General features: G+C 61.8%; 50 protein-coding genes and 1 pseudogene. 37 read left to right on the top strand and 14 right to left on the bottom strand.

Annotated elements, in window-relative coordinates:
• Positions 1-235: 235 nt before the first annotated feature.
• Both HGSM_RS07425 and HGSM_RS07420 read left to right on the top strand, forming a co-directional pair.
• Positions 236-862: a SatD family protein gene (locus HGSM_RS07425; RefSeq protein WP_019148117.1), complete on the top strand. Its 627-nt coding sequence runs from the start codon at positions 236-238 to the stop codon at positions 860-862.
• Between the two features lie 10 nt (positions 863-872).
• Positions 873-1,415, top strand: a complete 543-nt coding sequence (locus tag HGSM_RS07420) for a hypothetical protein (protein WP_019148116.1) — start codon at positions 873-875, stop codon at positions 1,413-1,415.
• Positions 1,416-1,476: 61 nt separating this feature from the next.
• Here HGSM_RS07420 and HGSM_RS07415 read toward each other — a convergent pair whose 3' ends face one another.
• Complete coding sequence (locus HGSM_RS07415; RefSeq protein WP_019148115.1) at positions 1,477-2,421, bottom strand: hypothetical protein; 945 nt, start codon at positions 2,419-2,421, stop codon at positions 1,477-1,479.
• A gap of 133 nt (positions 2,422-2,554) precedes the next feature.
• Between HGSM_RS07415 and efp the strand changes: the two genes are divergently transcribed.
• The 22 genes from efp to HGSM_RS07305 all read left to right on the top strand — a co-directional run bounded on the left by efp (position 2,555) and on the right by HGSM_RS07305 (position 26,490).
• Positions 2,555-3,118: an elongation factor P gene (efp, locus tag HGSM_RS07410; RefSeq protein WP_019148114.1), complete on the top strand. Its 564-nt coding sequence runs from the start codon at positions 2,555-2,557 to the stop codon at positions 3,116-3,118.
• On the top strand, positions 3,119-3,547 hold the full coding sequence (gene nusB, locus HGSM_RS07405; RefSeq protein WP_019148113.1) for a transcription antitermination factor NusB: 429 nt from the start codon (positions 3,119-3,121) through the stop codon (positions 3,545-3,547). It begins immediately after the preceding gene.
• Between the two features lie 158 nt (positions 3,548-3,705).
• A complete protein-coding gene (locus HGSM_RS07400; protein WP_019148112.1) occupies positions 3,706-5,424 on the top strand; it encodes an AMP-binding protein in 1,719 nt (572 codons plus the stop codon).
• A 135-nt stretch (positions 5,425-5,559) separates the two neighbouring features.
• The gene (gene pyrR, locus HGSM_RS07395; protein WP_019148111.1) at positions 5,560-6,138 is read left to right on the top strand and encodes a bifunctional pyr operon transcriptional regulator/uracil phosphoribosyltransferase PyrR; all 579 of its coding nucleotides are present in this window, start codon (positions 5,560-5,562) and stop codon (positions 6,136-6,138) included.
• On the top strand, positions 6,135-7,154 hold the full coding sequence (locus tag HGSM_RS07390) for an aspartate carbamoyltransferase catalytic subunit (RefSeq protein ID WP_019148110.1): 1,020 nt from the start codon (positions 6,135-6,137) through the stop codon (positions 7,152-7,154). Before pyrR ends, HGSM_RS07390 begins: the two co-directional genes overlap by 4 nt.
• Positions 7,154-8,506 (top strand): dihydroorotase, encoded by a 1,353-nt coding sequence (locus tag HGSM_RS07385; RefSeq protein ID WP_019148109.1) that lies wholly within the window; start codon positions 7,154-7,156, stop codon positions 8,504-8,506. Before HGSM_RS07390 ends, HGSM_RS07385 begins: the two co-directional genes overlap by 1 nt.
• Positions 8,503-9,042, top strand: a complete 540-nt coding sequence (locus HGSM_RS07380) for a PH-like domain-containing protein (protein WP_019148108.1) — start codon at positions 8,503-8,505, stop codon at positions 9,040-9,042. The genes HGSM_RS07385 and HGSM_RS07380 overlap by 4 nt, the downstream gene beginning before the upstream one ends.
• Entirely contained in the window at positions 9,042-10,289 is a 1,248-nt protein-coding gene (carA, locus tag HGSM_RS07375; protein ID WP_051009765.1) for a glutamine-hydrolyzing carbamoyl-phosphate synthase small subunit, read from the top strand. Before HGSM_RS07380 ends, carA begins: the two co-directional genes overlap by 1 nt.
• A gap of 6 nt (positions 10,290-10,295) precedes the next feature.
• Positions 10,296-13,634 (top strand): carbamoyl-phosphate synthase large subunit, encoded by a 3,339-nt coding sequence (carB, locus tag HGSM_RS07370; protein WP_019148106.1) that lies wholly within the window; start codon positions 10,296-10,298, stop codon positions 13,632-13,634.
• On the top strand, positions 13,631-14,503 hold the full coding sequence (gene pyrF / locus HGSM_RS07365) for an orotidine-5'-phosphate decarboxylase (RefSeq protein WP_019148105.1): 873 nt from the start codon (positions 13,631-13,633) through the stop codon (positions 14,501-14,503). Before carB ends, pyrF begins: the two co-directional genes overlap by 4 nt.
• A 323-nt stretch (positions 14,504-14,826) precedes the next feature.
• Complete coding sequence (gene mihF / locus HGSM_RS07360; RefSeq protein ID WP_019148104.1) at positions 14,827-15,138, top strand: integration host factor, actinobacterial type; 312 nt, start codon at positions 14,827-14,829, stop codon at positions 15,136-15,138.
• 2 nt (positions 15,139-15,140) lie between these two features.
• Complete coding sequence (gene gmk, locus HGSM_RS07355) at positions 15,141-15,743, top strand: guanylate kinase (RefSeq protein ID WP_268257797.1); 603 nt, start codon at positions 15,141-15,143, stop codon at positions 15,741-15,743.
• Between the two features lie 180 nt (positions 15,744-15,923).
• Positions 15,924-16,196, top strand: coding sequence for a DNA-directed RNA polymerase subunit omega (gene rpoZ, locus HGSM_RS07350; protein WP_019148102.1), 273 nt, complete (start codon positions 15,924-15,926; stop codon positions 16,194-16,196).
• A 130-nt stretch (positions 16,197-16,326) separates the two neighbouring features.
• A complete protein-coding gene (gene coaBC / locus HGSM_RS07345) occupies positions 16,327-17,526 on the top strand; it encodes a bifunctional phosphopantothenoylcysteine decarboxylase/phosphopantothenate--cysteine ligase CoaBC (RefSeq protein WP_019148101.1) in 1,200 nt (399 codons plus the stop codon).
• Positions 17,527-17,617: 91 nt separating this feature from the next.
• Positions 17,618-18,811 carry a methionine adenosyltransferase gene (metK, locus tag HGSM_RS07340; RefSeq protein ID WP_019148100.1) on the top strand — a complete coding sequence of 398 codons (1,194 nt, stop codon included), beginning with the start codon at positions 17,618-17,620 and terminating at the stop codon, positions 18,809-18,811.
• Between the two features lie 62 nt (positions 18,812-18,873).
• Positions 18,874-21,273: a primosomal protein N' gene (locus HGSM_RS07335; RefSeq protein WP_019148099.1), complete on the top strand. Its 2,400-nt coding sequence runs from the start codon at positions 18,874-18,876 to the stop codon at positions 21,271-21,273.
• An 86-nt stretch (positions 21,274-21,359) separates the two neighbouring features.
• Positions 21,360-22,319 (top strand): methionyl-tRNA formyltransferase, encoded by a 960-nt coding sequence (fmt, locus tag HGSM_RS07330; RefSeq protein ID WP_019148098.1) that lies wholly within the window; start codon positions 21,360-21,362, stop codon positions 22,317-22,319.
• Positions 22,316-23,944, top strand: coding sequence for an RsmB/NOP family class I SAM-dependent RNA methyltransferase (locus tag HGSM_RS07325; protein WP_019148097.1), 1,629 nt, complete (start codon positions 22,316-22,318; stop codon positions 23,942-23,944). The genes fmt and HGSM_RS07325 overlap by 4 nt, the downstream gene beginning before the upstream one ends.
• Before the next feature lie 114 nt (positions 23,945-24,058).
• Positions 24,059-24,721, top strand: coding sequence for a ribulose-phosphate 3-epimerase (rpe, locus tag HGSM_RS07320; protein WP_019148096.1), 663 nt, complete (start codon positions 24,059-24,061; stop codon positions 24,719-24,721).
• A 135-nt stretch (positions 24,722-24,856) separates the two neighbouring features.
• The gene (locus HGSM_RS07315; RefSeq protein WP_019148095.1) at positions 24,857-25,120 is read left to right on the top strand and encodes a phosphoribosyl-ATP diphosphatase; all 264 of its coding nucleotides are present in this window, start codon (positions 24,857-24,859) and stop codon (positions 25,118-25,120) included.
• A 33-nt stretch (positions 25,121-25,153) separates the two neighbouring features.
• Positions 25,154-26,002 (top strand): ATP phosphoribosyltransferase, encoded by an 849-nt coding sequence (gene hisG / locus HGSM_RS07310; protein WP_019148094.1) that lies wholly within the window; start codon positions 25,154-25,156, stop codon positions 26,000-26,002.
• 17 nt (positions 26,003-26,019) lie between these two features.
• Positions 26,020-26,490, top strand: a complete 471-nt coding sequence (locus tag HGSM_RS07305) for a hypothetical protein (protein WP_154646274.1) — start codon at positions 26,020-26,022, stop codon at positions 26,488-26,490.
• An 82-nt stretch (positions 26,491-26,572) separates the two neighbouring features.
• On the opposite strand, the gene HGSM_RS07300 is transcribed toward HGSM_RS07305, so the two are convergent.
• Positions 26,573-28,540, bottom strand: coding sequence for a DEAD/DEAH box helicase (locus HGSM_RS07300; RefSeq protein ID WP_019148092.1), 1,968 nt, complete (start codon positions 28,538-28,540; stop codon positions 26,573-26,575).
• 412 nt (positions 28,541-28,952) lie between these two features.
• Here HGSM_RS07300 and HGSM_RS07295 point away from each other — a divergent pair, with 412 nt between their 5' ends.
• The 7 genes from HGSM_RS07295 (at position 28,953) to HGSM_RS07265 (ending at position 34,495) form a co-directional block, all read left to right on the top strand.
• Positions 28,953-29,573: a CDP-alcohol phosphatidyltransferase family protein gene (locus HGSM_RS07295; RefSeq protein ID WP_230197510.1), complete on the top strand. Its 621-nt coding sequence runs from the start codon at positions 28,953-28,955 to the stop codon at positions 29,571-29,573.
• A complete protein-coding gene (locus tag HGSM_RS07290) occupies positions 29,560-30,543 on the top strand; it encodes a DUF881 domain-containing protein (protein WP_019148090.1) in 984 nt (327 codons plus the stop codon). Before HGSM_RS07295 ends, HGSM_RS07290 begins: the two co-directional genes overlap by 14 nt.
• 93 nt (positions 30,544-30,636) lie before the next feature.
• Positions 30,637-30,969: a small basic family protein gene (locus HGSM_RS07285; protein ID WP_019148089.1), complete on the top strand. Its 333-nt coding sequence runs from the start codon at positions 30,637-30,639 to the stop codon at positions 30,967-30,969.
• 6 nt (positions 30,970-30,975) lie between these two features.
• Positions 30,976-32,151, top strand: a complete 1,176-nt coding sequence (locus tag HGSM_RS13715) for a DUF881 domain-containing protein (RefSeq protein WP_019148088.1) — start codon at positions 30,976-30,978, stop codon at positions 32,149-32,151.
• A 155-nt stretch (positions 32,152-32,306) separates the two neighbouring features.
• Positions 32,307-32,798, top strand: a complete 492-nt coding sequence (locus HGSM_RS07275; RefSeq protein ID WP_019148087.1) for an FHA domain-containing protein — start codon at positions 32,307-32,309, stop codon at positions 32,796-32,798.
• Positions 32,799-32,804: 6 nt separating this feature from the next.
• Entirely contained in the window at positions 32,805-33,587 is a 783-nt protein-coding gene (gene ftsR, locus HGSM_RS07270) for a transcriptional regulator FtsR (protein WP_019148086.1), read from the top strand.
• Between the two features lie 323 nt (positions 33,588-33,910).
• The gene (locus HGSM_RS07265; RefSeq protein WP_019148085.1) at positions 33,911-34,495 is read left to right on the top strand and encodes a MerR family transcriptional regulator; all 585 of its coding nucleotides are present in this window, start codon (positions 33,911-33,913) and stop codon (positions 34,493-34,495) included.
• A gap of 109 nt (positions 34,496-34,604) precedes the next feature.
• Here HGSM_RS07265 and HGSM_RS07260 read toward each other — a convergent pair whose 3' ends face one another.
• Complete coding sequence (locus tag HGSM_RS07260) at positions 34,605-35,450, bottom strand: ParA family protein (protein ID WP_019148084.1); 846 nt, start codon at positions 35,448-35,450, stop codon at positions 34,605-34,607.
• 292 nt (positions 35,451-35,742) lie between these two features.
• Between HGSM_RS07260 and HGSM_RS07255 the strand changes: the two genes are divergently transcribed.
• Positions 35,743-39,144 (top strand): pyruvate carboxylase, encoded by a 3,402-nt coding sequence (locus HGSM_RS07255; RefSeq protein ID WP_019148083.1) that lies wholly within the window; start codon positions 35,743-35,745, stop codon positions 39,142-39,144.
• Positions 39,145-39,344: 200 nt separating this feature from the next.
• Here the strand turns inward: HGSM_RS07255 and HGSM_RS07250 are convergent, their stop codons facing one another.
• A complete protein-coding gene (locus HGSM_RS07250; protein ID WP_019148082.1) occupies positions 39,345-40,601 on the bottom strand; it encodes a phospholipase D-like domain-containing protein in 1,257 nt (418 codons plus the stop codon).
• Positions 40,602-41,457: 856 nt separating this feature from the next.
• On the opposite strand from HGSM_RS07250, the gene HGSM_RS07245 reads away from it, so the two are divergent.
• Positions 41,458-41,802, top strand: a complete 345-nt coding sequence (locus HGSM_RS07245) for an RNA polymerase-binding protein RbpA (RefSeq protein ID WP_019148081.1) — start codon at positions 41,458-41,460, stop codon at positions 41,800-41,802.
• Positions 41,803-41,905: 103 nt separating this feature from the next.
• Here HGSM_RS07245 and HGSM_RS07240 read toward each other — a convergent pair whose 3' ends face one another.
• The 10 genes and pseudogenes from HGSM_RS07240 to HGSM_RS07195 form a co-directional block, all read right to left on the bottom strand.
• On the bottom strand, positions 41,906-42,631 hold the full coding sequence (locus tag HGSM_RS07240) for a polyprenol monophosphomannose synthase (protein WP_051009760.1): 726 nt from the start codon (positions 42,629-42,631) through the stop codon (positions 41,906-41,908).
• A 63-nt stretch (positions 42,632-42,694) separates the two neighbouring features.
• The gene (gene lnt / locus HGSM_RS07235; RefSeq protein ID WP_019148079.1) at positions 42,695-44,245 is read right to left on the bottom strand and encodes an apolipoprotein N-acyltransferase; all 1,551 of its coding nucleotides are present in this window, start codon (positions 44,243-44,245) and stop codon (positions 42,695-42,697) included.
• Positions 44,246-44,633: 388 nt separating this feature from the next.
• A pseudogene (locus tag HGSM_RS07230) lies at positions 44,634-46,286 on the bottom strand (amidohydrolase).
• A 65-nt stretch (positions 46,287-46,351) separates the two neighbouring features.
• On the bottom strand, positions 46,352-49,240 hold the full coding sequence (locus HGSM_RS07225) for a DEAD/DEAH box helicase (protein ID WP_019148076.1): 2,889 nt from the start codon (positions 49,238-49,240) through the stop codon (positions 46,352-46,354).
• Between the two features lie 58 nt (positions 49,241-49,298).
• Positions 49,299-50,315, bottom strand: coding sequence for a diacylglycerol/lipid kinase family protein (locus HGSM_RS07220; RefSeq protein WP_019148075.1), 1,017 nt, complete (start codon positions 50,313-50,315; stop codon positions 49,299-49,301).
• Between the two features lie 5 nt (positions 50,316-50,320).
• Entirely contained in the window at positions 50,321-51,175 is an 855-nt protein-coding gene (gene tatC, locus HGSM_RS07215; protein ID WP_326550013.1) for a twin-arginine translocase subunit TatC, read from the bottom strand.
• Between the two features lie 2 nt (positions 51,176-51,177).
• Positions 51,178-51,423: a Sec-independent protein translocase subunit TatA gene (gene tatA / locus HGSM_RS07210; RefSeq protein WP_407635109.1), complete on the bottom strand. Its 246-nt coding sequence runs from the start codon at positions 51,421-51,423 to the stop codon at positions 51,178-51,180.
• A 199-nt stretch (positions 51,424-51,622) separates the two neighbouring features.
• Positions 51,623-51,955 (bottom strand): hypothetical protein, encoded by a 333-nt coding sequence (locus HGSM_RS07205; RefSeq protein WP_154646273.1) that lies wholly within the window; start codon positions 51,953-51,955, stop codon positions 51,623-51,625.
• Between the two features lie 2 nt (positions 51,956-51,957).
• The gene (locus tag HGSM_RS07200; protein ID WP_019148071.1) at positions 51,958-53,031 is read right to left on the bottom strand and encodes a helix-turn-helix transcriptional regulator; all 1,074 of its coding nucleotides are present in this window, start codon (positions 53,029-53,031) and stop codon (positions 51,958-51,960) included.
• Positions 53,028-54,080 (bottom strand): helix-turn-helix transcriptional regulator, encoded by a 1,053-nt coding sequence (locus HGSM_RS07195; protein ID WP_019148070.1) that lies wholly within the window; start codon positions 54,078-54,080, stop codon positions 53,028-53,030. The genes HGSM_RS07200 and HGSM_RS07195 overlap by 4 nt, the downstream gene beginning before the upstream one ends.
• 33 nt (positions 54,081-54,113) lie before the next feature.
• On the opposite strand from HGSM_RS07195, the gene HGSM_RS07190 reads away from it, so the two are divergent.
• The 4 genes from HGSM_RS07190 to HGSM_RS14615 all read left to right on the top strand — a co-directional run.
• Entirely contained in the window at positions 54,114-55,265 is a 1,152-nt protein-coding gene (locus tag HGSM_RS07190; RefSeq protein ID WP_040594710.1) for a DUF3866 family protein, read from the top strand.
• Between the two features lie 141 nt (positions 55,266-55,406).
• Positions 55,407-56,213 carry a DUF4129 domain-containing protein gene (locus HGSM_RS07185; protein WP_019148068.1) on the top strand — a complete coding sequence of 269 codons (807 nt, stop codon included), beginning with the start codon at positions 55,407-55,409 and terminating at the stop codon, positions 56,211-56,213.
• The gene (locus HGSM_RS13710; protein WP_019148067.1) at positions 56,210-56,701 is read left to right on the top strand and encodes a hypothetical protein; all 492 of its coding nucleotides are present in this window, start codon (positions 56,210-56,212) and stop codon (positions 56,699-56,701) included. The genes HGSM_RS07185 and HGSM_RS13710 overlap by 4 nt, the downstream gene beginning before the upstream one ends.
• 47 nt (positions 56,702-56,748) lie before the next feature.
• On the top strand, positions 56,749-57,671 hold a 923-nt coding region (locus tag HGSM_RS14615; RefSeq protein ID WP_019148066.1), incomplete at its 3' end, for an AAA family ATPase.

The raw sequence follows: 57,671 nt of genomic DNA, 5'->3' as shown, positions 1-57,671 counted from the left end.
TTAGGATCCGTCCTGACGAACTTTGGGTGCGGCCTTTAGGATCCGTCCTGACGAAGCCGGCCGGAAACTCCAGATATCCCAACGCAGGTACTTAGCGGCACCTTTTGTGCCCGCATCGCCCCGGGCGCGGACTCTGTGCCGCATGAATGCGAAGCCACTTAACCGCATGAGGTTAAGAAGCATTTCTTAACCCTATAGGGTTGATTGTTGATTCGTAACCCTATAGGGTTAAGTCATGTTCGTATTGACAGTGGACCAGAAGGCCAGCCGCTCGACCGGTGACAAAGTTCCAAACCTGCTCACTGACCTCAAGTGGCTGCTGCGACGGGACCTCGCACCACGCGTCGCGTTCGGCAGGACAATCGGCGATGAAGTGCAGGGCGTACTCGACAGCCCCCAGGCCGTCTATGCGGTGTTTCGGCATCTGATGCGTTCCGGCCAGTGGTACCTGGGTATTGGAATCGGAGGCGTTGTTACTCCGCTCCCCACCCGTTCGAGCGAGGGTGCTGGCGCAGCATTCGTCTACGCTCGCGAGGCAGTCGAAGACGCAAAGGTGTTGCGCGGACGGGCTCCCGTGTCCGTCCGGTCGAACGACTCGGCCAAGGCGGAGGAGCTGCAGTCGCTCCTTCGCCTCCTTGGATCGATCATCCAGAATCGTTCGGCCGCCGCCTGGGAAGCCGCCGATCTGCTGATGGATCCGGATGGCACGCCCACGGGTCTTAAGCAGAAGGACGTCGCGGACCGGCTCGGCATCTCAGAAGCGGCCGTATCAAAGCGCGTCAAGCTCGCTGCGCTGGACGAGGAAAGGGAAGTCCTATCCCTCGTCGCGCGCCTACTGGATGAGCTCAACGGGACTGTGTAAGGATCGGCGCATGGCATTTGACCCAACGAGCATCACCATCTGGATCGTCATCCTCGTGCTGTCGGCGGTGGGTGGTTATTACGTGACCCGTGGCGTGCTGTCACTCGCGCAGCGGCGCGCGAGCAAGGAGGAGACCGATCACGCACAGCGGATCGGTGATGGTGGTCCCGCGTTGGCCGCTGAGAGCGCTGTGGCCGAAGACGCCGAGGGCGCTGCCGAAAGTGCTGCCGAAAGCGCCTCGCCAGAGTCCACCACCTCAGCCGCAAGCCTCATCGCGAGCGCCGAGGCCCAGGAGGGCCCTGACGGCGTCCAGGCCAAGGCCGGCCTGCGTGGCGGAATGTGGATTGGAATCCTCGAGCGCGTCCTCATCACCGCGTTCTTCATGGCGGGCTTCACCACGGGCATCGCCGTGGTGGTCGCAGTCAAGGGTCTCGGCCGCTACCCAGAACTCAACGCCGCAACATCCGAGCGCTTCATCATTGGAACGCTCGCCTCCCTGCTTTGGGCCTTCGCCTGTGGTTCCCTGGGCCTCTGGCTGATCCACAGCCTCTGACGCGCTGCCCCCATCCGCTGCCTCTGACCCGCTGTCCCTGCCCCAGAAAACCTCTACGAAACTAGCCCACCATCTCAGCCCACTGGGCAAGGAAGTGCGCGCCAGAATCGTCGTTAATCAGTGACGGATGCGTCAGGACCGGGTAGGGCACAGGCGGCACGCCATCGGCGGGCCGCACGTCCACGTGCGCGACCTCGAAGCCGTTCTCGTGCAGCCACGTGGCCATGGTGTAGTCGGAGCGGGAGTCGCCCATGGTGTACCAGTGGTGGGGGATGGGCGCGCCGATCTCCAGCAGCTCGTCCACAAATCGCTGGGCGCCCACGTCCTTCCCGGTTCCGGGGTGCTCGATGTCCACCGCAATAATCGACGAGTCCACCCGCAGCGCCTCGCCACTCGGCTCGTCAGGCGAAATTGCGTGCAGCACGTCGGCGCCGGTGGCGCCCACCGGGACGCCGTGCCATTCGATCGTGTACCCGTGCTCGGCCACCATGGTGGCCACGGCTTCATTGAGCGCGTTCTGACGCGCTTTGAACTGGTGGTTGCTGACTGACGTCAGCTGTTCCAGCGACACCATTGTGCGTTTGGTCTCGTCAAAGAACACCAGGTCTGCAAAGTGTTGGTGGGTCAGGTCGCGCGCCGCATCGTACACGTTTTTCTTCACGACGATCGACTCATCTACCTGCAAATTCAACGTTTCAGCGGGGCTCGTGGGGAAGCGGAACCATGTGGCGCCCTTTTCCGCAATGCCCCACACGAGCGCCTCGGGCGTGAGTCCGCCGGCGACCATTGGCGCGAGGACTTCGTGGCGTAGGAACTCGTCCGAACGGCCCGTGTTGAACGCGATCGGGATGCCGGCATTGGCAAGCGTGACAAGGGAATCAACGATTCCCGGTTGGGAGAGAGTGCGGGTCACGGGGCTGGAAATGGGGCCGTCCACGTCCAGGAGCAGGCCAAAGCCTGTGGCGGATGTGACGCAGCACGGGGTGGGGGACGAGTTCGATAGCACGTTATAATGGTACGCACCCTCGTGAGCCTTGATGCTTCGTCCTAGGTGGCGTTGGCTTCGGCACATGCGCGCCGGTTGACGTGCTCGGTCACGTGGGGACGTACTTTGACATCTCAAAAAGGAAGTTCAACACGTGGCTACCACTAACGACATTAAGAACGGCACCGTCCTGCGACTGGACGGCCAGCTCTGGACCGTCCTCGAGTTCCAGCACGTGAAGCCTGGTAAGGGCGGCGCTTTTGTCCGCACCAAGATCAAGAACGTGACCTCCGGAAAGCTCGTTGACAAGACGTTCAACGCAGGCCTCAAGATCGAAACCGCTTCCGTTGACAAGTCGGACATGCAGTACCTGTACAAGGACGGCGACGACTACATCTTCATGGACAACTCCACGTACGACCAGATCACCGTTCCAGCTGCTGTTGTTGGCGACGCAGCGAACTTCCTCCTTGAGAACGGCACCGCAACTGTTGCCACCAACGAGGGCACTGTTCTTTACATCGAGCTTCCTGCTTCAATCACCACGGTCATTACCTACACCGAGCCTGGCCTCCAGGGCGACCGTTCGTCCGCTGGCACCAAGAGCGCAACCATCGAGACCGGCTACGAGATCCAGGTTCCACTGTTCCTTGAGGTTGGCACCAAGGTTAAGGTCGACACCCGCGACGGTTCCTACCTTGGACGCGTGAACGACTAAGTGGCAACCGGTACTAACGCACGCACCAAGGCGCGCAAAAGGGCCATGAACGTATTGTTCGAGGCCGAGCAGCGAGACATCGACGCTCTTGAGATGCTCCGTGAGCGTCTCTCCAACCCGGGCGTTGAGTCGGCGCTTCCGCAGTACGCGGTGGACATCGTTGAGGGATACGTAGAGCACGCTCAGACCATTGATGAGTTGCTTGAGACGTACTCCAACGGATGGACGCTTGACCGCATGCCTGCGGTTGACCGTGCACTGCTGCGCATCGGCGCTTGGGAGCTCGTGTACAACGACGACGTTCCAGACGTTGTTGCGATCAACGAGTCGGTTGACCTGTCGCGCGAACTGTCCACGGACGAGTCGCCATCCTTTGTGAACGGGCTTCTGGCTCGCCTGCTTGAGGTGAAGCCGACGATCCTCGACTGACTGAGTTTGCTGTGACGGAGCGGGTCCGCACCCTTGAGGGTGTGGGCCCGCTCCTTTTTGTGCTGTGGTTTCCCTGGAACGTGGAGAGCACGTATGGGTTTTCTGTGAGATTGGCCTACGCAACCGTAGGTTACGGTTGCGTAGGTTAGAGTTTTCTTGTGAGCAACTCTCAAAAACCATGGCTTAACCACTACGCGCCCGGCGTCCCAGCGAACATCGATGTTCCGGAAGGTGACCTTACTGCCGCGTTGTGGGAGAGCGCCGCTAAGTTCCCAGACCGCACCGCGCTGAACTTCATGGGCAAGCCCATGAGCTACACGGACCTGATCACCACGATCGACAAGGCTGCACGCGCGCTTGAGCGTCACGGCGTGAAGAAGGGGGACAGGGTCGCCATCGCGCTCCCGAACGCCACCTCGCACGTTGTCGCCTTCTATGCTGTGCTGCGCATCGGCGCAATCGTGGTCGAACACAACCCTCTCTACACGCAGGCGGAGTTGATTCACCAGCTCAACGACTCCGGCTCTACCTACGCGATCTTCTGGGACAAGACCGCCGCTGAACTTGGCGAGAGCATCAAGCAGACCGCCCTCAAGACCGTCTTCGCAGTCGACGCATCACGCGATCTCCCGCTGTCCAAGAAGTTCCTGCTGACGCTGCCGGTGAAGAAGGCCCGCGAGACCAAGGCTGCACTCTGCGCGACGCCTCCCGCATACGCGACCAGCTGGCACGACTTTGTTGCGGCCGCCGGAACTGTTGAGCCAACCTCGCCAGTGGCCACCGGCTCGGACGTTGCAGTCATCCAGTACACGGGTGGAACCACTGGCACTCCAAAGGGTGCGGTGCTGACCCACGAGAACCTCGTGGCGAACGCTACACAGGGCGTGGCATGGACGGGTGCTCACGAGCGACTTGGCACCGAAGTTGTCTACGGCGTATTGCCGTTCTTCCATGCCTTCGGTCTGACGCTGTGCCTGACCTACTCCCTGCGCATTGGCGCAACCCTCATGCTGTTCCCCAAGTTCGATGTGGACTCGTTCCTGTCAACTCAGAAGAAGCACCCGGGTACGTTCCTCCCAGCGGTGCCGCCGATGCTGTCCCGACTGGTGGCAAAGGCGAGCGAGCGCAACGTGGACCTGACTTCCTTCCGCTACGCAATTGCCGGAGCGATGCCTCTTCCTGCTAAGACTGCGGCAGACTGGGAGAAGGCGACCGGCGGCCTCGTCATCGAGGGCTACGGAATGACCGAGTCATCCCCCGTGGCGCTGGGTAACCCCGTGTCCTCTGAGCGCAAGCCAGGCTTCCTCGGCCTGCCATTCCCATCGACTGACGTGCTGATTGTTGATCAGGACGACCCCACCAAGGTCCTTCCGTTCACCGAGCGAGGTGAGCTGCTGCTCTCCGGGCCTCAGGTGTTCCAGGGTTACTGGGAGAAGCCGGAAGAGAACGCCCAGGTGCTCACCCGGATCAACGGCAAGACGTGGCTGCGCACCGGTGACGTCGTGACCATGGACGAGCAGGGCTTCTTCAAGGTCGTGGACCGCATCAAGGAAATGATTATCACCGGTGGTTTCAAGGTGTTCCCAAGCCAGGTGGAAGAGCGCATGCGCGAGATGCCGGGCGTCGAGGACGTAGCAATCATCGGAATGCCTGGGGGAGACCTCGGGGAGCTCGTGATTGCTGTAGTCGTCCCAGCCCAGGGCGTTGAGAAGGTCACGCTCAAGGAGATCCAGGACCACTGCGATGCTACGCTGGCGCGCTATGCGCTGCCGCGCAAACTCGGTTTTGTTGACGAGCTGCCTCGATCGCAGGTGGGCAAGGTGCTCCGCCGCGTAGTCAAGGAAGGCGTTGTGTCTCGGGAGATCACAGTCTCCTAGAACACGTTGAGCGTTTGACGTGATGGCCACCACGTGGGACAACAAGTCCTCGTGGTGGCCATCGTTGTACTCTGGAGAAGTCCACATACCAGTCCTTTAAGTACCGTCCTGTGAGGCGGCAAGGGGGTTAGACAGATGACATCTGAAATCGATGGACCCGGAGAGGCAAAGGCAACCGAAGTACTCGGAAGCGCCGATATTTCTCGGGCATTGACTCGTATTGCTCACGAGATTATTGAGCGAAACAAGGGCGGCCAGGACGTTGTAGTCCTAGGCATTCCCACCCGCGGCGTTCCACTCGCTGGCCGTATCGCCCAGCGCCTCGCTGACATCGAACCAGAAATCGAAGCGCACGCCATCCTAGGCACTCTCGACGTCACCATGTACCGAGACGATCTTCACAAGCAGCCACCACGCGCAATCGGACAGACCGACCTCCCTGCGCAGGGCATCGACAACAAGGTTGTCGTCCTCGTCGATGACGTCCTATTCTCCGGACGCACCATCCGCGCAGCTCTCGACGCCCTGAAAGACCTGGGCCGTCCACGCAGCGTGCAGCTCGCAACCCTCATCGACAGGGGCCACCGGGAACTTCCCATCCGATCAGACTTCGTAGGCAAGAACCTACCCACCTCGCTGAGCGAGCGTGTGTTCGTGCGCCTCGAGGAGATCGACGGACGCGACGGCGTGTTCATTGCAGGGGGAGACAAGTGAAGCACCTACTCAACACCGCGGACCTCTCGCTCGACGAAGCGATCCTCCTCCTCGACACCACGGCCCAGATGGCTGCCACCCAGTCGCGCGAGATCAAGAAGCTACCCACGCTGCGCGGGCGAACTGTAGTCAACCTCTTCTTCGAGGACTCCACACGTACCCGCATCTCATTCGAGACAGCGGCGAAACGCCTGTCCGCGGACGTCATTAATTTTTCGGCCAAGGGCTCCTCAGTGTCCAAAGGCGAGAGCCTCAAGGACACCGCGCTGACGCTCGATGCAATGGGCGCGGACGCAGTCATCATCCGCCACCAGGCCTCCGGCGCGCCGCACATCCTGGCGCACTCGGGCTGGCTCGACGTGCCAGTCATCAACGCCGGCGATGGCACGCACCAGCACCCGACCCAGGCTCTCTTGGATGCGTTCACGCTACGCCGCCACCTCGGCGGAGAACTCGTATCGGCAGGGGAGTTGCCCTCGCTAAACAATGGCCTCGGCGGGGATCTGCGTGGCCGCAAGGTGGCCATCGTTGGAGATGTCCTACACTCCCGCGTCGCGCGCTCCAACGTGTACCTGCTGCATACCCTCGGTGCCGTGGTGACACTGGTAGCCCCACCCACCCTCGTGCCGGTTGGTGCGGAGACCTGGCCATGCGAGATCTCATACAACCTCGACGAGGTTCTGCGTGACTGGCAGCCTGATGCGGTCATGATGCTGCGCATTCAGCGCGAGCGCATGGGCTCCGCGGGCGGCGGGTTCTTCCCAAGCCCACTCGAGTACACCCGCAAGTACGGACTCGATGAGAAGCGCCTCGGGCTTCTCCAAGACCACGCAATCGTTCTGCACCCAGGCCCAATGAACCGTGGGCTCGAAATCTCGGCGCGCGCCGCAGACTCACACCGATCCGTCATCGTGGAGCAGGTCTCCAACGGCGTTGCGGTGCGAATGGCAGCGCTCTACCTGCTTCTCGCGGGTGAAACCCACTCCAACGACACACCCGCGAAGGCAGGCTTCTGATGACCACCACGTACTTCATCTCCAACGTCGCCCCATACGGCAATGAGCGCGTGGACATGACCCTGTCCGGCGGAAAGATTGCCCAGATCGTTCCTGCCGGCACCGGCACTGCGCCAGAGGGCGCAACCACCATCGACGCCTCCGATCTGATCGCCCTTCCCGGACTCGTAGACCTCCACACACACCTGCGTGAGCCGGGCCGCGAGGACGCAGAGACCGTCCTGACTGGAACTCGCGCCGCTGCAATGGGCGGCTTCACCGCCGTGCACGCAATGGCCAACACCTCGCCTGTGCAGGACACCGCAGGCGTGGTCGAGCAGGTCTGGCGCCTTGGCAAGGAGGCTGGCTGGGTTGACGTGCACCCCGTTGGTGCAGTCTCCGTGGGACTCGCCGGAAAGCAGCTTGCAGAGCTCGGCGCAATGGCCGACTCCCGCGCGCAGGTCCGGGTCTTCTCGGACGACGGAAAGTGCGTTGACGACCCAGTACTCATGCGCCGCGCGCTCGAGTACGTCAAGGCATTCGACGGCGTTGTCTCCCAGCACGCGCAGGAGCCACGCCTGACCGAGAACGCCCAGATGAACGAGGGCGTTGTCTCCGCAGAGATCGGCCTCACAGGATGGCCAGCAGTCGCGGAGGAGTCGATCATTGCCCGCGACGTTCTGCTCGCGGAGCACGTGGGCTCACGCGTACACATCTGCCACCTGTCCACCGCCGGATCCGTAGAGATCGTGCGCTGGGCCAAACAGCGCGGCATCAACGTCACCGCCGAGGCGACCCCACACCACCTCATCCTGACCGACGAACTGGCCCGCGGCTACAACCCTGTGTTCAAGGTCAACCCTCCGCTGCGTACCCAGAACGACGTGGACGCAGTGCGCGCGGGGCTGGAAGACGGCACGATCGACATCGTGGCCACCGATCACGCGCCACACACCGTGGAGGACAAGGACTGCGAGTGGAACGCCGCAGCCTTCGGGATGACCGGCCTGGAGACCGCACTCCCAGTGGTCCACAAGACCATGGTTGAGACCGGAAAGCTCTCGTGGGAGCGGGTCGCCGAGGTGCTGTCCACCAACCCAGCGCGAATTGGTCGAATCGACACCGGTGAGTTTGCTCAAGGACGCCCACTTGAAGTTGGCGAGCCAGCAAACGTGGTCCTGTACAACCCGAACTCACCAGTAGTGGTTGATCCACGCAGCCAGCTGACCATGTCAGACAACACCCCGTTCGCGGGAATGGAACTCCCTGGCCGCGTCGTCGCAACCTTCCTGCGCGGCCGAGCCACCGTCCTGGGTACCGTCCCACAGGACGGCGAAGAGGGTAAGGCCGCAGGTTCGGAGCTCCCCGCATGACGCCGGTCCAGTCAGCAGTCCTCCTGTTCTTTGTAGGGCTAGGACTCCTCGGGCTCATGTGGTTTGGCTGGCGCAAGCGCGCTAGGCGCACCCAGGAACTCGTGTCTCCCTTGCCGGCAGTCCCCGCGGACGGGCTCGGCGAGCAGCTGTTCGATACTCTTGGCGGAATCTACGTCAGCTCGACAGTCCACGGTGACTGGCTCGAGCGCATCGCAGCACAGGACCTAGGGTTCCGCTCCGCGGCCAACCTTGGCGTCTACTCCGGAGGCGTCCTCATCGAGCGCAGCGGCGCCAAGGACATCTTCATCCCCACAGACCACCTGATCGGTGCGTCTGAAGCTCCGGGAATCGCCGGCAAAGTTATGGGGCCGTCGGGCCTCGTCCTGATCGAGTGGCGAATCGCATCCCGAGAGGATGGTGAAACCCAACTCGACTCGGGCTTCAAGCCGGACCACCGGAGCCAGCAGTCCGCTCTGATCGCAGCAATCAACGCGCTTGTGCAAGCAGGCCAAGACCCAACTAAGGAGAACCAGTGATCTCCCAGCCCGCACTCATCGACGCTCCCACCTACCCAGGTGCAGCACTCCTCGTCCTCGAGGACGGTCGAATCTTCTCGGGTCGAGCCTATGGCGCAGTCGGTGCCACGTACGGCGAGATTGTCTTCAACACCGGCATGACCGGCTACCAGGAGACCCTCACCGACCCTTCCTACTACAAGCAGATCGTGGTCATGACGGCACCACACATCGGTAACACCGGTGTGAATGACGAAGACCCCGAATCGATCCGCATCTGGGTATCGGGCCTTGTGGTCCGCGACCCTGCCCGCAAGCCTTCGAACTGGCGCTCGGCCCGCGGCCTTGACGTTGAATTGGAGACCCAGGGCGTCGTGGGAATCTCCGACATCGACACTCGCGCGCTTACCCGACACCTCCGCGATCGCGGCACCATGCGCGCCGGTGTGTTCTCCGGTGAGGCGCTCCTCGACGGACGCCACCCAAAGCGCATCGAGGAACTGGTCAAGGCCGTCAACGAACAGCCACTTATGAAGGGCGCAGACCTTGCGCGCGAGGTCTCCACGGACACCGCATACGTGGTTGAGCCAATGGGCAAGTTCGAAGGCCAGGAGCCTCTCAAGACTGTCGTCGCACTCGACCTCGGTATCAAGTCGATGACCCCGCAGCGCCTCGCCGAGCGTGGCATGCGCGTCCACGTCCTGCCGGGAGACTCCACGATCGAGGACATGCTTGCCCTGAACCCGGACGGCGTGTTCTTCTCAAACGGCCCTGGTGACCCGGCGGCGGCGACCCGCGAGGTTGAGTTGCTGCGCGAGGTCCTGGACCGCAAGATCCCTTACTTCGGCATCTGCTTTGGCAACCAGCTCTTGGGCCGCGCGCTCGGATTTGGCACCTACAAGCTTCCGTACGGCCACCGCGGCATCAACCAGCCGGTCATGGAGCTCTCCACCCGCAAGGTCGAGATCACCTCGCAGAACCACGGATTCGCCGTGGACGCACCCATTGGCGTGACCGCAACCGCACCGCACAACGACGGCGCCTACGGCCGCGTCATCGTCTCGCACATCGGCCTGAACGACAACGTCGTTGAGGGCCTCGAGTGCCACGACATCCCCGCATTCTCGGTCCAGTACCACCCTGAGGCCGCGGCAGGCCCGCACGACGCTGCGTACCTGTTCGACCGTTTCCTCAACCTCATGACCTCCGGCGCGCCAACCGCTGCTGGACTCTCCAAGGCAGCCCGCGCAAAGAACCAGGAGAACTGATCCTCCATGCCAAAAAGAACTGACATCTCATCTGTACTCGTCATCGGCTCCGGCCCGATCGTCATCGGCCAAGCCTGCGAGTTTGACTACTCGGGAACCCAGGCATGCCGCGTGCTCAAGGAAGAGGGGATTCGCGTTATTCTCGTGAACTCCAACCCGGCCACGATCATGACCGACCCAGAGTTTGCTGACGCGACCTACATCGAGCCAATCACCACGGATGTGCTCACCACGATCATCGCCAAGGAACGCCCGGATGCGATCCTGCCGACCCTTGGTGGCCAGACCGCGCTGAACGCCGCGATCGCACTGGACGAGGCGGGTGTGCTGGAAAAGTACAACGTCGAGCTCATCGGTGCGAACATTCCCGCCATCCTGAAGGGCGAGGACCGCGAGCAGTTCAAGAAGGTCGTTGACATCTGTGGGGGAGAGTCTGCACGCTCCGCGATCATCCACACCATCGAAGAGGCCATCGCTGCGGTTGAGGAACTGAAGTACCCGGTTGTTGTGCGCCCATCCTTCACCATGGGTGGACTCGGCTCCGGGTTCGCTTACAACGAGGAAGAGCTGCGCCGCATCGTTGGCCAGGGCCTCCACTACTCGCCAACCACCGAGGTTCTGCTCGAAGAGTCGATCCTGGGCTGGAAGGAATACGAGCTCGAGCTCATGCGAGACAAGAACGACAACGTCGCCGTCATTTGCTCGATTGAGAACGTTGACCCAGTTGGCGTGCACACCGGTGACTCCGTCACCGTTGCCCCAGCCCTGACGCTCACCGACCGCGAGTACCAGACCCTTCGCGACATCGGCATCGCCGTCATCCGTGAGGTTGGCGTGGACACCGGTGGCTGTAACATCCAGTACGCGGTCGACCCTAAGACCGGCCGTGTCATCGTCATCGAGATGAACCCTCGCGTATCGCGCTCCTCGGCGCTAGCTTCCAAGGCGACTGGTTACCCAATCGCCAAGATCGCGGCTAAGGTCGCCATCGGCTACACCCTGGACGAGATCCAGAACGACATCACCGGAACCACCTCGGCAGCGTTCGAGCCAACCATCGACTACGTCGTGGTCAAGGTTCCTCGCTTCGCGTTCGAAAAGTTCCCAGCCGCTGACGACACCCTGACCACGACCATGAAGTCCGTGGGCGAGGCAATGTCGCTGGGCCGCAACTTCACCGAGGCACTCGGTAAGGCGCTGCGGTCAATCGACAAACCGGGCACCAACTTCCACTGGGACGGCGAGCCAGTCTCCGGACGCGCCCTTGAGGAACTCCTCGTGGAGATCCAGCGCCCAACCGAACGCCGCCTCGTGGCGACCCAGCAGGCACTGCGCGCCGGTGCCACGATCGAGCAGGTCTACGAGGCCACTAAGATCGACCGCTGGTTCCTCGACCAGATCCAGCTTATGAACGAGATCGCCGACGAGGTTGCACACGCCGACGCTCTCAACCGTGAGCTCCTGCTGCGCGCCAAGCGCAACGGCCTGTCCGACTCTCAGATCGCCAGCCTGCGAGGCATCAAGGGGTCGCGCGCCGCGGCAGAGGGTGCAGTGCGCGAGGTCCGCAAGGCCCTCGGCGTCCGCCCAGTGTTCAAGACCGTGGACACTTGCGCCGCCGAGTTCGACGCGAAGACCCCGTACCACTACTCCTCGTACGACCAGGAAACCGAGGTTCAGCCCCGCGAGCGCGAGGCCATCTTGATCCTCGGGTCGGGTCCAAACCGTATCGGCCAAGGAATCGAGTTCGACTACTCCTGCGTCCACGCGGCTCTTGGCCTTAAGGGCGAGTACGAGACCATCATGATCAACTGCAACCCGGAGACGGTTTCGACCGACTACGACACCGCAGACCGCCTGTACTTCGAGCCGCTCACGTTCGAGGACGTTATCGAGATCTACGAGGCCGAGCTTGAGGCCGGTCCGATCAAGGGCGTCATCGTTCAGCTCGGTGGACAGACTCCGCTCAGCCTTGCTGGTCGCCTCCGCGAGGCCGGCCTGCCGATCCTGGGAACCTCTCCCGAGGCTATCGACAACGCCGAGGACCGCGCCGAGTTTGGCCGCGTCCTGACCGAGGCGGGCCTTCCAGCTCCTGCGTTCGGCACCGCGACGACCCTGACTGAGGCCAAGAACATCGCGGCCGGTATTGGTTACCCGGTTCTCGTGCGCCCAAGCTACGTGCTCGGCGGCCGCGGTATGGAGATCGTGTACTCCGAGGAGCATCTGACCGGTTACGTCCAGCGTGCGCTCGGTGAGGCCGCACTGTCCGGTGGCCCGCTCGCACCAATCCTGATCGACCGCTTCCTTGACGACGCCATGGAGATCGACGTCGACGTCCTGTTCGACGGCGAGGACATGTACGTTGGCGGAATCATGGAGCACATCGAGGAGGCCGGTATTCACTCCGGTGACTCGGCGTGCGTCCTTCCTCCGATGTCCCTCTCGGACGGTGAGATCGACCGCATCCGCCGCTCGACCCTGGCTCTGGCCAAGGGCATTGGCGTGCGCGGCCTGATGAACGTCCAGTACGCACTCGTCTCCGACGTCCTGTACGTCCTCGAGGCCAACCCTCGCGCCTCGCGCACCGTGCCGTTCGTTGCCAAGGCAACGGGCGTCCCGCTGGCAAAGGCTGCCGCGCTGCTCATGGCGGGCAAGTCCATCAAGGAACTGCGTGCTGAGGGCGTTCTGCCGGCCGCGGGCGACGGTTCAACCCTGTCAATCGATGCCCCAATTGCTGTGAAGGAAGCCGTGCTTCCGTTCAAGCGCTTCCGCACTACTGAGGGCATCGCCGTGGACACCGTCCTCGGCCCAGAGATGCGTTCGACGGGTGAGGTTATGGGCTTCGACGTGGACTTCCCAACGGCCTTTGCCAAGTCGCAGGCTGCAGCGTTTGGTGGACTGCCTACCTCCGGCCGCGTGTTCGTTTCGGTTGCTGACCGCGACAAGCGTGCGGCGATCTTCCCGATCAAGCGCCTCCAGGAGCTCGGCTTCGAGCTGCTCGCGACCGCCGGAACCGCCAAGGTCCTGCGCCGTGCGGGCATCTCGGCTACTCCGGTACGTAAGTACTCGGACGGCCGTTCGGAGACTGGCGAGCCCACCATCGTTGACCTGATCACCAACGGTGAGGTCGACATGGTTGTGAACACGCCGTCTGGCCAGGGCGCACGCGCCGACGGCTACGAGATCCGCGCGTCCGTAACTGCCGCCGACAAGCCGATCATCACCACGGTCGACCAGCTCTCCGCTGCCGTCCAGGCGATCGAGTCAGTCCTAGCCGGTCCGTTCAGCGTCACTTCGATTCAGGAGCACTCCAAGCGCTCGTACATCGAGGCTGGTGTCACCGCATGACCGCTCCTGCGCAGCGCGCCCCCTTTGGGGCGCGCCTCGCGGCGGCCATGGACACATTTGGTCCGCTCTGCGTTGGCATTGACCCTCACCCCGGCCTGCTGGCCGCTTGGGGGCTTAACGACGATATTGCTGGGTTGCGCTCGTTCGCTCTGACCGTGGTCGGGGCGTTGGGTGGACGGATTTCCTCATTCAAGCCGCAGTCCGCGCTGTTCGAGCGTCATGGCTCGCGCGGCATGGGCGTCCTAGAGGAGGTCATTGCGGCCTCCCGCGAGGCGGGAACGCTGTGCATTGTGGACGCAAAGCGTGGGGACATCGGTTCCACGATGGCTGGGTACGCGGATGCGTTCCTCGCAGACGGCGCGCCTCTTGCCGGTGACGCCCTCACGGTATCGCCCTACCTCGGATTTGGGTCGCTGACCCCCGCGGTCGAACTTGCACACGAGACGGGCCGCGGCTTGTTTGTGCTGTGCCTAACCTCGAACCCTGAGGGTAAGCAGGTCCAGCACGCAACGGTCGCGGACGGATCCTCGGTTGCCGCTGTGATAGCACGTGAAGCCGCAGCACTGAATGCAGCGGCGGGGGAGGCGGGCCAGCTTGGCTCGGTCGGCCTCGTTGTGGGGGCCACGATCGGCGAGGCAGCACGCGAACGCGGTGTGGATCTTGCTGCCGTGAACGGCCCACTGCTGGCGCCCGGTGTCGGTGCGCAGGGTGCGGGTGCGACTGAGCTTGCGCAAGTGTTCGGGGACGCACGCTCAAGCGTGTTGGCGTCGAGCTCGCGCGGGGTCCTGAAGGCCGGTCCTAGTGTGGAGCAACTGCAGATCGCCGCACTCGCTGCGGCAGATCAGGCCCGTGAGGCCCTCACCGCCTAGCTACTAGGTATTTGTTCACAGGGGCTCGTTCCTGCAGGCTGTATGAGCGTGGGGGCGAGCCCTGTGGCATGTCGCGCACTGTGAAAGCCGCAATTTTAGCTGCTGGCGCCCGAATGCGCGCGCGAACAGAAGATTGCGTCCTCCAGTGGCTGAATTTTGGGTAGAACTCGCACGTGGAGGGCCGTTTTACAGTCGCTACGCAGATTTTCGGGTTACGGTAAATTGCGAGCGAGGAAACAGCGCCGTTCCGGTTGCTGACTTCCCACTTGGCAAGTAGGTTCGCAGGTAAGAGCCCCACTATCTGATGAGGAAGGTGACTTAAGTTGCCACTACCACAACTCACTCCAGAGCAACGCGCTGCAGCTCTCGAAAAGGCTGCAGAAGCTCGCCGAATCCGTGCGGAAGTTAAGAGTCAGCTCAAGAGCTCGAACAGCCGACTCTCCGACGTCATCAAGCAGGGGGAGAGTGACGAAGCCATCGGTAAACTGAAGGTTGTTTCGCTTCTCGAGTCCCTTCCTGGCGTTGGAAAGGTCAAAGCACGTGCGATCATGGAAGAGATCGGCATTGCCGAGTCTCGACGCGTACGTGGTCTAGGACCACACCAGGCGTCTGCTCTGGTTGAAAGGTTTGGATAATCATTACCGCTGCACCATCCCCGAGTTCTTCTAGTTCTACCCCTCGTCGCCTCACGGTGATGGCTGGTCCCACCGCGGTGGGTAAGGGCACGATCTCCGCGAATATCCGCGCAAGGTATCCAGAGATCTGGCTCTCAGTCTCCGCTACGACCAGAGATCCTCGCCCCGGTGAGGTTGAGGGCGTCAACTATTTCTTTGTTGGACCGACAAAGTTCCACGAGATGGTTGAAGACGGTGAACTTTTGGAATGGGCAGTCGTCCATGGCCAGAACAGCTATGGCACCCCGCGCGCTGCAGTTGAAGCTCAACTCAACGCCGGCATTCCTGCTCTCTTAGAGATTGATCTACAGGGGGCTCGTCAGGTCAAGGAATCAATGCCTGACGCGCAATTTATCTTTTTGGCTCCTCCCAGCTGGGAGGAGTTGGTCCGCCGGCTCGTAGGCCGCGGTACCGAAACCAAGGAAGAGCAGGAACGCCGGCTTGAAACAGCGCGCGTAGAACTCGCGGCACAGTCCGAGTTTGACCACGTAGTCATTAACGACGACATCGAGCGCGCCACCGACGAGATCATCTCCCTGATGGGCCTGACTCCGCACGCCAACTAGTCCGATCTAGTCTTCCGGGTGTAGGGCATCCATGTGATGCCCTACACTTCCCGTTTTGGGCGGTGTTCCTTGAGATCACCGACCCCGCGGAGTATGATCATACGGCTTGTGTTATTGTGCACGGTCGCGTAATCAAGCCGCAGCTCAACAGTATTCGAACCCAACACTTCGGAGTTCATCTTGTCTGGAACTATCCCACAGCCAGTAGGCATCACCGATCCACCGATCGACAACCTCCTTGAGAAGGTCGACTCGAAGTACGCTCTGGTGGTCTACTCCTCCAAGCGTGCGCGCCAGATCAACGCGTACTACTCGCAGCTGAGCGAGGGGCTGTTGGAGTTCGTCGGTCCTCTCGTAGAGACCGAAAACCAGGAGAAGCCACTCTCAATCGCAATGCGCGAGATCAACGAGGGTCTTCTCACTCTTGACCTCAAGGATGAAGACACCATCTGAGTGATGGCTTTTTGACCTCCCAAAGTCTCCGTTCACCTCAGGTGAGCGGAGACTTTGCATATCCGCAGGTAGTAATCTGTTGGACAGTTGGCAAGCGGCATACCGCCGCAAAATTCGAAGGGTTGGACGCATGCGGGTAGTCGTAGGAGTGAGTGGCGGCATCGCGGCCTATAAGGTTGCCCACCTGGTGCGGTTCTTCAAGGAACTCGGACACAGCGTCAAGGTGATCCCTACCCAGACGTCCCTCAACTTTGTGGGCGCCGCTACGTGGGAAGCGCTGTCGGGCCAGCCGGTCAGCACGAGCGTGTTTGACGCCGTGGATGAGGTCCAGCACGTGCGGATCGGCCAAGAAGCCGACCTCATCGTGATCGCGCCCGCCACCGCCGACATTGTGGCGCGCATAGCCGCCGGACGTACAGACGACCTGCTCACGGCGACCGTTCTGACCGCCACCTGTCCGATCGTCGTCGCGCCAGCGATGCACACGGAGATGTGGAACAACCCGGCCACCGCTGCCAATGTAGCCACGCTGCGAGCGCGGGGCTTCCACGTGATGGATCCGGCCGTGGGCCGCCTCACCGGAAAGGACTCAGGTGCCGGCCGCCTGCCGGAGCCGCAGGACATAGGCGCATTCGCGCTAGACATCGTTGGCCGAACCAAAGACCTCGCCGGGATGCACGTGGTCATCTCTGCAGGAGGCACGCGAGAGCCGCTCGACCCTGTGCGCTATCTGGGTAACCACAGCTCGGGCCTGCAAGGCACCTCGCTCGCGCGTGCCGCGCTCGAGCGTGGCGCGCGGGTGACCCTCGTGGCAGCGTCTATGACTGCGCCAGTCCCCGGCAATGTCACTGTCGTGCCCGCAGGCTCGGCACTTGAGCTTCGCGAGCGCATGCTTGAGCTCAAGCAGGACGCGGACGTCATCATCATGACGGCCGCCGTGGCAGACTTCCGTCCCGCACACTATGCGGACGCCAAGATCAAGAAGGCGGACGGCTCCGACGAGCTGACGATCTCCCTCGTTAAGAACCCGGACATCCTCAAAGAGCTCACGAGCGCACGCAGGGAGTCGGGCCAGATCATCGTTGGGTTTGCGGCGGAAACAGGGGATAGCCAAGGCGACGTGCTGTACCACGGACGCAACAAGGCCCTGCGCAAGGGAGCCGACTTACTCGTCGTTAATGAGGTTGGTGAAGCCAAAGGATTTGGCACCGCGGACAATTCGGTCGTGATTCTGGACAACGAGGGCGAGCCGCTAGGCGAGACGAGCGGAACCAAGCTGGAAGTTGCGCACGCGATCCTGGACCAGGTCGCACGAATCGCGGCGCGATAGCGACGCAAGGTGAACAACGCCATACCGAAACGTTGTTTTCGTGGCCGAACACATGCGGTTTCGCATGGTGGAAACTAGTATTCTTGAGGTTATGACGCAATCCCATCGACTGTTCACATCCGAGTCCGTGACCGAGGGTCACCCAGACAAGGTCAGCGACCAGATTTCCGACGCTATCCTTGACGCCCTTCTTGAGAAGGACCTCAACTCACGTGTAGCGGTTGAGACTCTGGTGACCACCGGACTGGTGCACATCGCCGGTGAGGTCGACACCCAGGGATACGTCGAGATCCCTCGCCTCGTGCGTTCGGTCATCAAGCGCATCGGCTACACCTCCTCCGCAATCGGCTTCGATGGCGACTCTTGCGGCATCTCGATCTCGATCGGGCAACAGTCGAGCGACATCGCGCAGGGCGTTGACAAGTCCCTCGAGTCGCGTGACGACCAGGGCGATGGCGACCCGTACAACCTTCAGGGCGCAGGCGACCAGGGCCTCATGTTCGGTTACGCAACCGACGAGACCGAGTCGCTCATGCCACTGCCCATCCATGCCGCCCACCGCCTGGCCGAGCGCCTCGCGTACGTGCGCAAGGAACAGATCATCCCGGGGCTGCGCCCAGACGGCAAGACTCAGGTCACCGTGGCGTACGAGGACGACCGCCCCGTGGGCCTGGACACCGTGGTTGTCTCATCCCAGCACGACCCCGACGTCTCCCAAGCAGACCTGCGCGAGGCAGTCGAGCAGCTCGTAGTGCGCCCCGTTGTGGAACAGCTGCACATTGATGCATCCGACTACAAGCTCTTTGTGAACCCAACCGGAAAGTTCATCACCGGGGGACCCAAGGGCGACGCGGGCCTGACCGGCCGCAAGATCATCGTGGACACCTACGGAGGTATGGCCCGCCACGGTGGCGGTGCGTTCTCCGGCAAGGACCCATCAAAGGTTGACCGCTCGGCAGCGTACGCAACTCGCTGGGTTGCCAAGAACGTGGTTGCAGCTGGACTGGCCAAGCGCTGCGAGGTGCAGGTTGCCTACGCCATCGGCGTAGCAAAGCCAGTCGGCCTGTACGTGGAAACATTCGGAACCGAGAAGGTGCCACTGGACAAGATCCAGGTTGCCATCAACAAGGTGTTCGACCTGCGCCCAGCGGCGATCGTAGAGCAGCTCGACCTGCTCCGCCCGATCTACTCAAAGACCGCGGCGTACGGACACTTTGGCCGTGACCTGCCAGAATTTACGTGGGAAGCCACGAACAAGGTAGAGGAACTCCTCGCCGCACTGTAAAACGTATCCCCGGGGCAAAACCCCGGCCGGAGTAGGCCCTCTGCGGGCATAAGGAGGAAAAGGTGAGCGCTGACTTTGGTGAGCAGCTCACCTTTTCTGGTATCCCAGAGCCCAAGAAGCCGCGCGCCAAGCGCCCGGTCGGGGCCGTCGAGTACGCAGAGGAACTCCCGTTCGCCCGGGTAGTGGTTGAACGGCTACCCGCGCACCTGGATCGGCTGTTCGACTATCGGGTGCCCAAGAAGTTCGACGAACTTGCTGTTGTAGGCGCCAAGGTGAAGGTTCCGTTCGGTGGACAAATGCTCGATGGTTACGTGGTCGAGCGCGCCGAAGACACCGAGCATCAGGGCAGGATCTCCGCGCTGAAGTCCGTGATCTCGGGCGTCCCACTGGTTTCGCCGGATGCGCTGGACCTCTACCGGCGCATCGCCGACTACTATGCGGGTTCGCTGGGGGATGTACTGCGCCTCGCGGTTCCGCCGCGCCACGCAGGCGCGGAAAAGAGCTTCCTTGCGCAGGTTGCAAGCTCAGCGATCGCGGGGGAGGCCGTAGCGCCCGCTGACCAAGGGGCCTCGGCTTCAGAGGAAGCTGCTAGCGCACACGACACCGCAGTCGCTGGAGACTTTGACTCTAACGGCTCAGGCCCGACCGACACCTCCGCTGACCCTGAAGCAGCAGAGCTTTCGCCACACAAACCCACCTCACCCGGTGCTGGGGAAACCGGCACATTTGAGGCGGCGGCGCCCGAGACACCCGCGTGGGACATGTACTCAGCCGGTCCCGCGCTTGTGTCTCACGTGCTTGCGGGGTCCGGGCCGCGCGCGGTGTGGACCGCCCTCCCCGGAACTGGCTCCGTGCCCACTTCCTCTGCGCTGCGCACCACGGTGCACGTCCCGAGCAGTGGACCGGGAGTGGAGGCAGATGCTTCCCAGGACGCCGACCTCTTGCCTCACTGGACGCTCGCCTTGGCGCAACTCGCCCGGGGGATGGAAACCACTAACAAATCAGTTGTGATCGTGGTTCCCGCGGCCAAGGACGTGACCCGGGTTGCCGCCGCGCTACGCGCCGTGGGCGTTGATCAGTTCAGCTGGGACAACGCGGAGGCGTGGTCGTTTGTCACGCTCACCCACGAGTTGGGCGCGGCTGCCAGATTTGAAAACTACCTCCTTGCCACGCAGGGCAAAGCCAAGGTTGTGGTGGGTACTCGCGCCGCCGCGCTGACGCCCGTCCCGGAACTCGGGCTTGTGGTGTGCTGGGACGATGGCGATTCCTCCCACCAAGAAAAGCACGCGCCGTACCCGCACACCAGGGAGATTGCTGCGCTGCGTGCGGAGCAGACGGGGAGCGCGCTGCTCATCGGTGCCCTTGACCGCACTGTCCACGCACAGTCGCTGCTTGCGTCGGGCTGGGCGCAGGACGTCAGCGCCGAGCGCTCAGTGGTCCGGCAGGCCGCGCCCCTCGTCACAGCGTTTGGCGAGATGGAGATCCAGCGCGACTCCGGCGGCGCCCAAGCACGGCTTCCGGGCGCCGTGTGGCGTGACATCACAGCGGCTCTCAAGCGTGGCCCCGTGCTCATCCAGGTCCCTCGGGCCGGGTACGTTCCATACGTTGCGTGCGCGCGCTGCCGCGAGGCCGCGCGCTGTGCCACCTGCAACGGTCCGCTTGGTCTCGGCTCCGCGGGCGCTCCGCCGCACTGCACGTGGTGCGGCTCGCTCGCTGGCGATTGGGCCTGCGCGTCATGTGGGTTCAGGTCCGTCCGTGCGATCCGCATCGGCTCGGACCGCACCGCCGAGGAACTGGGCCGCGCCTTCCCGGGCACCACGGTTCGCACCTCGGGCGCTCAGTCCAAGGGCGGCGTCCTCGAGTCCGTTCCCGCCAAGTCCGCACTTGTGATTGCGACTCCCGGCGCGGAGCCGTACGTGCAGGGCGGGTACGCCATGGGCATCCTGCTCGACGCCCACCTGTCCTCAGGCGGCAGTGGCCTGTACGCGAACCAGGAGGCTCTGGCCCGCTGGATGCGCGCCGCGAGTCTGGTCACGTCGCGCGAGCGCGGCGGCAAGGTCACGCTGGTGGGTCAGGGGGCTGCGCTCCCTACCGCCGCGTTTGTCCGCTGGGATCCGCAGGGGATGGCCACCCGCGAGCTGGATGAGCGCGCTGCGCTCAAGATGCCGCCTGTATGGCGGGTTGCCTCAGTGACGGGTGACCGTCTGACCGTCACCCAGTTTCTCGACGATATTGCTCTTCCCAGCAGCGCCGAAGTTCTCGGCCCAGTTGAGTTGGCACCGGAGGACTTCCCACCGGGGAGCCACCCGTCGCTGGACCGCGTCGTGCGGGCGATCATTCGTGTGCCGCTGCGCCAAGGACGTGAGTTGGCCCGCGCGATCAAGGCGATGACACACATTGCGAGCGCCAAACGCACGTCCACGCGCGTGGATGTAGTCCTTGATCCAAAGGAACTTGCGTAGTTCGGGTCTTCCTGTGCGGCTGTACTATGGCGGATTGCACGCTGACCCAGCGCGTTTGCCTAGCGCTTACCTCCTAGAATGGACCCATGCGTCTTCTTTTTGCCGGCACGCCCGACGTCGCCGTTCCTGCCCTTAGAGCACTCGTTGACTCCGACCATGAGGTCGTTGCAGTCCTGACGCGTGCCGACGCGAGGAAGGGGAGGGGGCGCCAGCTCTTCCCCAGCCCCGTGAAGGAGGCCGCACTCGAACTGGGTATTCCCGTCATCACCGAGCGCCCACGGTCCGAGGGCTTCGTGCAGATGCTTTCCGACCTCGACGTTGAATGCGCCGCAGTAGTGGCGTACGGAGAGATCCTGCCCCGCGAGGTCCTAGACATTCCCACTCACGGCTGGATTAACCTGCATTTCTCGGTACTTCCTGCCTGGCGTGGAGCCGCTCCAGTGCAGCGCGCGATCATCGCAGGAGACGCAGTCACTGGTGCGTCGACATTCCGCATCGAGGAGGGCCTCGACACGGGTCCCGTGTACGGAATGATGACGGAAACCATCCGCCCGCGCGACACCTCAGGTGACCTGCTTGGCCGCCTGAGCGAGTCCGGGTCCGCCCTCCTTGTGGGAACAATGGACGCGATCGCTCAGGGCACGATCAGCCCAATTCCGCAGGGGATTGATGGCATCAGCCTCGCGCCCAAGCTCCTGACCGAGGATGCTCGCATCGATTGGACTCGTCCGCCACACATCGTGGATCGCACCGTGCGGGGTTGCACACCCGACCCGGGCGCGTGGACGACCCTACCCGACGGTTCCCGCTTGGGCATCGGCCCCTTTGCCACGCTCCCACGTGGAGCGGAAGCGCCCGAGGCGCTGGCACCGGGGGCACTGCATGTAACCAAGAAGCTCGTGTTCGTGGGCACCGGCGGCGCACCAGTAGTCCTGGGGGAAGTCACTCCAGTAGGTAAGAAGACCATGAACGCGGCCGACTGGGCGCGTGGAGCGCGACTCGAAGCTGAGGCAGTCCTCGGCGCAACAACGGCGGGAGAACTGTGAACAACGACAACAACTCGAGGTTGAGCCGCGGTTCTTCAAGCGGACGTTCGCAGGGCGGATACTCACGCTTTGGCGGAGGCAACTCCCGCTCCGGAGGTCGGGACGACCGTGGCTACCGCGGCTCTAACGAGGACCGCGAGTTCAACAACGAGCGCCGCAACCAGCGCGGACACGAGCGTTCGGCCTCCCGGAGCAGGGGAGAGGGACACCGCACCGCCAGTGCCCCAAGCGCCCGGCGCCGTTCCGCCGACCTGCCAAGAACCATCGCGTTCGAGATCCTGCAGCAGGTTGCAGAATCCGACTCATACGCCAACCTCGTGCTGCCACCGGCACTAAGCCGTGCGCGTCTCACCGGACGCGACGCGGGTTTTGCCACTGAGCTCACCTACGGAACCTTGCGCATGCAGGGCCGCTACGACGCCATCTTGGCACACTGCACCGACCGCCCTGTCAAGCAGATTGACGTGCCAGTACTGAACCTCGCACGCCTCGGAGCCCACCAGCTTCTCGGCATGCGCGTTCCATCCCACGCGGCGGTGTCCGAGACCGTTGCGCTTGCACGCGAGCACGTGGGGGCGGGCCCCGCTCAGTTCCTCAACGCAATCCTGCGCCGCGTCTCCGAGCGTCCACTCGACGAATGGCTCGCTCTGCTCGAGGCGGAGGGCAAGAACGAGGTTGAGGCACTCTCGGCGATGCACTCGCACCCAACATGGATCACCCGCGCACTGCGCGAGTCCCTCGTGGCGAACGGCCGTCCGGTAGAGGAAATCACCGCTCTCCTTGCTGCCGACAACGCTGCACCCTCCGTCACCCTGGTGGCGCGTCCGGGACTGAGCGACCAAGCCGAGCTTGTGGTGGACACCGACGGATACCCGGGCGACCTCACCCCAACTGCGGTCGTGCTCGAGAGCACGGACCCCGCAACCATCGATGACGTGCGCACGGGTCGCGCGGGCGTTCAGGACGAGGGCTCTCAACTCGTTACTCTTGCTTTCCTCAATGCACCAGTCGAAGGAACGGACGAGCGCTGGCTCGACATGTGCGCTGGACCCGGCGGTAAAGCCGCCCTCATCGGAGCTGTAGCCGCACAGAAGGGTGCGCGACTCGTCGCTAATGAGATTCAGCCACACCGTGCCGGACTTGTAGAAAAATCCCTCAAGGCGATCCCACAATCCGCGATTGAGCGGATTCAGGTATGGGATGGCCGCGAGATCGGAGATCTCGAACCGGACGCCTACGACCGCGTCATGCTCGACGCACCATGCTCGGGACTCGGCGCGCTGCGCCGCCGTCCGGAGTCGCGCTGGCGCCGCTCGGTATCCGACGTCTCGGTTCTGACCGGACTCCAAAAGGAACTCCTGCAGTCCGCGCTCAAAGCCGTGCGCGTAGGTGGCGTTGTTGCCTACGTGACCTGCTCGCCCCACCTCGCGGAGACCAGGTTCATCGTGGACGCAGTACTCGGCGGACTAGATGAGGGCACCGTGGAGCGCCTCGACGCCCGTGAGATCGCCCAGGAGATCAGTGGCCCATACGCGGAATTCGCCGACCGGACCGACCTCCAATTGTGGCCACATGTGCACGGCACGGATGCAATGCACCTGACCTTGCTCCGCCGCCTCAAGTAGTTAGTTATGCGTGCTGCGGATACCGGCAATTCCGTTATCCGCAGCACGTGCAATACCATCAAGACACAACAGAGTCGTTAGGGCACCGAGGTGCTCGGCATGAAAGAGGAAACATTGTCTGCGTTGATTTCTCCGAGCATCCTGTCTGCTGACTTCACCAACCTAGAGCGTGACTTAGGCAAGATCGCGACCGCCGACTGGGCGCACGTGGACGTCATGGACAACCACTTTGTGCCCAACCTGACCATCGGCCTGCCCGTGGTCGAGCGCATCCGTCAGGTTTCCCCAATCCCAATCGACGTGCACCTGATGATCGAGGACCCAGACCGGTGGGCTCCTGGCTTCGCCGAGGTTGGCGCCCAGTCCGTCACCTTCCACGCTGAGGCGGCAGCCGCACCTGTTCGGCTCGCCCGCGAGCTCCGCAGGCTCGGTGCACGCGCCGGAATGGCCATCAAGCCAGCAACCCCGATCGAACCATTCATTGATCTCCTTCCAGAGCTCGACATGCTCCTCATCATGACGGTCGAACCCGGTTTCGGCGGCCAGTCCTTCATCGAGGGCACGCTGCCCAAGATCGAGCGCACCCGAAAGGCCATCAGCGAGGCAAACCTGGACGTCTGGCTCCAAGTTGATGGCGGCGTTTCCCGGTCCACCATTGACATGGCGGCTGAGGCAGGGGCAAACGTCTTCGTTGCCGGGTCTGCGGTGTACGGCGCGTCCGACATCCCAGCCGAGATCGCAGCGCTGCGGGAGATGGCACAGAAGCACACCCACTGATCTTTACGATCTCAACTGGCCCAGTTCGTTTGAACTAGGCCAGTTGTGTAATGGGAGTGGCTGATTGGCTGTCCGAATGGTTCAGTGGATGGACGTTTCCATTCTCGAAGCATGACACCGTCGTAGACTAGAACGGTGAAGTCATTTGAAGAGTTGTACGCAGAACTCCAAGCCAAGGCCGAGCAGCGTCCCGAAGGTTCCGGGACCGTCAAGGAGCTCGACGCCGGCGTCCACTTCATCGGCAAGAAGATTGTCGAGGAGGCCGCAGAAGTCTGGATGGCCTCTGAGTTCCAGAGCCATGAAGAGGCAGCGGAAGAGATCTCACAGCTTCTTTACCATACGCAGGTCATGATGATCGCCAAGGGAATCTCCCTTGATGACGTATATAAGTACCTCTGACCAGCCGTTCACTTCATCCGAAAGCCATTCACTATGTTTCGTGTAGCCGTACCCAACAAGGGCTCACTCTCCGAACCAGCTGTCGCAATGCTCCGCGAGGCGGGGTACAAGCAGCGCCGCGACAGCCGCGAGCTCGTGCTCGCAGACCCAGAAAACGACATCGAGTTCTTCTTCCTGCGTCCACGTGATGTCGCCGTGTACGTGGGAACTGGAACCGTTGACGCCGGTATTACCGGCCGTGACCTCCTGCTCGACTCGGGTGCCAACGCCGAGGAGCACCTGCCACTCGAGTTCGCTCGCTCGACGTTCCGCTTTGCTGCGCCTGCCGGGACGATGAGCTCCATTGCCGAGATCGCAGGCAAGCGAGTTGCCACCTCGTACAACGTCCTGGTCGCCGATCACCTTGCCGCTCAGGGCATCACGCCTGAATCCGTGGTCCACCTCGATGGCGCCGTTGAGAGCTCCGTCAAGCTCGGTGTTGCGGATCTCATCGCTGATGTCGTGGAGACTGGCACCACTCTCAAGGCTGCGGGCCTCGAGGTGTTCGGTGAGCCAATCCTCGTTTCCGAGGCCGTTCTCATTAAGCGCAAGGGTGTAGAAGACCCCGTCGGCTTGTCCACTCTGGCACGCAGGCTCCAGGGCGTGCTGACCGCACACAAGTACGTCCTCATGGACTACGACGTGCCTGCGGCAAACGTGGCACAGGCAGTCGCCGTGACCCCGGGCCTCGAATCGCCAACGGTTTCGCCATTGCACGATTCCGAGTGGGTCGCAGTACGCTCCATGGTTCCAAAGAACCAAACCAACAAGGTCATGGACGAGCTGTACGAGATCGGTGCACGCGCCATCCTCGTGACCGGCATCATGGCCTGTCGCCTCTAGGTGAAGTGGGACTAGACGTGAGCAAAACGAGCCGCAGAGCGCTTGGAGAGTACGAAGGATCGTACTCGCCCAGAGTTCTGCGGCTCGTCTGCTTTATAGCCGGACTCATCCTCAGTACAGGTATGGCCATTATTCTGTGGCAGTCGCCGGGGCAGCCCGATGGCTTCGATCGCGGAAATACCGTGGGTCTCCTGCTCATCCTTGCCATCTTCTTGACCATCCTGTGGCGGTTCGCGCGCGCGCGAGTTGACCTTTACAGCGACGGGATCTCGATCCACAACTTCTTCCGTGACTACGACGTCTCGTGGGCCCAGGTATTCAAGCTGAGTTACTCGCCCGATGACGCATGGGCGTACGCGGAGCTGATCGGACCCAAGCGGATCACCCTCCTTGCCCTCGCGCGCTCTGAGGGAGAATCGAGCGCACGGTTCCTCCTGCGTTGCGAGGAATCTCTGCGGGCCTACGAGCAGCGGCACGACAAGGACTGACGCAAGCAAAATCGTCGAAAATCAGGTATGACAAAGGGGGCCTCACCTTGCGGTGAGGCCCCCTTTTCAGTCAGTCAACCGATCAGCGGTTGCCGCGGCGTGGCTTGAACGATGAGCGGTCAGACCGGTCGTTCCAGTCGTTGCGTCCACGACGCTCGCCACGGTCGTAACCGCGGTCTCCACCACGGTCGTGACGGTCGCGGTCAAAGCGTGGACGGTCACCACGGTCTCCACCGCGGTCACGGTCGTAGCCGCCGCTGCGAGGAGCTGGTCCGTCGTCGAGGCGGATGCGAAGAGCCTTGCCACCCACGCGTGCGCGCGAGATGCGACCCATCATGTCCTCGTCAACGTTGGCGCTGATGTCAACCAGCGAGAACGAGCCGAAGATCTCAATGCGGCCGAGGTCGCGGCCGGACAGGCCACCCTCGTTGGTCAGTGCGCCAACGATGCCGCGGGCTTCCGCGCCATCCTTGTGCCCAACTGCAATGCGGTAACGGGTACCCGAATCGCCATCGCGGTCGCGGCGTCCGCCACGGTCACGGGACGAACGGTCACCACGGTCACCACGGTCGTGACGGTCGCGGTCAAAGCGGCCTGGACGGTCCTTGGAGAAACGCGACTCGCGCTCCTCACGGTTCTTGCGTCCACGACGGTCCTCAGCGAGCTGGTTCTCGTACTCTTCCTGCTCCGCGCGGGCGCGTGGTCCGGAGTCACCAACGGCGATTGCTGCAAGAGCTGCGGCAACGGTGATGTTCTCCGCCTCGTGCTCCTCAAGGTACGTGGTGATGAGCTTCTCGTACATCGCCAGGCGTCCGGCCTCGATGCGGGTCTCGAGCGAGCCAAGCATCTTCTTGACCTTGTGCTCGGACACGTCAGCAGGGGAGGGGATCTCGATCTCGGTGAGGCTCGTGCGGATTGTGCGCTCGATGAACTTGAGCTTGGAGCGCTCGCTTGGGGTCACGAACGACAGCGCGCGGCCGCTACGTCCTGCACGGCCGGTACGACCGATGCGGTGGACGTAAGCCTCAGGCTCACCAGGAATGTCAAAGTTAACAACCAGTCCGATGCGCTCAACGTCGAGGCCACGGGCCGCAACGTCGGTTGCAACGAGGACGTCAAGCTGACCGGAGCGCAGGCGCTCAACGATCTTCTCGCGGTCCTTCTGCGCCACGTCACCGGAAATGGTTGCTGCGGAGATACCGCGCTCAACCAGAGCCGAACCGACCTCTTCAGCAGCACCACGGGTGCGGCAGAAGACGATGGCAGCGTCGGCGTCCGAGGTAGCTAGGACGCGGAAGAGCGAACCGGACTTGTGACGGAACGGAACGATCGCGTATTCCTGCGTCACCGAGGTAACGGTGGTGGACTGGCGTGCAACCGCGATCTCGACAGGGTTCTTCAGGTGGTGCTGTGCAACGCGGCGGATCTGCGGTGGCATGGTTGCGGAGAAAAGTGCAACCTGGCGCTCGGCTGGTGCCTCGCCGAATACGCGCTCTACGTCCTCTGCAAAGCCCATGCGCAGCATCTCGTCAGCCTCGTCAAGGACGAGGAAACGGATGTTGGAGAGGTCAAGGGTGCCACGGTCAAGGTGGTCGATAACGCGGCCTGGGGTACCAACAACAACCTGCACACCGGTCTTCAGCGCGCGGATCTGTGGTGGGTAAGGGGAGCCGCCGTATACAGCGAGGACCTCGAGGCCATCGACGTGGGAAGCAAAGGTTTCGATTGCCTCTGCGACCTGCATTGCAAGCTCACGGGTTGGCGCAAGCACGAGGGCCTGGACCGCGCGGAGCTCGGGGTCGAGGGCAGCAAGCATTGGGAGACCGAATGCCGCGGTCTTACCGGTACCGGTCTGTGCGATACCGGTGATGTCTGAGCCTTTGAGGAGCTCGGGGATTGCACGTTCCTGGATGGTGCTTGGCTTGGTGAAGCCGAGTTGCTTAACAGCAGCAAGGAGGTTCTCTGGGAGGCCAAGGTCGTCGAACGTGATCGACGGTTCTTCTGGGGCCTCGGTGGTGCCTGAAGTCTCGTTTACTTCAGCAGCAGTCATGTGGTTTCTCGCCATTTCGTTGTGCGGGAAGGCAGGGTATTGGGCACACAACAGTCGACTGTGTTCAACACAGTCGTCACCCTTAACGCCTGACCTTGGTCATGCGACGAACAGATTTATTCGACACTTCTTGTGTCGCTCTAACGTCGCTTCCCAAAACACACACTAGGACCAGCCTCTGGCGCCTTCTCTGGGCGCAATCTCGCCTTTCGTTGTGAAAAGGAGAAGAGATCGGTTTGGCCGTCCGTCAACACACGTACCAGCGGGAATCGCGACGTACTGCGGTCGAATCAAGTTTATTGGATATCTGCCGATTTGGCGCCGGGTAGGGCGGTGAGTTCAGACACAGCAGCGGGCACGTAGGATAGTGTCTTAACTGATAGTGGCACTAGTTCCAGGGCATACAGGCGGGGTGAGCACGATAGAAGGCGCAAGCAATGCGATACTGACCATTCCCAACGTGATTAGTTCGTTCCGATTGCTGCTCATCCCCGTCTTCGCAGTGCTCGTGGGAACGGGCCATGACGTGTGGGCGCTCATCGTTGTTGCTATTTCGTCGCTCTCAGACTGGGCAGACGGCTTTATTGCACGCAAGTTCAACCAGGTGTCGGAGCTCGGTAAGACGCTTGACCCGATTGCCGACCGCTGCTTCATCCTTGTCACTTTGATCGCGCTCGTTGCGCGAGATGTTGTGCCGTTGTGGCTACTTGGTCTCGTTTTTGTGCGGGACCTCATCATGCTGATTTTGGTCTCACTCATTGCTAAGAAGGGCCACAAGCCGATGGCTGTGACCTACGTGGGTAAGGGCGCGACCTTGTTCCTACTGCTTGCTTTCCCACTCTTCATTTTTTCCATGATTACGTCGATCCCACAGGCGTTTTCAGAAGGTGTCTACCAAGCGGCTTGGGTCTGTGCGGTCATCGGGGTAGTGCTCTACTGGGCTTCCGCATTCCAGTACCTGTCAAAGGGCAGTAGGCTACTGAAGTCCACACCAGCTCCGCTCCAAGGTGACTCCTCACATGTCGAACTCTGACTCCCCACAGGCCACCAACTCCGGCCCCGCGCCTGCAGCGACTCACTCTTCCGCCGGCGGGCGCCCGAAGGCGCCCGTTGACGCGTCCATGACGCTCCTCAACGAGGTTATGCACCGCCCACTCGACCCGGGCTACGCCACTGCGGCCCGCAAGAAGGCACGCCAGCGCGAGCTGGGTATCTCGACCGAGCAGAGCAAGTCCACCAAGGTTGGTGCAGCCGTCCTTGCAGTTGTGATTGGGTTTGTCTCGATCACCGCTGTTGTTTCCCTGCGTTCGAGGGATTCCATCGCTGCCTCGACGAGAGCGGCGCTCTCGGAAGAGATCTCCTCGCGCAACGAGAAGAACGACTCCCTTGAGGCCCAAATCCTTGATCTCAACAAAAAGGCCGAAGAGCTCCAGACTGCCTTACTTGCGGGGCAGGGCAAGGGAGCGGATCAGCTCCTTGAGAGCGATCAGATCAGGAATGGCACACTCGCGGTCACGGGGCCTGGGCTCGTAGTTACGCTTGAGGACGGACCGAACTCTATTGAGTCGCCCGAGAATCGCGTTCAAGACACGGACGTCCGTGCAGTCGTCTCCGGGCTCTGGGGTGCTGGCGCTGAGGCCGTAGCCGTCAATGGCAAGCGGCTGACAGCTACGAGTGCGATCCGCAGCGCGGGCGACGCAATCCTGGTTGACCTGACGGGCCTTTCAGAGCCCTACGTAGTGGAGGCAATCGGAGACCCCAAGACCCTCGAGGTCCGGTTTGCGCAGCAGATCGTTGCGACCCAACTCTCGATCTTGAAAGAGCGATACGGCATCAACTCAGATATTGCTCCGTCGCAGGAACTGAACTTGCCGGCTGGAACTACCAGATCTCTCATCAATGCCCATGTAATTGCGGCCGCCGATCGCACAGATACTGGGGATGACTCAACTCGAACTCCGCTCAACACCAGCGATACGCAGGGGAGTGGGTCTCTTGACTAATCTTGGACTAATACTGTTCCGCGGCCCCGTCAATGGGCACCTCGACTCGGCCAGATTGTTGTGGCGGAACTATTCAACTCTTAGGGTGGCAAAGTGATTCCGATTATTGGGCTCGTGATTGGCGTAGCTGCTGGTCTGCTCCTCGAACCGACCGTCCCCGTCTACCTTCAGCCATACCTGCCCATCGCGGTTGTTGCAGCGCTAGACGCGCTGTTTGGTGGTCTGCGTGCGCTCTTAGATGGAATTTTCGACGATCGAGTCTTCTTGGTCTCGTTCCTGTCCAATGTGATTGTGGCTGGTTTGATCGTGTTCCTGGGCGACCAGTTGGGCGTCGGGAACCAGTTGTCCACCGGCGTCGTTGTCGTGTTGGGTATTCGAATCTTCTCCAATGCCGCCGCAATTCGCCGTCACATCTTCAAGGCCTAGCTCTACATGACCCGTAACTCCCCAAGCGATCCTCAGGATCGCGAAGAAGAACTTCTCGACTCGCTGTCCGCATCCCGCGAGAGCGAGTTGCCTACTGATGCTGCCCACCTACAGCAGGATGAGACGGCTTTAGGCCTGGTGGACGACCCTGTCGGCGAGGCTCAAGTCGCAGCAGCATCCGATGCTGAACTCGAAACCACTGACCAGGATGACAATGCAGGCCAAGGTGTCGTAGGTAAGAGCGACACAGTCCTCGAGTCAGAACAAGCGCCTCGGGGCGTCGCCACTGAAGGCGGCCTCGCAGGTGATGAGGTGGCGGAACCCGCTAACACCCCAATAGTTGTGCCTGAAGAGGTACCAGCGGAGGGCGTCGCCGCGGGCGTAGAGACGTCGGGGGAACCGGCAAAATCGGACGAGCAGTCAGACGGGGCTGATGAGTCTTCCCCCAAGGCAAGCGCTAAGGCACCCATGTCGCCGGCAAAGAAGCGGTTGATATCTGCTTTGCGGCCACGCGCAACCCGTGCCCAGATTCTTAGTGCACTGCTCCTTGGCCTCCTCGGCTTTGCCTTGGTGGCGCAGCTCCAACTCTCACAGAAGGACGAGCTCTCCGGCCTCCGCCAGTCCGAACTGGTGAACCTCCTCGATGACGTGACCAGGCGCTCGTCCGAACTTGAAGACGAAACCCTGCGGCTCAATGGACTTGTGGGAGAACTCGAGTCCGGCACAAACTCGCAATTGGCAGCACAGCAAGCCGCCGAAGAGAACGCTGCAACCCAGGGAATCTTGTCCGGACGCCTGCCCGCTGAGGGGCCTGGAATCACTATCGGCGTCACGGAGGGAGAGAAGGCCATTAGCGCCTCAGCCCTCTTCAACATCCTCGAAGAGTTGCGCAACGCGGGGGCAGAGGCCGTGGAAGTCAACGGGCTTCGCATGATCACCTCAAGTTACTTCACGGACACCGATCAGGGTGTCGTCATTGACGGAGTCGTAGTTGCTGCCCCGTACCAGTGGAAAGCAATTGGTGACGCCAACACCATGCAGCCTGCGCTCGAGATTCCAGGTGGTGCGATGGCTTCGATCCGAGGCAATGGGGGAGAGGGCAACATCTCCGTCCTGGACACGGTAGAGATCAAGTCTGTGGTTGAGGTCCGCGAACCCGAATTTGCCCGTCCAATGGACTGATTTGCGCTCAGATATCCACTAATCGAGGCTGTCGGGTGACATGGGTGAACGAAAGTAAGTATGCTAGTCCAACAGCGCATGCAGAGTAGCTAAGTCTCTGAGCAGTCACCGCACCAGTCGAGGCTGTTCATCAGCACCACAACATGGAGGTCATCATGAGCGAGCAGTTGCCCCAGAACCCACAAGTAAACCCTGAGCAGCCCGCATCAGAAACCACCATGACCTTCGCGTCGATTTCGGCTCTAGAGGGCGCCTTCACCGTAGCTGGCACTTCTCCTGAGGTTCGCGACGCCGTGAGTGCACTCCCACTTGGCTCCGCTCTCCTAGTAGTCCGGGCTGCCGGTGTCGATGGCGAGCGATTCCTCCTTGACCGTGACCGACTGTTCGCCGGACGTAGCGAGCGCGCAGACATCTTCCTTAACGATGTGACGGTTTCCCGCAAGCACGTTGAGTTCATTCGCCATGGTTCCGAGTATGAAGTTCGTGATCAGGGCTCCTTGAACGGAACCTACATCAACCGTGACCGCATCGACTCGTACATTCTCAAGACCGGTGACGAGATCCAGATTGGCAAGTACCGCATGGTGTACTACCAGAGCCCACTCGCTCAGGTCTCGCCTCAATCCGCCTCTTCGGCAGACGAGTGATGGGTAGTGTCACCAGCACTTAAGTACGAGGCTGGCCAGGAGGAACCACTCCCGTCTGGCAGCCGACTTCCATGGCCGCACAACGTTTCTCACACCGCGACCATGCGGATCTCCGATGTTCTTGGGCTCCTACGGGCCGAGTTTCCTGCGGTTTCACACTCAAAGATCAGGTTTCTTGAGGATCAGGGGCTCGTCACGCCCGAACGCTCTGCGGCCGGGTATCGAACCTTCAGCCCTGCGGACGTTGAGCGTCTCCGGTATGTCCTGATAGAACAGCGTGATCGTTACCTGCCTCTCAAGGTCATCAAGGCAAAACTGACTCAACTCGATTCCGGCGTACTCGATGTCGAGCACCCGCTTGGCCCACGAGTTGTGGCATCCGGCGGCCTGACGCCTGCCCAGGCTGAAGCGTCCGAGTTTGCGAATCTCGCCGCAGCGGCAGGGGTTACTCAGGCTTTCGTTGACGAACTGGTTGAGGCGGGAATCCTTCGGGGACATCCTCGGGCGCAGGGCGTGCAAGATCTCGCGGGACACGCGCGCAGAGACGTAGAAATTATCAAGATCGCGCAGGCGCTCCACGCCTTCGGTATCGATTGGCGTCATTTGCGTTCGATGCGAGCAGCTGCGGACCGCCAGGTCAACGTGGTGGATCAGTCAGTTCAGCACCTCACGTCCAAGGGGACGAGCCTCGCGCTGGGCGAGGCAAACAGTGCACGCGCCGAGATGGCGGAGCTCCTCATCGCATTGCACGGGCACTGGCTACGTGACGGGCTCGAAGAGCTCGCATAGCGACCCCTAGTCCTCGTGGGTTCGCGGTCAGAGCCGCAATTTCTCCGCAGGAGGTCCTGTAATTTCCCACGTAGAGTCATTGATTATGGGCAGAAGTATCCGGTCCCTGACGGCAGAGAACCGCACAGATACAAACCCTCAACCACAAGTTGAGACAACTGTGTGCGACACGACGATTCCAACAGGCGTTGGTCGTTGACCGACGGCATAAGTGGCCATAGCGTAATGAGCATAGTCAGGTCATTCTTCTGACGCCTGGCAGGTCTTCGGCACATCAGTACTGAGGGCCCGCACCAGCCACATGACTCCATACGGAGGAACAAGTGAACGATCGCACGTCTCTCGAGGGAACTTACCCACTCGTGCAGCGCGCCCAGGGCACCCTCTTTGGTGACGGCATCGAGGACCAGGATTCCCTGACCGGCTACCGTGGCCCCACGGCGTGCCGTGTCGCTGGCATTACCTATCGTCAGCTTGACTACTGGGCTCGCACTGAGCTTGTCTCTCCAACCATTCGCCCGGCTACCGGTTCAGGAACGCACCGTCTTTATAGCTTCCGCGACATCTTGGTTCTCAAGGTCGTCAAGCGGCTCCTGGACACCGGCGTTTCCCTCCAGCAGATTCGCACTGCAGTCGATGCTTTGCGTGAGCGCGGAATTTCTGACCTCGCGCAGATTACGCTGATGAGCGATGGCGCCTCCGTGTATGAGTGCACGTCCACCGATGAGGTCATAGACCTTGTTCAGGGCGGTCAAGGTGTCTTTGGAATCGCAGTCGGCCGTGTGTGGCGCGAAGTCGAGGGTAGCCTCGCAACGCTGCCTGCAGAGCGCATCGATGAGGTCGCACCCGTTGTCGATGCCCCAGAAGACGAGTTGGCACGTCGACGCCGTGCACGCAACGCTGGCTGACTGCACAACACAGACCTAAAAAGAGAAGGGACGAAACCTCATCGGTTTCGTCCCTTCTCTTATGTCTTACAGTGCCACTACGAGGACTGCACGCGTGGACCGTGTCCGGTCAATCGTCGTCAATTGATTCCAACGCGATCTCAGCGCTGGCAGGAGAGGTCGCGGACTCCAGGGCGGGCACGGAGTGCTCCATCGACTTGAGCGCTGCACCAAGAACGGCATCAAAGCGGTCGGCGAGATCGCGCGCAGCGCGGCTCGGCCACTCGTGCACGGGACTGCCCGCGCCCTGTGCCTGCTGGAGAGCGGAACGCTCCGGGATGTAGGTGGGGAGAACCAAGTCGCCAAACATGTTCTCGAGCTCTTCCTGACGGTAAGCCTGCTCGGAAGAGCGAGCGCGCACACGGTTGACCAGGACGCCGAGAGGGCGAAGGTTGGGGGCAGACTGTCGGCGGATCTCGTCAATTGCCTGGAATGCGCGGCCTGCGGCTGTCACAGAGAAGAGGCCTAGTTCAGTGACCACGAGGGCGCGGTCGCACGCGGTTAGTCCCTGACGAGTGAGACCGCCAAGCGATGGCGGGCAGTCGATGATGACTAGGTCGTATCGCTCCTCGAGGAACTCGAGGGCGTGCGTGAGCCTAGTGAGCCGGTGTGCGTAGGAAGGGCCATCGTGCCGTGCTGACTCGTTCGATCCAACGAGTACGTGCAGGAGTTCGCCGTTCCATGGAGACTGTGCGATTGCTGACTCGATGACAAAGGGGGAGGGGTTATCCAGAACGGCCGACACGTCATTGTCTGCGCCGCCCGAAACACCAAGCGCGAGGGTCGTGTCCGCCTGAGGATCCAAGTCCACAACAAGGGTACGAAGACCCGCGTGGATGGCCGCTGACGCGAGCCCCAACGTGATGGAGGTCTTGCCGACCCCGCCTTTAAGGCTGCAAATTCCTAGGACTGACACAAGTAATACTTTAGCGGTTGGAACGCAAGAACCACGTGAGATCTTGCGTATAGGCGTGTGTGATTCCGCATTTCAGCGGGTTGAGACGGCGGAGTGGGAGCCAGATCATATCGAAAAGCGGATGTTTGCACTCCATATTTCAGAATCGTGGGAAAATGGCTCTCGGGTTGGTTGATTCGCAGCCCATCCCATGCGTACTCCTGGGAGTCGCATGGTGTACCGAACTATGTCGGCCACTAAGTGTGTATGGAAGAGCCATATGCCTGGGGGCCAACCAAATTAGGGGTGTTTGGTGTTCTCGAAAGTACTTGTCGCGAACCGAGCAGAAATCGCGGTACGAGCTTTTCGTGCCGCATACGAACTGGGAAGCCGGACTGTTGCGGTTTTCCCGCAGGAAGACCGTAATTCCGAGCACCGACTCAAGGCTGATGAAGCCTACCAAATAGGCGATCCAGGCCAGCCCGTGCGCGCCTACCTCAATATTGACGAAATCATTCGAGTTGCCAAGGTTTCCGGCGCAGATGCCGTGTATCCAGGCTATGGCTTTCTGTCCGAGAACCCAGACCTCGCGCGCACCTGCCGCGACAATGGACTGACATTCATCGGTCCTCCGGCCGAGGTCCTCGAACTCGCAGGAAACAAGGTTGCTGCGCTCAAAGCCGCACGTTCCGCTGGCATTCCCGTATTGGAGTCATCCGAGCCGTCGAGTGATGTCGAGTACCTCGTGGAGCAAGCCGACCGGATCGGGTTCCCTATCTTTGCCAAGGCTGTTGCAGGTGGTGGTGGCCGAGGCATGCGCCGCGTGGAGCGCCGCGAGGAATTGCGTGAGGCCCTTGAATCCGCAATGCGTGAGGCCGATTCCGCATTCGGTGACCCCACAATGTTCCTCGAGCAGGCAGTGCTGCGACCCCGCCACATTGAAGTCCAGATTCTTGCGGACGGCCACGGCAACGTGGTCCACCTGCACGAACGCGACTGCTCTGTGCAGCGACGCCACCAAAAGGTCATCGAGATCGCGCCCGCACCGAACCTTGATCCCGCAATCAAGGCGGCCCTGTGCGCGGATGCGGTCAAATTCGCTCGTGCAATCGGCTACCAGAACGCCGGAACCGTTGAGTTCCTCGTTGACACCGTGGGGGAGCGCGCTGGAAAGCACGTCTTCATCGAGATGAACCCTCGCATCCAGGTCGAGCACACCGTGACTGAGGAAGTCACCGACATCGACCTCGTCCAATCGCAGATGCGCATCGCTGAGGGCGCGACCCTCGACGAACTCGGCATCTCGCAGGACACGATTCATGTCAACGGGTTTGCACTCCAGTCCCGGATCACCACGGAAGACCCAGCCAACGGTTTCCGACCTGACACCGGACGCATCGTTGCTTACCGTTCACCGGGCGGCGCCGGCGTACGCCTTGACGGTGCCACCGCAACCGCAGGTTCCCAGATCACCGGTCACTTTGACTCGATGCTGGTGAAACTCACCTGCCGTGGACGCGACTTCCCAACAGCGGTGCGCCGAGCGCGCCGAGCACTTGCTGAATTCCGTATCCGAGGAATCCGCACGAACATTCCATTCCTGCAGGCAGTTCTTGCAGATGAGGAGTTCTCCAAGGGAGAAATCGCAACCTCGTTCATTGAGGAGCGTCCGGAGCTACTCACCACGCGCGAGTCTGCGGACCGCGGTACCAAACTTCTCAATCTGCTAGGTGACGTCACCGTCAACCACCCGAACGGCAAGCCATTCGGTGCTATCGACCCTCGCGTCAAGCTCCCAGGACGGGCGAACTGGGACGAGCAGCCAGCGGCGGGTTCGCGCCAAAGGCTCCTAGAGCTGGGCCCGGAAGGCTTCGCCCGCGCGCTGCGCGAGCAGAAGGCTCTTGCGGTGACCGATACGACCTTCCGCGATGCACACCAGTCTCTCTTGGCTACGCGCGTTCGCACACGTGACCTCTTGCTTGCTGCGCCTCAGGTTGCACACCTGACACCACAGCTCTTCTCTGTGGAAGCATGGGGTGGCGCAACGTACGATGTCGCACTGCGCTTCCTGGGTGAGGACCCCTGGCAGCGCCTCGACAAGTTGCGTAAGGCAATGCCCAACATCGCCATTCAGATGCTGCTCCGCGGGCGCAACACGGTGGGATACACGCCGTACCCCACCGAGGTCTCGGACGCCTTCATCAAGGAAGCGGCAGCGAGCGGCGTGGACATCTTCCGCATCTTCGACGCGCTGAACGATGTTGAGCAGATGCGCCCAGCGATCGAGGCAGTCCGGGCGACCGGAACCGCGGTTGCCGAGGTGGCCCTGTGCTACACAGGAAACCTTCTCGACCCGAACGAGAACATCTACACGCTCGACTACTACCTCGAACTTGCGGACCGCATCGTCGAGGCCGGCGCGCACATCATCGGCATCAAGGACATGGCTGGCCTGCTCCGTCCGGAGGCGGCACGTCAGCTCGTGACCGCTCTGCGCGAGCGCTTTGACCTTCCGGTTCACCTGCACACACACGACACCACGGGTGGCCAGATGGCTACGCTGCTCGCTGCCTCCGAGGCCGGGGTTGACGCTGTGGACGTGGCGAGCGCCTCCATGGCCGGTACCACCTCACAGCCGTCCATGTCTGCGCTGGTTGCAGCACTTGAGCACACGGACCGGGACACCGGACTCTCGCTCAAGAACGTATGTGACCTCGAGCCATACTGGGAGGCAGTGCGCACCCTGTACCGTCCGTTCGAGTCCGGCCTTCGCGGCCCAACTGGACGCGTGTACACCCACGAGATCCCAGGTGGCCAGCTCACAAACCTCCGTGCGCAGGCTTCGGCACTTGGGCTGGGGGACCACTTTGAGGAAATCGAGTCGACGTACGCTGCCGCGGACAGGATGCTTGGACGCCTCGTCAAGGTGACCCCGTCTTCCAAGGTTGTGGGCGACCTGGCGCTTCAACTCGTGGCGCAGGGCGTTGATCCCGAAGCATTCGCCGCGAACCCACAGGACTTCGACCTTCCTGACTCCGTCATAGGGTTCCTCGACGGTGAGCTGGGCGACCCTCCAGGTGGATGGCCAGAGCCGTTCCGCTCCAAGGCCCTCGCCGGACGTTCAATCAAGCGTGGGATCACGCCAATCAGCCAGGACGACCGCCGCGAGCTCAACGGAACCTCACAGGAGCGCCGCAACCGCCTCAACCACCTGCTCTTCCCTGCTCCCACCAAGGAGTTCGAGCAGGTAGAGCAGCAGTTTGGCGACATCTCCGTGATCCCAACGCCGCAGTACCTGTACGGCTTGGATACCCGAAGCGAGGTCGAGATTCGACTGGATAAGGGTGTTCGAATCCTTGTTGGCCTCGAGGCCGTGGGTGTTCCTGACAACCAGGGCATGCGCACAGTCATGTTCACACTCAACGGACAGTTGCGTCCGATCCAGGTCCGTGATCGTTCGGTTGAGGTCTCGGCCACGCTGAATGAAAAGGCGGACCCGAAGGTTCCCGGTCACGTAGGTGCACCGTATGCCGGCTCTGTCACGCTCGCCGTCCAAGAGGGCCAGAGCGTTACCGCAGGTCAGACGATTGCGACTATCGAGGCGATGAAGATGGAAGCGTCCATCACCTCACCAATCGATGGAACCGTCACCCGCCTTGCCATTGGTGCTGTCCAGCAGCTTGATGGTGGCGACTTGATCATGGTCGTCGACTGACTTAGAACAACAGCAGTGGGGGAGAGGGTCGGAATATCGTTGATATTCCGACCCTCTCGTCGTATATGCGTCCTGCCACTGGGCGGCCCAGGTGTGTCTGGCATACGTTAGTGTGCGCGCCACTTTGGAGCGTGTGCTCAGGAGCAGCAACTCAAGTACGTCAACTCAGGCGTGACGGCTTGGATGCGCCCCAATGTCGGCTACAGCAGCGGCGACAGTGGTGCCAGCAGGTACTCACCAAACTTGTTGGTCAGCGGACGGTTTTCCCATTCCTCGAGTTCGAGCTTGCGGCAGTTGCTCAGGTCCACCTCGAAGACTTCTTCCATGGTTGCGGCGAGGTCGCGATCGTAGATGGACATGTTGATCTCGTAGTTACCCTGCAGGGACAGCCTGTCAATGTTTGCTGTGCCGATCGTGGTCCACTCGCCGTCCACAGTGCCTGTCTTGGCGTGCACCATGGCGTTCTTGTAGAGCCAGATCGTGATTCCTCCGCGCAACATCTTGGAGTACTGGCCGCGAGACAGCCAGTCGGTCAACACGTGGTTGGATGACTCGGGGACGATGATTCGAACATCAACGCCACGTGCGGCAGCATCCAGGAGCTCTTGGAGGAACACTGCGTCTGGGATGAAGTACGCCTGCGTCAGGTAGATGTGGTGAGTCGCTCGCTTGAACGCCTCAAGGTAGATGTTGCGAACAGGGTAAACCTGACGAATTGGGGCATTGGCAGCAGCCTGGATGCGGGGGAGCCAGTCAGGGGTGTGCTGCACCTCAATGTGGGGCAGGCTTCCCTTGCGGTTGTGGTTCCAGAAGGTCACAAACGAGCTGGTCAACTCACGCACTCCAGGTCCGGTGATGCGCATGTGAGTGTCGCGCCACTGTTCCGCGTACGTCTGGCCAATGTTGTAGCCGCCCACAAAACCAATTTCCTCATCAACCACGAGGATCTTGCGGTGGTCTCGGCCCGTGTAACTGAGGTCAAGGGTCAGAACCTTGGGTCGGAACAGGGGATAGGCCAGCACGTGAATGCCTGCGGGGAACCTGAAGAACTCGCGCGGCACTACAAAGTTGGCGAACATGTCGTAGACCAGGTAGACCTCCACACCGCGCTGGGCGGCGTCGATGACAGCGTCCTTGAACTGGCGGCCCGTCTCGTCAGACTTCCAGATGTAGCTTTCTAGGTAGATCGAGGACTTGGCGCCGTGGATCGCCTCGAGCATTTGCTCAAAGAGGTCCTTACCAAACGTGTACACGCGGGTACTCGTGTCGCCGATTTGCACGTCCATGGGAGGCAGGTGCGGGAACTTGACCTTGCGCGACTGGTGTCGCTTTTGGAAATGATCCACGGCGACAACGGTCGCGGCTGCGCTGAGTGTGGCGCCCGCCGACACAGCTAGGTAACGACCGAAATACTTCTTGGCAGTGCCGAACGCACCAGAGAGACTAGTTTCTACCACGTCGCCTACAGTATCCGGTGACCAGTCACCATGCAGACCAGGCTTGCGGGTCGGCGCCAACTTTCACCAACTGCGGATGACTCCAGCATGCGAGAGCCGCTGGGCGGACACCTACGCTTGTTGCGGCGCGCCAACTCCGGAGCGCGGCGGCGGTGGGATTGGTTGTGTGGGCAGCCGTGCCGGCTGGGGAAGTGGGCCACGAGCTTTCTCGGGGCCACATAGGTGCGCCTTCTTTCTTTGTTTTGTCATAACGTACATTATCGGCAATATGCGGTAGGGTCCGCTGACGTGCTGATTCACGACGATCTTGGTCGCCTTGGACTCTATAGCCCTCGTTCCTGCTCCAGATTCGCTGATGTGGGACATCTGATTCTGGGGCGCCCTGCTTAGGATCGTTTTCAGCGAACTCGCTCATCCGGGGCGGCCCGAGCGTCAGACTGGCGTTCTGGTACAAAGCTGTTGCGCCTGGTACAAACGCAACACTGGGCGAAAACGTCGTTCTGACAGATGTGCCTGTCAGAAACCTGCCGCCGGCCAAGCCGCACGGCGCTGGGGCCACGTGAATCGTATTTTGTCATAATGTCTCCCCTGAAGTTGCCGGCAGAACGCAACCACGCCGATGTGACCAACTTGGCGCGAGGCGCCAATCCAGCATCGGGCAACCATGCGCGAATCCCGGTACACTGGAAAGGTTGAATTCCCACCGATGCATGAACGGCGGGAACAAAACCCTCGCCCTGTCCGTTGAATCTAGCGGGTCAGACGGCCCGGGCTTAGCCCGTACGGGGAAAGTTCGGACCTTTAGAGCGACAAGCGGATGTGGTCCACGCAGCGCGTGGGTCAGAAGGAGGCAAGAATGGCAGATCGTTCACTTCGCGGTATGAGTATCGGTTCCAAGAGCATGGAGACCGACGAGAACGTCGACTTTGCGCCACGGCTCGAGACGCGCTACGAGTGCCCAAACGGCCACACCATCATTCTTCCCTTCTCAACCGAGGCTGAAATCCCCGTAGTGTGGGAATGCCGTTGCGGCGAGGAAGCACTCCTCGCAGATGCAACAAAGCCTGAGGAAGCTCCTGGCAAGGCTGTCCGTACTCACTGGGACATGCTGCTTGAACGCCGCACCGTCAAAGAACTCGAAGAACTGCTCGAGGAACGCCTCGAACTTCTTCGCTCGGGCAAGATGCGCCGCACCGCATAATTCGGCTCGTTCGAACCGATCATAAGCACAACACAGTGGGACCCGATCTACCAGATCGGGTCCCACTGTGTTATGTAACCTCGCGGTTCAGGTCCTGCGGAACTCAGTTTTTCTTAAAGAGACCAAGGAACTGAGCGGAACGCTTTTCAACGCCCCAGCCAGTCACCTTAAGCAGCGCCTCGGCCACAATGTTTCCACTCATCTTGGACTCGCCCGCGGTACGCTCCACAAACGTAATGGGTACCTCGCGGACCTCTCCCCCGTGCTCAAGGACGCTTCGTGCCATATCCACCTGGAAGCAGTAGCCGTGGGACTGGATCTGCTCGAAATCGAGTGCCTTGAGAACGCTTGCACGGTACGCGCGGAAGCCACCAGTGGCATCCTTCAGGCCAAGATCAAGCATGACCCGCACGTATGTGTTGCCTCCACGGGACAGGAACTCGCGGTGCTTTGGCCAGTTCTCCACGGCTCCACCAGGCACCCATCGGGAGCCAAGAACGAGGGATGCGTTTGGGTTGGCCTTGAGTTCATCAAGGATCAGCGGCAGGTCGGCTGCGCGGTGCGAGCCGTCCGCGTCCATCTCGCAGATAACGTCATAGCCCCGTTCGAGGCCCCACGAGAACCCAGCAAGGTAAGCTGCGCCGAGGCCGTCCTTTGAGGTTCGGTGCATGACGGAGACTCGCGGATTTGCCGCGGCCATCTCGTCGGCCAGGGCCCCTGTGCCATCAGGGCTTCCATCGTCCACCACGAGTACGTCAACCTTGGAAACACGATCGAGTAACTTGGTGAGGGTCATGGGAAGCGTCTGCGCTTCGTTATAGGTCGGCATTACGACCAGTACCCGGCCAAGGCCCTCGGGCTCGTACGTCACTTTTCCTCCACCAAGGGCAAGCTATTTTGCTGTTTTCGCACGCCGGGACGCGATTAACCCAGCGGCTACCAACAAAACAGTACCAGCAGAAACAATCAAAACGGGCCATTCGCCTAGGCGCACCGCGGGGGTAATGCTCACCCTCAGGTTAACCGTTGCACTGATCTGTTCGGCGGTGAAGTGACCCGACCGCACAACCTCGCGGCCGGTGGGTGTGTAGATGGCGCTGACGCCCACCGTGGAGATCTGCATGACTGGTCGTCCGGTCTCGATCGCACGCAACCTCGACATGGCGAGCTGCTGAGTTGACTCGTTCGTTGGCCCAAAGGATGCGTTATTGGTCTGGACAAACAGGATCTCGGCACCGTTCTTCACGGAGTCGTGGATGATGTCGTCGTACGCCACCTCGAAGCAGATGATCGGGCCGACAGGTACGTTCCGGTCCAGCCTCGCGATAGGAACATCGAGAACCGCGGGCTTGTCCCCCGCAAACATGTCGATAGAGATGCGGTCTACGTCCGGGTAAATCGCACGGAAAAAATCACGCGCCGGGATGAACTCGCCGAACGGGACCGGACGCTGCTTCACGTATCGTCCGGTGACGCCCTCGCCGTGCTCCCACAAGAGCGAGACGTTGTATCGTCCACCAGTTTCCGGGTACTCCTGGGCTCCGATGAGTAGAGGGACACCTGCTGCCTGCGCTGCTCCGTCAATCAGGTCATACGCGTTCTGATCAACTTGCGGATCAATATCCGTGCCGTTTTCCGGCCACACAATCAGGTCAAGGTCCGCTCCGGCCTCCGATCGCACCAGCTCGTGGGTTCCCGCAACGTGGTTGTTAAGCACTTCCTGCCGGTTGGAGAATGCGTCCGCGCCAGGCCTAGACACGTTACCCTGCACTCCCCCAACATTGAGCTGACCCGCCTCAGCATTTCCCTCAATTGGCACAAGGAACGCCCCCGCCACGAGTACTGCGGTGCCAGCCAGAGCTGCACCGACCCGCAGGATGTCCCCTGTAGTCAATGAAAAGAATGCACCTGCAAGCAGCGCGCCGACGAGGACGATCACAAAGGAAATAAGGGGAACGCCACCGAGCCAGGCGTAGCGGGACAGGATCGACTCGGACTGGGAGAACCCCAGTCGACCCCACGGGAATCCTCCCCACGGGACGACCATGCGCAACTTCTCTACTGCTACCCAGGTTGTGGCAAATGTCAGAGCAGACAGCGTAAGCGAGCCCTGAACGCGAGGAATCCGGCGAATGCAGGTCCATCCCCAGGCCGCCAGGGCCGGGAACAGCGCCTCTGCCGACGAAAGTACGATCCACGGAAGATTGCCGCCCACTGCGTACTGGGCCCACGAGATGTGCGGAAGGAAGAAAGCGACACCCCACAGGTATCCCACAAGGAAGTTCCATCGGGCGGAGTTTCTGGAAAGCGCAATCGTCAAAACAGCAATCGACAGGAACGCAAGCGGCCAATAATTACGGTCGGGAAACGCCCAGTCAGCAAGGTATCCGGCCAGTACGGCAAGGAGCAATGTGAGGGGGCGCAGGGCGTCACGAAACAGCACGTAGACAACAGTACTTGAGGATTCTCGGAGTTTGCTGCGATCGTGCGCGAGGTGCCACACGACCCTGTCGAGCGCTTTAACACGCGGGCACAAAGATGCCCACGTGTCCTTCGTACCGAGTCGACATGGTTGACTCGTTTTCTACTGAACACGTGGGCGGTTGCGCTACCACAGCCACTCACCCACACAGTTGGAGGCTTGCAGTGATGGCGCCCAAAAGGCTCGCGCAAGAACACCTCCAACTTAGTGCACCTCTCCCCATTTTCCCATGGGACCAATGGCGTGTGTCACACCGTGCAGTGCGAAACTCGCATGAACGCGCAGAAAACGGAGCGGGTGAAAAGTGGTAACTTCACGTGAAGTTCCTGAACGTCCCATGAATGACGGTTCAGTTACCTAGATCGTCGTAGATAAAAATGCCGGCGCGCAGGGTGGCGAGACACTGTGGCCGGTTGCCGTCCTGGGACAGGATCGGCAACAGAGGCGACCCGGAGCGGCCATCGGTGGTCCAGGAGGACCGGCCGTCGTTCTCCGCCTGCACGCCGAGCTCCTCCGCCCGCCAAACAGCAAGGTGCGCAGGTGCTCCTACACGGATCTCCCCCGCCATGAAGTTTGACTCGCCCCCAAGACGCCACCCACCTCGAGTGTGCGCCTTGAATGCGGCCCGCGCTGAAATGCGCTGCTCGGGGTTGCTGTGGAACACCGCCGCGGCCACGCCGCCCCACGGGTCGATTGCGGTCACAGGGGAGTCTGAACCAAAGCCCATGGGAATGCCATCCCGAGTGAAGTCCCGGATCGGCGAGGTTGCGCGAAGGCGCTCTGAACCCAGCCGCTGCTCGTACATGCCGCCCGGAGCGCCCCAGTGGGCGTCGAAGGCTGGCTGAACTGACACCATGAAGCCATACTTGGCCAGCTCTGTGCGGGAGACCTCATCCGCCAACTCGACGTGCTCGAGTCGGTGCCCGCAGCGCCGCAGCTTTGACACATAAGAGGGATCCCTCTCCACCAGCGAGGTGACTGCCTCAAGCACGGTGTCGAGGGCGCGATCCCCAATCACGTGGAAGCCCGCGGTCATACCGGCATCGCTGCAGGCTGCGAGGTGCTGCTCAATCTCCTGTGCGCTCAGGTGCAAGGTACCGATCGTGTCCGGCGCGTCCGTGTAGGGTTCACGCAGAGCCGCCGAATGGGATCCAAAACTACCATCCACAGAGAGGTCTCCGGCGAGCCCCGCTAGCCCGGGAACCTGAGCTCTCAGTTCCTCGACCTGCTCAACGCTGCGCACGAGCATTCCGAGGTATCCGACAACCTGCGGCAGGCCGGACTCAGGGCTGCTTGTCATGTCGATCAGCTCTGCTAGGCCCTCAGGTGTGTCAATTCCGGGGGCTGCGTTCTCGTGCACCGCCACGATTCCCAGAGCCGCACACTTGGCTAGGACAGCCCGGTAGAGCTCGGTACGCCGTGCCGGCGCAAGCTCACGGATAAATTCCCTGATGGGAGTGTGGATGGCGCCGCTGACGCGACCACGATCGTCGAGAATCTGGTCTGTGAGTCCAGCGGACGCAAGGAGCGCTGAAGAGACTATGGCCGAGTGCAGATCGGCACGAGGAACGTACACGGGCACACCCGGGAATCGCGCGTCCAGCATCTCCCTGGTAAGTGGCTCGGAGGTCCACGAGGAATCGTCGTAGCCCGTTACGCTGACGATCTGCGGCGCGGCATCCGCCGCCTTGGCCTAGTCCGACCCAATGTGGGCCGCAAGGCGGTCCAGAACGGCCCGTGCCGTGACGCCGCCGGCAGTCGGAGCTACATCGACCGCTTCGTCCAGAAGCGCCGTCTCCAGCAGGTGCACGTGCGTGTCCACGAAGCCCGGCGCAATGAGCGCCCCCTCAAGGTCCACTACCCTATCGGCGCGCTTGGCAAAGGACGCGGCAGTGTCGTTCTCACCGGTCCACGTGATCACACCGTCCTCAACAAAGAGCGCCTCCGCGAACGGGTCGCTCGACGAGTGGACGTAACCGTTGTGGAACAGGATGGAAGTCATGATGCAGTGCTTTCAGTGCGCGGTGGAAAATGACGGGAAGACGGGGCAGGGAGTGTGTGCTCGAGCTACACGCTCGAGTAGGCGACAACCCCACGCTTGATTGAGTCGATGGCCGAGAGCGCGCTAGCACGCACCTTAGCGGAGTCGGTGACATTCGCGATCTGGTCGAGGGCGTCGAGGATCTGCTTGCACCAGCGCACGAAGTCTCCGGCGGTCAGCTCCGTGTCCTTAAGGACCGAGTTGAGCGAACGGCCCCTGGTCCACTTGTGCATCGCTTCAACGAGCCCGAGGTCCAAGTCCCCGGTTTCCTTGATGCCGTACGAGTCTTCGAGGTCTGTCAGAGCCGACCATTCGCGCACCGTGTTGTCGATTGCCCGCGCAAGCGTGCCCGTAGGCCCGCCAGGCATGCGAGGTTCTGGCTCGTCGTCGCGGCGGGACTGGTAGACCACAACGGACACCGCCGCAGCGAGCTGCGACGGATCCAAGTCGTCCCACAGTCCGGCCTTGAGGCACTGCGCAACCAAAAGGTCATTCTCCGCATAAATGCGGCCGAGCTGACGTCCCGCACCCGTGATCGTGTACTCGCCGTTCGGAGAGACAGTAAGGTAACCCAGCTCGAGCAGAACCTTACTCACGCGCTCGAATGTCTTGGAAATCGACCCCGTGCGGGAATTGATCTTGGACAAGAGCGAGGCTTGGTCCCTCTCGAGGGCGTTCCAGCGGTCTCCCCAGCGCGCGTGTTCATCCCGGTCCGGACAGGTGTGGCAGGGGTGGTTCTTGAGGTCCTTGCGGAGTTGGCGAAGCACCGAGTCGTCGTGCGGGTTGCTCTTCTTCTTTGGCCCTCCATAAGGCTTAGTTGCCAGAGGGGTCAGGCCGTCGCCGGTGGCAACCGCATGTCGCAGATCCGACGTCAGCGCCGAGCGCTCGGAGGGACGGCGCGGGTTGAACGACGACTCAATCCGGATGGTGCCGATGACGTCAAAGCCGCTCGATAGGTCTGCGAGGGTCAGCACACGGACCTTCCCACCCTCAGTGAGCACGACTGGGCGTGGCCCCTCGGTTCCCGTGTCGGTTCCGCGATCGATCACAACCACGTAACCTGCAGAGCGCCCGGAGGGGAGTTCAAGCACCTGACTCCGGCGCAGCCTAGACAGTGCAGAGACAAGTTCACCTCTGCGCTGCGACTTGCCCGCCGAAGCGAGTTCCTTCTCGCGTGCAGTGATGGCGCGACGCAGCTTCATGTACTCGGGGAAGCTACCACGCTCACAGGTCATTGCTTCCTCGTACCCGGCAAGAGCCTCCCTGTTGGACACCGCCCTCCGAGCGAGCGAGACCACGGAACGGTCGGCCTGGAACTGAGCGAACGACGACTCGAGGATCTCCTTGGCGCGCTCACGGCCGCGCTGCTCAATGAGGTTCACGGACATGTTGTAAGTGGGCGAGAAACTGGACTTGAGTGGGTACAGGCGCTTGGAGGCGAGCCCCGCCAGTGCCATGGGGTCAAGGCCCGGGTGGTCCACCACAACCGCGTGCCCCTCAACGTCGATGCCACGGCGGCCGGCGCGTCCGGTGAGCTGTGTGTACTCGCCCGGCGTGATGTCCACGTGTGAAGTGCCATCCCACTTGACCAGCTTTTCAAGAACCACTGTTCGCGCCGGCATGTTGATGCCGAGCGCGAGGGTTTCGGTGGCAAACACTGCCTTGATGAGACCGCGCGAGAACAGGTCCTCCACTGTCTCCTTGAACAGTGGAAGCATCCCCGCGTGGTGGGCAGCAATCCCTCGAGTCAGGCCCTCAAGCCACGACCAGAAGCCGAGGACCGAGAGGTCCTCAGCAGGGATGTCAGCGCAGCGGGTCTCCGCCACCTGCCTGATCTGCTCGGCTTCCTGCTCTGTGGTGAGCGAGATGCCCGTGGCCAGGCACTGGGCCACTGCCGAGTCGCAGCCAGCGCGGGAAAAGATGAAGTAGATGACGGGAAGGAGCGAGGCTCGACGCAGCTCATCAATGACGGCGAATCGTGGCGGGCCCCTCCTGCCCGTATGCTGGGAGGCTGGCTGCATTCCGCGCTTGTGGTGGCGCCCACGGAAGGAATCCGAGCCGCGCCGCATGACGTTCAGCAGGTCAGGGTTGATGGGAGGAGTCAGCCCCGGTTCTGTGGGGTCCACGGTGTGCGCATACAGATCGAGGATGCCGCCGGGGTTGTCTCCCCTGCCCTGCACGATGACGTGTTGCCACAGCGGCACGGGTCGGGTCTCGGACACGACTACCTTGGTGTCACCGCGAACGGCGGTCAGCCAGTCACCAAACTCCTCGGCATTGGACACCGTGGCGCTCAGAGAGACCAGCCGCACGGACTCGTCCAAGTGAATGATGACCTCTTCCCAGACCGCTCCCCTGTGTCGGTCCGCGAGGTAGTGGACCTCGTCCATGACCACGTAGCCGAGGGTGTCGAGTGTCCGAGAGTCGGCGTAGAGCATGTTGCGGAGTACCTCAGTGGTCATGACCACCACGGGAGCCTCGCTGTTGATGGAGGTATCGCCGGTCAGCAGACCCACGTTAGACGCCCCATAGCGCCGTACGAGGTCGCTGTATTTTTGGTTGCTGAGAGCCTTGATGGGGGTCGTGTAGAACGCCTTCATGCCCGAGCGCAGCGCGAGATGGGTGGCAAACTCCCCCACGATTGTCTTGCCGGCGCCGGTTGGTGCGGCAACAAGAACCGAATGTCCGTCCTCAAGCGCGGCGCACGCCTCCAGTTGGAAGTCGTCGAGTTCGAACTCGAACTGCTTGCGGAAGTCGGTCAACGCGGGCGTCAAGTGGGCGGTGCGAGCCTTGTACTGTGCGTACTTTTCGGCGGGGCTTAGTTCGGAGTTCTTTCCCGCATCCGAGGGGGCGGAAGCGAGGGCACGGTTCAGCGACCTCTTCTGTTCCCGGACACGGGAGCGTTTTGGCGACATGCCACAAGGTTATCGCGAGGGCCCAATGGGACCGTACCCGATTTCGGCGGGTAAGCCCTCAGCGTAGGATGCGGAGCACCCCGGGGTGCACAACGACCTTGAGTGGGACCGGCCCGATGACCTCGCCATCGGCCATTGCCACAGGTGGGAACGTGCCGGACTCGCTCGGTTCGATAATGATCTCTTTGCCCGAGTAGACCATCACAGCGGGGTCATCCACGTGGGTGCCCTTGTACAGCTTAGGAAAGACCTTCAGGATTCCGCTGACATTGAGCGCCTTCGCAAAGGTGACCTCGAGTTTGCCATCGGCCATGTCGGCACCAGGAGAGATAGGAATACCTCCACCGAACATGGGCGCGTTGGAGATAGCCGCCAGCGTTCCCCTGCTCTCGAACTTCTTGCCGTCAATAGTGATGGAGTATCCGTAAGGCTTGAACCTGGGGACACTCGCAAACACCGCACGCAGGTACTTCAGGTGCCCCTTGGGCCACTTGTACTCGTTTGCCTGTGCGTTGACCGCCGCATCGAGACCCATGGAGAGCGTCCCCACGTACCAGCGGCGCACGGACTCCGAGAATGGTTTGGTGGATTGGCGGGCAATCTTGAGCCTGCCCACGTGTGCGCGCAGGACGTATGGCTCGACCTGAACCGCGTCCATTTCCGCAATCGAGTTCGACCCGAGTGCTTGGACAATCCGATCGATCGCTTCCATCTGCTTGCGAGGACTCAGGTCAAGGGCCCGCGCAAAGTCGTTGCCCGATCCGGCGGGCACGATGCCCAGCGGGGTGGGCGTGCCAATGACTGCGTTGACGCCGAGATGGACCATGCCGTCGCCACCCACAACAACGAGGGCGTCGACCGGGGTCAGGCACGCTGCGCGCGCTCTGGCGAGCGCGTCACGCGCGTTTTCAGCAGAAAGATCGAGCACTTGAAATCCGCGTCGGCGAAACTCCGCCATGACCCGTCTTCCCACGCCCTCGCCCTTACCCAGACCGGCGGTGGGATTAACGACGATTCCCACGGTTTTGCGGACCTCATTGGGATCGCTGGTGGGTGCGTTATGCTCGCTCTTCATAGGCGTTAGTAGCCCTCAAGTTCTTGGTCCAGTTCCACCATGCGCTTGGCTTCACGCTTGTCGTGGAGGTAAGCAATGCCGACGGCGGCAAAGTAGAGAACGACAATCGGGATTGCAACCAGGATCATCGTGAGCGCATCGGGGGTTGGCGTCATGATTGCCGCGAAGGTGAACGCCACTACGATCGCCCAGCGCCATGCGGCAAGTAGAGACTTGGCTGACAACATCCCGAGGAAGTTAAGCATCACAAGCAGGACGGGCATGACAAAGGCCAAGCCGAATGCGATGAGAAGCTTCATAACGAAGCTCAGGTACACGTCCGCGGCAAGAAGGTTTGCTGCACCTTCAGGAACGAATGCCGTGAGGATGTCTACAGCGTGAGGCAACACGAGCCAGGCAAGGAGCGCCCCCGCAAGGAATAGTGGCACGGCAGCACCGATGAAGCCGTAGGTGTACCCACGTTCCTTCTTGGACAGGCCAGGGGTCACAAAAGACCACAGCTGGTAGATCCACCACGGGCTCGAGATGAACAATCCAATGAAGAAGGCCATCTTGATGCGCATGTCGAGCGCGGTGGCCACGCCTCCAAAGTTCACCGAAATCGTGGTGTTGGTGCGTTCCGCAGCGTCAAGGAGGGGCTGCTGCAGTGAGTTGAATACGGGGGTAAACAAGAACCAGCCAACAATTGCGGCCAAGACAATGCCTACGGCAGCGAGGAACAGTCGGTTCTTGAGTTCCTTAAAGTGTTCGAGCAGGGACATCTCGCTGCGCGCTTGTTTGCGTTCAGTCTTGCGTCGCGCTCGCGTTGCTCGCCTGATGTCCTTAGGTGATGGTCCCTGCCCGCTAGTGGTTGATGCCACGGTCAGGCTTTACCCTCATGATCTTCACTCTGGGAGGAGTCGCTGGGAGTGACAGTCTTGGGTGCCTCTGGTGCAGCGGACGTGGTTGGCGCCTGTGCTGCTGGGGCGTCATCGTCCTGCAGTTCCTTGATCTCCTTCTTAAAGATCTTCATAGACTGGCCAACGGAACGAGCCAAGTCAGGCAGCTTCTTTGCGCCGAAGAGCAGCAGAATAACAAGGAGAAGTACGAGCCAGTGCATTGGCTTCATAGCGCCCATGGTAGAAACTCCAAACGTGGTTGTGGTGCGTCCTTACATCCTAGACGCAAGACGAGGATAGCGAATCAATCCGTTCACGGGAAAACAATGGGCCAAAGTCACCAGCGAGTGTCGGCCTCAACGTTCATGCGCGGAGGGAAAGTGCCACGGAATGTTTGCGCTCAGTCCAACGCCACCATCCGCGGTTCACCTAGCGCGTGAGATCCCTCCAACGGTCGTACGTCTGGCGCCGGTTGGCCTCTCGAACCTGGGCGCGGGCGTCCTTTCGGTCCCTGCGTTCCGCTTTGAGGTCGAGCTTTCGCCCCGGGCCCGCGAATGCGTCGACATCGCGTGGTTCCGTGATCTTGCCGGACTCCCGTAGCGTGGCTTCCCGCTCTACGTCGCCAAAGGCCTCACCAAGGACCGAACCTGCGCGGCTGGCCTTGGACAGGAGGACCTTGAGTTGGCCCCACAGTTGGAAACCGAGGGCAACAAAGAGACCCGCCATGCACACCACGAGCACGGTCCACAATACGAATGTCATCATCACTCCTCCTCGCCCAGCGGTTCGGACTCACTCGCACCGCTGGTAGACGCACTGTTTGCCAATTGTTCATAGAGTTCAAGCGTGCGCTCGGCCTCGTGAACGGCGGCCTTCAGCGTACTACGCGGAGTTACGTTCACGATCTGCTCCGGGTGAGACAACAGCACAGAGTGGAACCAGTTCCAGTCGGCTACGTCAATGTCGAGAGCGATCGACCCGTCTGCTTGGTATTCCAGCGACTCATACGGAAGTGACTCTGCGATCCACTGACCCTGGGGTCGCAGGACGAGGTGAGCCAACTCCCCTGCTTTGGGCACTTGTGCCTGTGCGGGTCCGCTGAGCGGACGTGGCTCAAAGTGGGTTCCTGCGAGCGCCCGTGCCTCGATGATGCGGTCGATGCGGAACACGCGGTCGTCTTGTGCCTTGTGGCAGAAGGCCTGGAGGTAGAAGTTTTCGCGTTCGTTGAAGATTGCGGCAGGTTCGATGGTGCGGGTGGTGCGTTGGTCTGCGTTGGAGACATAGTCGATGTCTACGAGGGTGGAGTTGGTGATAGCGGTGCGCAGGGTGGTGAGGGTTGGTCCCACGGTGTGGGATGAGAGTTGGACGTCGAGTGCGCGTGCGTTGTGGCCGAGTCGTAGGGAGAGCTTGGCAGTCAGGTCGTCGATGTGTGCGGTGAGATTGTCGTCGTAGGTGTCTGCGCTGTGGTGTGCGGGTGCTCCGTCGGCGACGATTTCTCGTAGTGAGTTGAGAGCTGCGACGAGGGCGATGGCTTCGCGGGTCCCGAGTTGGAGGGACCGGGAGAGTCCGCGGTCTGCGGTGAGTTTTACGATTCCGGCTTCGAGTGCGTAGGCGTCGAAGTCTACGAGGTCGTCTGGCATGTATCCGGGTGTGCCGGTGACCCAGAGGAGGTCGATGTCTTTGCGGATTTGTTCGGGTCCCACGCCATAGTGTTCGGCGAGTTCGGCGACGCTGATTTCGCCGCGTGCGGTGAGGTGGGCCACGAGTGAGAGGAGTCGGACGATGCGTTGCGGGGTGGTTTCGGCGTTCTTGCGTGGCGCCTTGCTGGTGTTGGTCACTGGCGTTCCCCTTGCGTGTCTTCTCCCTGTGTCTGGCCTGTGTGGGCGCGGTCTGGCAGGGGGTCCTCTCCCAACGTGCGGGCGAGTTCTGCGAGCGCCTTGTGGTGTGCGATGACGCGGTGGGCTAGTGCGGGCGGGTCGAGGACGAGCGCGTGAGCGCCTAGTCCGGCGATTTCGATGCTCATGTCATTTTCATCGACGTAGGTGAGATGGACGGCGTCGTATCCGTGTGGCGCGGTGGTTGCTGCGGGGTGGGAGCGTGCGCGGAGTGCTTGGGCTCGTCCGCGTGCGAGGGCGAGGGTTGCTTGTTGTGGGGTGTGTGCGAGGTCTTGGCCGAATGCGTGTGCGATGGTGTCGGTGTCTGGGAGTTCGTAGGCGCCTTGTGGTCCGAGGGCTTTGACGCGGCCGACGATGCGGTTGAGGCGGAACACGCGGGCGTCGTTGCGTGTGGTGTCGTAGCCGACGGCGTACCAGCCTCCTCGGCGTGAGGAGAGTCGCCAGGGGTGGATGGTGCGGGTTGTTAGCTCGCCTGTTGAGGCGGCGCGGTAGGTGAAGCGGATGGCGCGGCGTGCGGTGATGGCGTCGAGGATGACGGTGAGTGAGGGTTCGTCTCCGCGGATGCGTGGGCCGAAGCCTGCGAGCGCCGTTGTGGGCGCGTTGGTGGGCGCGTTGGATTTGAGTTTGGTCAGTGCGCGGGTGGAGTCGGCTTCGAGTGCGGTGTCTCGCCACAGCGTTGTGGCGAGGGACAGGATGGAGAGTTCGGCCGCGTTGAGGTCGAGTTGGGTCAGCGAGTAGGAGTCTTTGTCGATCCTGTATCCGATGTCTTCGGCGTGGTCGGTTGCCGGGTTCACGGTTTGGATGGGCACGCCGAGTTCGCGCAGGGTGTCCTTGTCGCGTTCGAACATGCGCTCGAACGTTTTGGGGTCTGCGTCGGGTGCGTAGCCGGAGACGCGCTGTTGTATGTCACGGCGGGTTAGGCGTCCGCTCGTGTTCATGAGCGCGATCACGAGGTTCAGGAGGCGCTCTGCTGGGGGTGTGGCGGTTGTCATCATCTCTAACGCTAGTCCAGTACCGTTAGAAGTGTGATTACTTGGCGCGTTGGAAATGTTGTGTCGCTTGGCAAGTCGTGGGCTGGTGCTCAGGAGCTTGATGTTGTGGATCAGGCTGGGAACCGTGTTCGTGCGCTTGCGTACCCCATGCTTGTGGGCGAGGTGGCGGTGGGTTCGGCGGTTGCGTTGAACTCGTCGGCTTTGGATCGTGGCCTGGGTACGGGCGGTTATGCGCTTGTTGCTGCGGTTCTTCCGGAACCGGGTTCTGCCCCTACGAGGCGCACGGATGGTCCTGGCCATCTGGTTAAGGCCCGGTATACGCCGACTCAGGCGATGGTGCTGGGCGTGGATGAGCAGGACTCGCAGTTTCACGCGGTGTTGGAGGACGCCGATTCTATTGATGGTATGCCCGTGATCACCGCTGACCTGCATTCGGCGTTGCCTGCGATACTTTCCGGTGTGCGTCTGGGCGGGGACGCGTTGAAGGTCGCGTACGTGATGACGGATGGCGGCGCGTTGCCTGCGTGGTTTAGTCGTACTGCCGCGCAGTTGCGTGAGTTGGGGTGGCTTGAGTCGATTATTTCGGTGGGTCAGTCCTATGGTGGCGATCTGGAGGCCGTGACGGTTCATACGGGTCTGCTCGCTGCGCGTCACGTGGTGGGCGCCGACATTGCGATAGTCATTCAGGGGCCGGGCAACCTGGGCACGGGTACGCGCTGGGGCTACTCGGGCGTTGCTGTGGGTGAGGCGATGAATGCCGCTGCTGTGCTGGGTGGCGTGCCGGTGGGGTCGCTGCGTATTTCCAGCGGTGACCTGCGTGAGCGTCACTTGGGTATCTCGCACCACTCGCTCACGGCCTTGGGCCGTGTCGCTCTCGCTCCCGGCCACATCGTGGTTCCCACGTTTGACCCGTCCGACTCGTTCTTTGGTGATTTTCCGCTTACTAGCGATTCGCCGAGCTGGCAGGACATGGCCGCGCTGGTTGCGCGGCAGGGTGGGGAGCTGGCGGCGGTGGCACCGCATCACACGTTTGTGGACGTGGCGGTGGGCGCTCCCCTCCATGAGGCACTGTCCGAATCCCCCGTACGCTTGTCCACTATGGGCCGCGGATACGGTCAGGACCCGCTCGCGTTCCTTGCGGCCGGCGTCGCCGGCCAGTATGCGGCGTCACTAGTTGCACGGTAAAGCTCGCGCGAGAGAGCCCCTGGCACGCAATCGCGACCGCGCTGGGACGCGGCGGCAAGTGGGTGCCGGGGCACAATCGTCGTAAATAATGGGCCAGTCCTGCGCCTGCGCAGGACTGGCCGCTGGAACTGAGGAGGCGCCGTGAAGGCGAACACGAGGGCGGGGCTCGCCATGACCGCAGTTTTGGCGTGCCTGTTTCTGGCGCTGATCGTGGGGCTGGCGCCGCGTGACGGCATGAAGTTCGACATCTCGCCACCCCACGCACCGACGGCGGGCCCGAGTCCTTCGGGTTCACCGACCGCGGCGCCGCCCGTTGTGGAGCAGAATCCGTCCGATGCGGGCACTGACGATGGCGGGCGCCAGGTCGTCCAGGTGCTGTTTATCCTCATCGCGCTCGTGGTGCTCATGGTCATTTACCAGCTCACCCGCAGGGGTATCTCCTCGTTCGGTGGCGCGCGACGCCGCATTGACAAGTCCCGGCGCGACGCCGCGGACGAGGCTGAGGACGTCGACCTGAAGCAGGTGATTATCCCGGCTGTCTCGAACGCGCTCGACCTCGGCGTGGGGACGCTGCGGACAACCGGAACCCCACGCAACGCGATCATCGAGGCGTGGGGCGTGCTCGTGGACAGCGTGGAGCGGGTCGGGCTCGAACCGTCGGCGGCGGACACCCCCACTGAATTCGTGGTGGGGCTGCTCGAGGAGACGAATGTCGAAACGGCGCCGCTGCGAGATTTCTTGACCTTGTATCATCACGCCCGGTTCACCGACATGCCGATCGCCGATTCCGAGCGTACCCGGGCGATCGGGTTGCTCGAGCTTCTCCAGGCGGAGCTGTTGGGACGCGCCGAGGTGCCCGCGCAGACGAGCCTTGTGCAGGACTCCCCCGCGCGCGCGGGGTTCGACGAACCGGAACTGCACCACCAGGCTGAGGGGGCTTGCTCGTGAAGCTGAGCCGAAAATCCATCGCTGGACTGATCGCGTTCGCAGTCATCGGGGCGGGAGCGGTCTACGGGCTCAGCGCCTTGGACGTCGTGGACCCGGCCCAGGCGAGCGCGCTACTCGTGGCGGCACTGTGCGCGACCCTGATTGCCCTGAACCTTGAGACGGGCTCCGACCTGGCCCGCGCCTCTCGGGACAAGAAGAAGCGCGACGGCGCCCGCGATGAGGTGTCTCAACTCGCGTGGAGCCTGTTCGGGCGCGACCAGCAGGTCACGTTCGGCGCAATGAAGTTCGTGCGCAACGTGGCCGGCGACGCGCTTGCCGTGCACGGTCTGTCGCTCGAGAACCCGCGCGACCGTGACCGCATCGAGGAACTTCTCGGGGCAACGCACACCACCGCGCTCGCGGGGTCTGCCACCCTGAACCAGCGAGAGCTCGAAGACCTGCTCGGAAAGCTCGAACACCTGACTGACCCGCGCCCCACAAGCGAGTAGCCCCGCCCCTCTCAACCCTTCCAACACTCCCAACACTGGAGAAGCCGATGTCTTCCAACCCGACCGAACCAACCCTGGACCGCGAGATCTCCGTGGAGTCGATCTCGAGTGTCGCCGAGCGCGTGCTCGAGGGTGTCTCCACTGTTGTGGTGGGAATGCGTGAGCCCCTCAAGCTCGCCCTGTCCGCGATCCTGGGCGGCGGGCACGTCCTGTTCGAAGACGTTCCGGGCCTCGGCAAGACCCTGGCCGCGCGTTCCCTGGCTCAGGCGCTCGGCCTCGAGTTCTCGCGCCTCCAGTGCACCCCTGACCTGCTGCCCTCCGACATCACCGGATCGAACATCTTCAACCCCGCGACCCGCGACTTCGAGGTGCGCAAGGGCCCAGTGTTCACGGGCTTGTTCCTCGCCGATGAGATCAACCGCACCGCACCCAAGACCCAGTCCGCGCTGCTCGAGGCGATGGCCGAGGGTCAGGTGTCCATCGACGGCACCACCTACAAGCTACCCAGCCCCTTCCACGTGATCGCCACGTCAAACCCCGTGGAGTTCGAAGGCACCTACGCCCTGCCCGAGGCGCAGCTTGACCGCTTCATGGTGCGCCTGAGCGTCGGCTACCTCCCCGAGGAGCAGGAGGCTGACATCCTGGCGCGCCGACTGGGCCGCCGCACTGAGGCGACTCATGTGGACCCCGTCATCAACGCCGAGGAACTTGCCGCCATCCAGGCTCGCACCGAGGCCATCCACGTGGACCGCGACATCATCTCCTACTGCGTTGCCATCGCGCACGCGACCCGCGTCCACTCGGCTGTGGAGGTGGGCGTGTCCCCGCGCGGCGCGCAGTCCCTCCTGCTCATGGCGCGTTCGTACGCGATCATCTCCGGGCGCTCGTACGTGCTGCCCGAGGACGTCAAGGCCGTTGCCGTGGCAGCCCTCGCCCACCGCATCACCCTGACCCCCAACGCCTGGGCCAG

The sequence above is a fragment of the Timonella senegalensis JC301 genome (genome assembly GCF_000312125.1).
Lineage (GTDB): Bacteria > Actinomycetota > Actinomycetes > Actinomycetales > Cellulomonadaceae > Timonella > Timonella senegalensis.
The sequence above is the reverse complement of the archived record's forward strand: the minus strand, read 5'-3'. Positions and strand labels throughout refer to the sequence as shown.

What these genes read in the sequence shown, in the direction of transcription:
- HGSM_RS07290 (WP_019148090.1), top strand. Translation starts at nt 29,560, where the DNA reads ATGTCGAACTCTGACTCCCCACAGGCCACCAACTCCGGCCCCGCGCCT.
- hisG (WP_019148094.1), top strand. Translation starts at nt 25,154, where the DNA reads ATGTTTCGTGTAGCCGTACCCAACAAGGGCTCACTCTCCGAACCAGCT.
- HGSM_RS07275 (WP_019148087.1), top strand. Translation starts at nt 32,307, where the DNA reads ATGAGCGAGCAGTTGCCCCAGAACCCACAAGTAAACCCTGAGCAGCCC.
- HGSM_RS07420 (WP_019148116.1), top strand. Translation starts at nt 873, where the DNA reads ATGGCATTTGACCCAACGAGCATCACCATCTGGATCGTCATCCTCGTG.
- HGSM_RS07240 (WP_051009760.1), bottom strand. Translation starts at nt 42,631, where the DNA reads ATGCCGACCTATAACGAAGCGCAGACGCTTCCCATGACCCTCACCAAG.
- HGSM_RS13715 (WP_019148088.1), top strand. Translation starts at nt 30,976, where the DNA reads ATGACCCGTAACTCCCCAAGCGATCCTCAGGATCGCGAAGAAGAACTT.
- pyrF (WP_019148105.1), top strand. Translation starts at nt 13,631, where the DNA reads ATGACCGCTCCTGCGCAGCGCGCCCCCTTTGGGGCGCGCCTCGCGGCG.
- metK (WP_019148100.1), top strand. Translation starts at nt 17,618, where the DNA reads ATGACGCAATCCCATCGACTGTTCACATCCGAGTCCGTGACCGAGGGT.
- HGSM_RS07300 (WP_019148092.1), bottom strand. Translation starts at nt 28,540, where the DNA reads ATGACTGCTGCTGAAGTAAACGAGACTTCAGGCACCACCGAGGCCCCA.
- tatA (WP_407635109.1), bottom strand. Translation starts at nt 51,423, where the DNA reads ATGAAGCCAATGCACTGGCTCGTACTTCTCCTTGTTATTCTGCTGCTC.
- HGSM_RS07385 (WP_019148109.1), top strand. Translation starts at nt 7,154, where the DNA reads ATGACCACCACGTACTTCATCTCCAACGTCGCCCCATACGGCAATGAG.
- pyrR (WP_019148111.1), top strand. Translation starts at nt 5,560, where the DNA reads ATGACATCTGAAATCGATGGACCCGGAGAGGCAAAGGCAACCGAAGTA.
- coaBC (WP_019148101.1), top strand. Translation starts at nt 16,327, where the DNA reads ATGCGGGTAGTCGTAGGAGTGAGTGGCGGCATCGCGGCCTATAAGGTT.
- fmt (WP_019148098.1), top strand. Translation starts at nt 21,360, where the DNA reads ATGCGTCTTCTTTTTGCCGGCACGCCCGACGTCGCCGTTCCTGCCCTT.
- HGSM_RS07245 (WP_019148081.1), top strand. Translation starts at nt 41,458, where the DNA reads ATGGCAGATCGTTCACTTCGCGGTATGAGTATCGGTTCCAAGAGCATG.
- HGSM_RS07425 (WP_019148117.1), top strand. Translation starts at nt 236, where the DNA reads ATGTTCGTATTGACAGTGGACCAGAAGGCCAGCCGCTCGACCGGTGAC.
- HGSM_RS07380 (WP_019148108.1), top strand. Translation starts at nt 8,503, where the DNA reads ATGACGCCGGTCCAGTCAGCAGTCCTCCTGTTCTTTGTAGGGCTAGGA.
- HGSM_RS07195 (WP_019148070.1), bottom strand. Translation starts at nt 54,080, where the DNA reads ATGACAACCGCCACACCCCCAGCAGAGCGCCTCCTGAACCTCGTGATC.
- HGSM_RS07220 (WP_019148075.1), bottom strand. Translation starts at nt 50,315, where the DNA reads ATGAAGAGCGAGCATAACGCACCCACCAGCGATCCCAATGAGGTCCGC.
- carB (WP_019148106.1), top strand. Translation starts at nt 10,296, where the DNA reads ATGCCAAAAAGAACTGACATCTCATCTGTACTCGTCATCGGCTCCGGC.
- HGSM_RS07225 (WP_019148076.1), bottom strand. Translation starts at nt 49,240, where the DNA reads ATGTCGCCAAAACGCTCCCGTGTCCGGGAACAGAAGAGGTCGCTGAAC.
- HGSM_RS07205 (WP_154646273.1), bottom strand. Translation starts at nt 51,955, where the DNA reads ATGACATTCGTATTGTGGACCGTGCTCGTGGTGTGCATGGCGGGTCTC.